The following is a 43,167-nucleotide window of genomic DNA, read 5'->3' as shown; positions in this document are numbered from 1 at the left end:
GGGGAGATATCTGGCCATCCGCGGGGAAACCGCTGGCCATCAGTGGGGCCGTAAATGGCCGCCTATGGGGAGTATGCCGAGGCCACGGTCAGACGAGCTTATCCGCGTCCGCGCCCTCTATCTGGACATCGCCCATTGGGCTGCGGAAGAGCCGGCCCGCTGGGCGCCGTGGGTGGTGCCCTGCCCGATCAGCGACGAAGAGATCAGCAAGGCCAAGGACCGCAAACACCGCAAGGCCCGGATGGACCAGCGCACCCGCGAACGGCTTCCCGTCCTGCCAGTGCTGACCGACACCGCCGACCGCAGGCGCCGCGCCGCAGCCGAACTACTGGCTGCCGCCGAGCGCACCCGGCCCGGGGATCTGATCCCCGACACCAGCGGGGCCTTGCGCAGAGCCGTCGCGCCCAAGGCCGCCGGGCACCTGATCTGGGCCGAGGAGACCTCGACCGGGCGGCGTCGGAACCTCACCCACGAGGAGACCGAAGCCTTCTGGGCCTTCGCCGCGATCGAGGTCCTGCGCCTGACCGGCATCCGCAACGAGGAACTCCTGGAGCTGACCCACCACAGCATCACCGAATACCGGCTCCCCAGCAACGGCGAAGTCGTGCCCCTGCTGCAGGTCGCCCCCTCCAAGACCGACAGCGAACGGCTCCTGCTGGTCAGCCCGGAACTGGCGGACATCCTTTCCACCATCATCCGCCGCCTGCGAGGAAGCAGCCGCGCGATCCCGCTGGTGACCTCCTACGACGTCCACGAGCGGGTCTGGAACCCGCCGATGCCGCTGCTGTTCCAACGCGATATCGGCACCGAACACCGCGCTTTCACTCCGACCGCGCTCCGCAAGCTTCTGATCAACGCGCTGGCCACCACGGGCCTGACCGATGCCGGCGGCGAACCGCTCGTCTTCTCCCCGCACGACTTCCGCAGGATCTTCGTGACCGAAGCCATCATGAACGGCCTGCCACCGCACATTGCGCAAGTGCTCTGCGGGCATCGGAGTCTTGACACGACGATGGGCTACAAGGCGATCTACCCAGCCGAGACCATCGAGGCTCACCGCGCCTTCCTCGCCCGTCGCAGGGCTGCCCGGCCCAGCGAAGAGTATCGGACCCCCACCGAGGAGGAATGGGACGCTTTCCTCGCGCACTTCGAGAAGCGCAAGGTCTCCATCGGCACCTGCGGTCGCGCCTTTTCGAGCCCTTGTGTTCATGAACATGCTTGCGTTCGTTGCTCGCTCCTCCGGCCGGATCCGGCCCAGCGAGCCAGGCTGGTCGAGATTCGCGACAACCTCCTCGCCCGCATCGAAGAAGCTAAACGCGAGGGATGGCTCGGCGAGGTCGAGGGCCTCCAAGTCAGCCTCGCAGGCGCCGAGGAGAAGCTCGCCCAGCTCGACCAACGCAGCCGGACCAGCACCCCTGTTGATCTCGGGATCCCTCACCACGCCACGCCTCAGGGAGGGAAGCTACCGTGATCACTTTTGGAGACGTGACATCACATGCCGCTGGGATGCGTGGACAACCAGTCGGGATGCGCAGCTTTGAGAGCGTCCCTGACCGCGGCGCTGGGCGCGAATACATCCCCGCCACCGTCATAGGGGTGATAGAGCCAACGAAAATCGAGCGGAGCCAGGGTGACCCCTGCGATCACCTCATCGGCCACGAGCCGCAGAAGCGGATCAAGAGCTTGCCTGTTACGCGGACGACGACTGATGTATTCGTGCTGGTAGACGATGTCATCCGGGAAGTCGTCGTCATGAACCCGCCTGCCCCAGGGCTGGGCATTTGGGTCGACCCTCTGAAGGTCGGCCATGCGTGTGACAGGCACAGCGTCCCAGTTCCACTCCCGGGTGACCACGTACAGCTCGACGTCGCTCGGCCCCAGCTCGGCCAACAGCGTGTGGTGGCGTTCGAGGAGGATGGCGTACTCAGTCTCGTCGTCCGGGTATCGCTTCGATCCGGGGAGGCTGTGAAAGCGCACCCATCGGTCGGGATGGGCCCGGCGCATCGGGATGTCCTGCTGCGGCGCAGGCCATTGCCGTTGCCACAAGGCAGAGAGCGCTTCGAGATCAAGGCTGGGAGTACTTCTGTTCACCGCTCCATGATCGGGCATTGATGCTTCGACGGACCTGCCACCCCCGTCAACGAGCGGCAGGACCAGCTGGGAGGGAACAGGAGCAGGTTCAGAGAAGCAGGCATTTTCATGCTGGCACGGGGTCGAGTAGTCGCGGCCGCAGGTCCCCAGGGCGACCTTGCGGAGTTCGAAGTGGGCCAGGAACTCGTCCCATTCCGTGGTGGTGAGCTCGCGGTACTCCTCGCTGGGCCGCTCGGTTCTGCGGCGGGCGATGAAGGCCCGGTGATGGGAGATCACGTCCTCCGGGTAGATCGCGGCATACCCCATGGTCGTATCCAGCGCGGCGTGGCCGCAGATCTTCGCGGCGATGTGCGGCGGCAGTCCGGAGCGGATGGCGTCGGTCACGAAGATCCTTCTGAAGTCGTGGGGGCGCCATTCGAGCGGGTCGCCGGCCACGGTGATCTGGGCGGACTGCGAGGTCGCGACCAGGCACTCGCGGATGTAGCTGCGGGTCAGCGGCCGGTCCTCGGTACCGTACCGGCGTTGGAACAGGAACGGCATGGGCGGGCTCCAGGTCTGCTCGAACACGTCGTAGGCCGACACCAGCGGCAGGGCGGCGTTCCCGGCCCGGACCCGGAAGATCACCGCGGTCAGCACCTCCGCCAGCTCCGGGGAGACCAGCAGCAGGCGCTCCGAATCGGTCTTGGACGGTGCGACCTGCAGCATCGGAACCACCTCGCCGGTGGTGGGCAGGGTGTAGGCGATGAAGCTGTGGTGGGTGAGCTCCAGCATCTCCTCGATGCGGATGCCGGTGTGCCGCAGCACCTCCACCGTCGCCCAGGACCAGAACGCCGCCTCCTCCTCGTGGGTCAGGTTCCGCCGCCTGCCGGCGGCTACCTCGGTGACGTAGACGCGGCGGGCCTGCCCGGACCCGCCGCGCTCGAACTCCTCCCCGGCAATGAGGAACCGTCCACCGGCCAGCGTCGCGCGAGCAGCAGTGATGCGGGCCATGGTGTCCTTGCGCTGCCGGTCGACAGCGCGAAGCAGGGCGGGCAGCAGCGGCAGCTGGGTCCGGGTTCGCTGGTCCATCCGGGACTTGACCCTGGCCTTGGTCTTCTTCGTCGCGCATTCGTTCGCCTTGATCGGACACGGCGCCACCCAGGGTGCCCACCGTGCCGGATCGTCGGCGGCCCAGCGGGCGATGTCCTGGTAGAAGGCCCGGACGAAGACCAGCTCGCTGCGGTAGTTCACGCGCGGTCGCACCGGGTGGCCCTGGGCGTCACGGATGTAGGCCAGGCGTTCCTTCCACGCCTGCGCGACCTCAGGTGTCAGCCGCAGTGAGTCGATGCCGGGATGGTGGATCTCCAGGTCGCGCCAGAACAACCGGCACAGGTTGCGGGCGATGGAACGCAGCGAGACGTGGTCGAGCTCGGGGGCCCGCTCGGTGAAGTACTCGACCAGCAGGTCACGGACGGCCCGGCACTCGATGCCGTACGCGTCGACGATCTGCTCGACGCTGCGACGGCCCTCGATGCGTAGCGCCCGAAGCCGCAGCGGCGCGCTGGCCGGGAGCACGCCGGTCTCCTTGAGCAGGGCGTAGAACAGCGGCCGGCCCGCGCTGCCCCGGAAGTGGTGTTCCTCCAGTGCGGCGGTCAGCTCGATGCAGTCGCCGACGGTGATGTCGCTGACCAGGCCGCCCTTGCGGATCACGATCCAGGTGAGCTTGTTCAGGGCGTCGGACCTGGCTGTGGGTGTCGCGTGCTGGGCCAGTTGTTCGAGTCGCTGGAAGGCGTCGGGGTCGCTGGCGGCCCGGGACTCGGTGAGCATCATCGTCACGCGCTGTCGCAGCAGCCACGGGTAGCTGGGGCGGATCGCCTGCCCGGCGACCAGGAGTACCAGCCCGGTGGCCAGCTCATCGCGCCAGTGGCTCTTGGGTGTGCCGCGTCCCCGCAGGGGCAGATCGGTCCACTCGAAGCCTGCGGTGTCCGCCCCGCTGGCCATCCAGCGATCCTGCCAGGTCTCTCCGGGTTGGCCTTCGAGCCAGTCCAACAGCTTGCCCAGGCCCCGCCTCCGGGTCCGGTCGCGGGTCAGGCCCGCGCCGGGGTCGGTGAACATTTTCAGCAGCCGCTCGACCAAGCCCTCCCGGCTCTGACGGGTCTGCCACCAGCTCGCTTCGCAGACTCGCGGTTCCCACTCCAGCGCTTTGTCCACCTCATGTGGCTCGACGGGCCTGGCGATGTCGACGTTCACGGTCGGGTTCACCGGCTCTCGCCGCCCGCAGTCGAGGTGCCGAACAGCGCTGCCAGCACCTCGGGGCGGTAACCCGGCGCCGGCGGGGCCGGCGGCTTGGCCCGCTCGGCGCGCTGCCGCTCGTGGTGGGCCAAGACGTGGGCGACGACCTCGTCGGGCGTGGGAGCTAGTGGTGGAGTCGGGTATTGGAACTCTCCGAATGCCTGGCCCCGCAGGGGACGTGGCGTCAGGGTGCACGTCGTTAGATAACCTCGGCATCCTGTCCGTGATGGTCGTCCCCGAGGGAGATCTTCGTTCTGATGACGGTGTCGTCCGGTGATGTGCCGCATGATCACTCCCGTTTTCCTCGGATCGGGACCGGGGTGGACATCCATCCATTCGCTGCATGTCGGCCGTTGCGTCTTGCTGGCCTGGACTGGCCGGACGAACCGGTGGGGCTGGCAGGCGAGCCGGACGGGGATGTCGTCGTGCATGCCGCGTGCAACGCGCTCCTGACCGCGGCTGATCTCGGCGACCTGGGTGCGCATTTCGACACCTCGACTCCGGAGTGGGAGGGCGCCGCGCCGACGGTACTGCTGGCTGAGACCGCTCAGTTGGTCAGGGCCGCTGGGTTCGAGATCGGCAACGTATCGGTCCAGTTGATCGGCGAGCGGCCCAAGCTCGGTCCCCGCCGGGTAGAAGCGCAGAAGGCTCTCGCGGCCGCTCTGGGCGCCCCGGTGTTCCTGGGCGCCGCCACTCCCGAAGGGCTTGGCTGGATCGGCCGCGGCGATGGCTTGGCAGCCATCGCCAATGCTTTGATCGTTGAGGCGGCAGAGCGTCATTGACGGCGGCTGACGTCGGCTGCGTAGGCGGCCCAGTCTCCGGCGGATGCCTTCTGCCACTGGACGGCGACGGTGATGTGGATGCCGAGCATGCGGGCCAGGATCGCGGCCGGGACTTCCTCGGCGAGGGCGAACAAGGCCGTTGACCGGGCCTGGCCGGGTTGGATCCCAACGTTGATCAGTCGTTGGCCGAGACGAGCGGCGCTGACGTGTTGGCCTGGGCGTTGCCCCGGAAACAGCCAGGACGTCTGGCCGGCGTGTCCGATCACCGTGTAAGGGCGTCGCGTGGCGATCAGGTCAAGGACCAGTGCGGCGAGCGGTTCGGGCAGGCCCGTCGGGGCCGTCCCCAACTGGATCGAAACCCGGCCTTTCGCGTCGCTCACCTGGTCGACAGTAAGAGTGCTGATCGTGCTGAGCCGTTGGGCGTAGAAGAGCAGGAGAAGTCCGGCGACCCGGTCGGCTGTAGTCAGTGTCGCGTCGTGGAGGAGTCTGCGAGCGCTGTCCCACCGGCCTTCGGAATCGTGCGGGCCGACCGGGCCCTGCCAGCGCTCGGCGCCGAACGTCAGCCCTTTTGCCAGCCGATTCCTGGTCGCCCAGCGGATGAAGTGGCCGGTCTGGTCCCAATAGCTGAGGTCCTCGCCTGCTTTCCACTGGTCGAGGTCGGGCTGGGTGCAGGTCGTGAGAGTCAGACCTCTGGCGGACAGCCAGTCCAGGAAGTTGACGGCGGCGGTGACGTGACTGCGGACGTTGGCCATCTGCAAGTGGGTGGCGTGGCCGGCGCCGAGACGTCGTCGCAGGCGGCGGAGGTGGTGCCAGACCGCGTAGTTGTGCAGCATCGCCCGTTCGTCGTGATCGTCGCGGGATGCGATGGTCCGGGATGTCCAGCGTTCGAGTCTGACGAGTCGCTCGTCGCGGTCGGGCAGTATGCCTCCGGCGACGAGGACGGCCCGCAGATGGTCGAGGGTCTTGCCGGCCGCGAGCTCGTCGAGGACGTCGTGCGTCACCGCGCGCTGGTCGGTCGCGATCTCCTTCAGCAGCCGGGCGACGACCGGGCGCGACAGCCAGGCGACTGCGGTGACCGGCCGGTCGATGCCGATCAACGCGGCGTGCAGCGGGGCCAGTTCGTGGCGAACGGACCCGTCGGGGCCGGCGAACACCTCGTCGGCGCGTTGTGTGAGAGTGCAGCGATGGCACGGCCGGTGCGCGCTGGTCTGCCAGGTGGTTTTGCAGATCGGGCATCGCTCCCAGAAATCGGGATCGGGATTGAGGCACTTCGCGCACAACGGCATCTTGCGTGTGCCGCCGCGGATCGAGGCGATGGTGTGGCAACCGCTGCAGCGGGCCCACCACGCTTGGCACCGGTCGCACCACGGTTCGCCGGTCGCGGCGGAGATCTCGCAGGGCGTCGATCGCCCGCAGATCCCGCAGGTCGCGGCGGTGCGAGGTCGGCAGTGCTCGCACCAGGGGCCGTCCGCGGTGCGGGCCGCGACGCGTCGGCGGCGCCCGCTGTCGGCGTACGACCTAAGCTCGCCCTGGCAAGATTTTCGTAGCCGGAGATCATCTCGACGCGGTGGGCGCCCCCTCCGCATAACGGCGGCGTAAGTGGGCGATCAAGACGACTCGGTGACGTAGGAGCGGGACGCCCGCGCGTCCAGCCATGATCCGTTTCTGGAGCTTCACGTCCGTGATGCGGCCTTCATTGACTCCGGAGTTGTAGGGGGTGGTGATCCCCTGGATGACCGCGTGCTGGTCTTCGCGTAGGGCTTTCGCGGCGCCCGCGAGCGGCGCCAGTCCGCTGGCGCTGAGTTGGTCGATCCAGTGGGCCAGTGGTGCGGCATCCCGGGTATCGAGCATGGCAGCGAACTGGCGTACCAGGTCGTGGGTTCGGCGGAGCTCCGGGCAGTGCTCGAGGAGCCGGCGCAGTCGTTGTGTGGTCTGGGGGCCGTTCCGATCGGGGGCGGTGATGATCCAGCGTGCGGCCTCGCGCGGGGAGGGTGGGCGTTCGCGTGGCTCGTCCAGGGGCAGGCCGCGCCGTAGCGGTGCGACGGCCATCTTCACGCGCTGATAGTGGCCCAGGTAGCCCTTGTTGACGAGTTCCTGGTGCAGGATCTTGGCGCTGTGCTCGCCCTCGTCCCAGCGTTGCTGCAGGTAGTCGAGGTAAGGATCGAGGGTCGAGGGTTTGCGTGGTGGTCGTCGGACCACTTCGTGCCAGGTGCGGGCCCGGGCGTACTTGCGCACCGTGCGACGGTCCAGGCCGAGTTCGCGAGCTGCGGAGCTGTAGGAGCGGCCGGTGTCGGTCAATGCGTGCACGGCCTCGAACAGCCGCCGGGCATGACGGATCGCCGGAGTGTCCGGTGAGCTGGGTTCCGGTTCCCCGCTTTCCGCGGGCTCGTCCTGTTCGGGGGCGGGGAGGGCTTCGGGCAGACAGCCGCGGTGAGCGGCGGCGATTTCTTGAACGCGCCGGGACAAGCCCTGCCACAAATGAAAACGATCACTGACCTGGAGGGCCTCAGGAGCGCCGTCGGCGATGCCCTGGCGGTAGGTGAGCGAGCCGTCGCGGCAGGCGATCTCCACGCCGGGATGCTCCCGGAGCCATCGGCTGAGCTGCTCGGCGTCTCTGCCCTCCCAGAGTGTCAAGGGGAGTCTGGTCTCGGCGTCGACCAGGATGGTTCCGTAGCTGTCGCCGTACAGCGCGAAGTCATCCACGCCCAGCACCCGGGGCGTGACCAGCGGCGGCAGCGGCACCCGCATCAGCTGGGAGAGCACCGTGCATCGCGACAGCCTGATGTTGAGGACGCGCAGCATCCTGGCCCCGCCCCGGCCGGCCAGCACCACACCGACCGCCTCGACCAGGTGCTGCAGCAGCGGCGTGCGCCGCTGGTAGCGCATGGTCAGTCCCGGTACCTGCTCGGCGAAGGTCACCCTCGGGCAAGCCGAGTTCTCGCAGTACAGACGGCGCACGCTCAAGTCGATCCGCACCGGACGGCCGCCCAGCGCGGCATCCGCAAGGTGGCGTACGTAGCGACTGTGCACCCACGCGCTCGACGTACCGCACCCCGTACATCCTGCCTGAGGGCGCGATCTCGTGCGGGCGGAAACCACCACAACAGGACCAGAAAGATCGACCGACACCACCAGCACGTCCGCCAACTGCGGTAATAGCCCAGCCAGTTCAACAGAACACAACCAAAGGCTGCCCGCTATGCGGAGGGGGCGCCCACCGCGTCGAGATGATCTCCGGCTACGAAAATCTTGCCAGGGCCCCTAAGCTCCCCAGCCGCGTACGGATGAACGTCCCCAGCTATGTCGCGGGAAGCAGCACGGCTGAGATCTTGGTTGAGATCGTCAGGCTGGCCGGAGACACTCGCACGATGAGTCGTAGCGCATCGCCCGGATCGGTCGAACGAGGTTGGGACGGGCCGTGGTATCGGGTTCGCGCGGACGACTTCGAGGCGTCGTTCCTGCCTGGCCCGGACGAGGAGTTGGAGGCGGTGTGCAACGTCGATGTCTTCGTGGACCTCAAAGACGGCTCCCGGTGGAGCGCGACTGTCTTCACGGTCGCCGAAGTCGAACGCTTGATGGAGACCTGGGCAGGAAGCGGCGAGGCTCTCGGAGGCCGTTACTTCTGGGTCTCGGACGGCCTGATCGTCCGGGATCCCGGCATCGACGCCATGACCGATGTGATCGCCGGACTGATCGAGACCGACGAGTTCTCCACGGTCTTCCAGCGACTCGAAGACGACTGATCGTGCCCCGGCCGCCGAGTCGACGCGGTCTGTCAGGCCACGTCCGTGTCCCGTTCGATGGCCTTGAGCCGGTTTTTGAGCCGGTAGCTGGGTCCGTTGATGGAGATCACGTCGCAGTGGTGGAGGAGGCGGTCGAGGATGGCGGTGGCGAGGACTTCGTCGCCGAACACCTGTCCCCATTCGCTGAAGGTCTTGTTCGAGGTCAGGATGATCGAGCCCTTTTCATACCGCTTTGAGATGACCTGGAAGACCAGGTTCGCTTCTCCGCGTTCGAGGATCTCGTAGCCCACCTCGTCGACAACGAGGACGCCCGGCCGGAGGTAGGTGCCGAGCTTGCTGGCCAGGCGCCCGGCGGCTTCGGCGGCTTTGAGGTTGCGGACCATGTCGTCGAGGCTGGTGAAGTAGACCGAGTAGCCGGCCCGGCAAGCGGCAACGGCGAGAGCGACGGCGATGTGTGTCTTGCCCACCCCCGGCGGGCCCAGGAGAGCCGCGTTGACTTTGGCCTCGACGAACGAGAGGGTGGCAAGGTCCTTGACCTTGCGCGGGTCGAGGTCGGGCTGGAACGAGAAGTCATACTCGTCGAGCGTCTTGTGGTGCGGCAGCCGGGAGAGTCGCAGTCCCTGGCGGAATCGACGGTCGTCACGGACGGCCAGTTCCTCGGAGAGGACCAGGTCGAGGAAGTCGAGGTAGCCCATCTTCGCTTCGTCGGCCCGGCGGGTGAACTCGTTGATGGTTTCCGCGAGGTGGGGCAGGCCGAGCTTGCCGGCCGTAGTGCGGATGCGGTTGCCGGTCAGCTCGCTCAAGACGACTCCTTCGTCGGGGAGTTGGTGGTGAAGGGCCGGGTGCCGGTCAGCTCGTCATAGACCGACAACGGTCGGCGCCCGACCTCGATCCGGGTGGCCGCGGCCCTGTTCAGCAGGGCCTGCAAGGGTCCGGTCTCCTCGCCCCGTGGCCGTTCTTGACGAGGCCGGACCGGGATGTCGCCGGTGGTGGTCCGGCGTCCCTGACCGGTGGGCAGGCCGTCCCAATGGGACTCGTCGACGACACGGGCACCGCGGCCGATCGCCCGGGGATGAGCTGCCAGCAGCGTGCTTCCGTGGACACCGGCGAGGGTGGCATGCAGCATGACCTGGGATTTTGTTGCCCGGATCTCGACCAGCTGCCGCGGGCGGACCCTGCGGGCCGGCACCGAGTAGAGGTTGCCGTCGAAGGCGACCAGACAGTCCTTGCCGACGTGCCGCAGCTGCCGTTCGGCCACCAGATACGGAGTCGGCGGCAGCGGTTTGAGAGCCGCGTGATCCCGCGCCGCCCGTTCCGCGATGACCTCCCGGTGCGTCTTGTGGATCTGGGCCCGCCGCACGGGCACCCAGGAGGTGAACGCGGCGTCCATCTCCTCGACGGAGGAGAAGGACCGGCCGGACAGGACGTGGTCGCGGACGATCAGGACTTGTCGTTCGACCCGGCCCTTGCCCTGTGGGCGGTAGGCGGCCAGGACGTCGATGTCGAAGTCGTAGTGGCCGGCGAAGCCGACCGCTTCCGGATGCAGCGGGACCGCCTCACCGGGGGCGACGTGTCGGCGGACCACAGTCTTGGTCCGGTCGTAGACGATCGTCATCGGCGCCCCGCCGAAGTGCGCGAATGCCCGGCGGTGGCAGTCGAAGAACGTCTGCAGGTCCTGGCTGGTGGTGAAGCAGCAGAACGGATCCCGCGAGTACGAGAGCGTCATGTGGAAGGAGTAGACCTTCGCGACGCCCATGTGGGCGAGGATCTTGCCCTCATCTCCCCAGTCCACTTGCGCTTGGGCCCCTGGGATCACCTCGAACCGGCGGTGCATCCCCGCCAGTTCCTTGGGCGTGATCCCGAGTTCCTCGGCGATCCTCGGCCGGGCCGTCTGAACGTAGAGCTTGACCCGCTGATAGTTCCCGGTGAAGCCGTACTCCTGGGCCAGTCGCTCGTGGATGACCGCGGCCTTCATCAGGATCTCGGCCCGGAGCATCGAATCGATCAGCGGCCCGAACTCGTCGATCACCCTTGCCCGCGACCGCCTGCTCGGCGATCGCCGCGGAGGAGTTGCCGGCCCCGGTGCGGACAGGTACTTGCGGACCGTCTTGCGGTCCAGACCGGTCTCCCTGGAGATCTCCGACAGGCTCATCGCCCCGGACTCCAGCAGGCCGCGAAAGCGCCGAAGCTCCAGCCATCGCTGCGGATCCAAGACCACTGCCAGCCCCCTCCGCCGCCCGTATCGACCCAGCAGCAGAGTGCCGAGCAGCAGGTCTCACCGCATCAGCAACTGTCCCTTTTCATCCGTACGAGGCTGGGGACGTTCACGTGTACGCCGACACCCGCAGCCGTGACAGTCTTCGAGGTTGATCGGATTGCTGCTGAGGCAGTTCGGACACAGCGGGCGTCCCTCGGCATCGCGGGTCGCCGGCTCACGGACCGCTCCGCAACCGGCGCAAGGCACCGCCCGGTGGTGCGCGAAGCAGGTGCGGCAGACCCGTTGCCCGTCCAGCAGCTTCGACAGTGCCACGGTCCGACGGCAGCGCGGGCACGCCGGTCGCAGGATGTTGCTGGCGCCCGCAGCGAGGAGTTCGTCGATGAAGCGCAGGACTGCCGGGGTGGGGGCGTCGCTGCCCGCGCCGGTCAGCAGCGAGGGCTGGTTCACGATGGCCCAGGCCAGCCGACGCTGCCCGGCCGGGCGGACCGTCGCCCGGCCCAGTGCAGCCATGACGTCGGCCGGGGCGAGGCCCGGGGAGATCATGGTGACGGCTTCCGCCAGCAGCTCCATCGGGTCGCCCTGGTCGTCAGGACATTGGTCGCAGCGAGGCTGTCCGTGACGGTCGCGGGTGCTGACCCGCCGTTGGTCTCCGCAGGCGGAACAGGTCTGGGCCGTATCGCGGCACGGCGAGCAGAGCAGGTATCCACGCCGGCTGATCATGTAGGTCAGGGTCCGTCCGCATTCACCGCACCGTGGAGCGGCTATCGACGTTGCGCCGGCGTCCCGCAGACCTCGCAGGAGCTGCCCGACCGACCATGCGACCGGTGGGTCACCGGTCGTCAGCACTTGCGGGCCGTCCGAGAGGATCTGGGCCAGGCGGCGGCGTTTCGCGCGGCCGCCGGCAACCTCCACGACGACCTCGTGGATCCGGGCGACATCCAGGCCGGGTTCGGCCTTCGAGACCAGCCGCACGATCAGGCCGACCGGGTCCACCAGGGCCTCGTCGGTGGTGTCGGTCACCGGTCCACCGGGGCGATTCTGGCTCGCTTGGGCCGCAGATCGCCGATGCTCTCGGCAGCGGTGCCGCCCGCCGCGGCCTTCTTGGGCCTCTGCGCGGCGCCGGCTGCGGCGACGGGTTCGATCAAGTCGCCCATCGTGCAGTCCAGGATGTCCAGCAAGGCCATCAGGATCTTCAGGCTCAGTCGCTCGGGGCGCTCGACGACGAGCCGGTAGACCTGGCTGGAGGACAGGTTGATGCCGCGTTGGGCCAGTGGCGGCAGGAGGTCCGTGGTGGAGAACATGCCGTGGTCCGCCATCAGGTGACGCAGGTGCCAGCGGTAGTCGAGTTTGGCGGCCATCATCGGTCCTTCCCGGTCGGCGCCTCGTCGAACGCCGGGTTGAGTGCGTTACCCAGAGCAGTGTTCATGAAGTCGTCGCTGACGTGGGTGTATACGGCCGTCGAGCTGTCGCACTCGTGTCCGACTTGCTGCTGAATGAAACGCCCATCTATGCCATTTTCGGTCAAATGTGTGACATATGAATGTCTGAGGGAATGAGGGACCAGAGCCTTGGGGAGCTTCAGGGCGTCACGGTAGGCGACGAACCGGGCGTTGATCTCGGAAGGCTTGACCCGGCCGCCGCGTTCGGTCACCCACAACGCCGGGTGATCCTCGCAGCCGAAGCGCGGGCGGACGTTCTCCACGTAGTCCCGGGCGGCGTCCACCGCCCAGTCCATGACCGACAGCACGTTCCGACGCCGCGGCGGCTGCCCCCTCTTCGCCTTGCCGTAGCGCACGTTGAGTGTTCCGTACCGGCCGAACTGACGCGCCTTCGGATTGCGGCCGAAGTCGACGAGGTCCAGTTTCGAGGTCTCCGTGCGCCGCAAGCCCCAGCCGTAGACGACCTTGAAGAGGGTGGCGTCCCGGTAGGCGGCCAGTGCCCCCTTGCGCTTGGACCGCACCGCGCGGTCGACCTGGTCGTCGGCGTAGTCGAGGAACCGCTGCAGCTCGTCTCGGGTGAACGGCCGGGCCTCGGGGTCGCCCTCGTAGTCGTTGAGGTGGGCGATGGTGTTCCACTCGTGGCAGATCGCCACCGGGTGCGTACCGAAGGCGTCCTCGCAGGCGGTCGCCCAGCCGTAGCGGCCGTCGATGAGGAACTCGGTGAACTGCCGCACCTCGCCCTGGTAACTGCGGATCGTGGACGGCGCCAGATGCCTCTCACCCGTGAGCGAGGCCGACCACTCGTCCATGTGACCGGGCAGCCACTGCCACGGGTACTCGTTGGTGAACTCGTGGAAGCGCCGGATCAGCCGCTCGCGGCCGACAATCGTGTCCTCCTTCAGGCCCCGGGACAGCTGCTGGGCCCGCCATCCGCGCAGCATCGCCTCAACCATCGCGTCCTCCGGACGCAGCTGGATCACTCCGGAGACCAGCTCCAGTTGAGCCGCTCCGGCCAGGGCCACCGCTCGCTGTTGCGCCACGCAGACCATCCCTCCTAGAGGGCAGATCTTGCATCAGATGGGATGGGCGTGGCAAACTGCCTGATCAGACGGCCAGTTCGTAGTAACCTTCGAGAGCATCAGGGCGTCGCCGTGAGCTGCTGACCTGCGACTTCTCGCCCGTCTGATGCAATTCCCGAGGGTTGCCGTACGACTCCGCCATAGAAGTACCAACGTGCCCGTATTGCAGCCCTAGAGCGATCCGGCCGCCGGGTTGCCGGTAGATGAACCAGGCAACCGTGCGCCGCAGCCGCCGCAGCGTGACAGACCCGTTCGGGTCAGCGGGAATGATCTCGTGGTCGCGGCCGAGACGAACAGCCTGCTGGTTGGCCCAGCCGATGAACCTCTTGATCCGGTCGCTGACGGTCTGCGAATCGAGCCCCTGCCCCACATACTCCTGCTCATCGAAGGTTCTCGTCGCCAGGGACATCGAACGGGGAAACAACAACTGTTCCCCATGGACGGCTTCTATGACCTTCACAGCCCGGTCCACCAGTTCGATGACGGTCCAGGGCTCGGGGCGGATCTCTCCTTCCGGGATGGTGCTGCCGTCCTCATCGGTGACGCCCTTAAAGTGCCGGCTGGTGATCCGGTAGCGGACGGTGCCGTTGTCGCGTTCCTCACGGCTGGAGCATCCACGCTCCAGATGCAGCACCTCCTCCGGACGCATCCCAGACAGGTAACCGATCGTCACCAGCGCGGCAGTCGACAGATGGACGGCCAGGGGGCGAGCTTGGGTGAAGTCGACTCTCTCCGTCCAGCTCTGCCCGTTGATGGCACCGGCGATGGCGACCCGCAAGGGTGCGCCGTCGTCGAACTCCAAGCCCTCCAACTCGTGTGCGTAGTCGCGGGCGGTCTGGACAATCTGCCCCTCGCTGAGGTTCAGCAGGCCAGCCAAGTACTGGTTGTTCAGCGGCGGACGGCCGGTGACCGTATGCCGTCGGGCCAGGCACTGCTCCGTGTGACCGACGTAGGTGGGAAGTCTCCACCGCCCAGCTCACCGGGGTCCGCGCCACGCTCGCCCAGCTCTCCAAATAGCCCTCGTCCGCCGCCGTCCACCCCTCTGCCGAGCCCTCCATGCCCCCTGCTTCCCGTCGCCGCCGCTACCCGTCCGACACCTCCGTCGCCGAATGGGCCCTTCTGGAACCCCTGCTGCCCGTCCCGGCCTGCCAGACCAAGACCGGCGGCCACCCGGAGAAGTGGCCCCGGCGGGAGATCGTCGACGGCATCCGCTACATCGTCGACAACGGCGCGAAGTGGCGGGCCCTGCCTGCGGGTTTCCCTCCATGGGAGACGGTCTACGGGTTCTTTTGGCGGTGGAACCGGGCCGGGGTTGTCACCTACATCCGTGACCAGCTCCGGCGCCGGATCCGGACCGGCAAGGGCCGCTGCCCGCACCCGGTGACGCTGATCGTGGACTCCCAGTCGGTCAAGGGAGCCTCCACCGTTGGCCGCAACAGTCGGGGCTACGATGCCGCGAAGAAAATCAACGGCCGCAAGCGACATATCACCGTGGACACACTCGGCCTTCCCGTGATGATCACGGTGACGCCCGCCGACATCCAGGACCGCGACGTAGCCCGCGACGTGTTCTGGCGCCTGCGCCTCACCCAGCCGCAGATCACCCAGGTCTGGGCCGACAGCGCCTACGCCGGCGAACTCGTGAACTGGGCCCGCGAACGGCTCTGGCTCACCCTGCGCATCGTCTCCAGGCCAAAGGGCACCAAGGGCTTCGTCGTCCTGCCCCGCCGCTGGAAAGTAGAGCGCACGATCGGCTGGTGCATGAACGCCCGCCGCAACGCACGCGACTACGAACGATTGCCCCAGCACTCCGAAGCCCACCTGAACTGGGCACTCATCACCATGATGACCCGGCGCCTGACCCGCAAAAGCCCCCGCACCGACTGGTCCAGGAAGGGGGCTACCGACGGATGAAGGCGAGTTGCCGGTGGGTGCCTCAGGCTTCGGCCTCGGCCAAGCCGTAGAAGACTGTGAAGAGCCGTACCTGGATGCCCTCGTCGTCGTGCTCGGTCTCGTGGAGTTCCTGGATGAGGCCAGCGAGCCGCTCGCGGAACTCGGCAGCCTTCGCGGCCGGGATGGTCTCGCTGACGCCGACCGTGATCGGCTCCAGATGAGACGAGGCCATGCGTCCGGCGTGAGCGGCTTCCAGATATTCGGTGCGGGAATCATCGAATGCGGCGGCGATGGTCGCGGCGGCGTCGGCGGTTCCGCGCTGGCTGTTGAAGAAGGCGCAGTCCAGCACGAGCGAGGACTGACTGGCCTGGTAGCGGTGTTCGACGATGCCCGAGACGAGCCTGGTCCCGGCGGTCTCGATCAGGCCGCACGTGTGGAGCTGCTTGATGTGCCGATAGAGCTTGGTCTGCTGCTCGCCCAGCTCCTGAGCCAGCTCCTTCGCCGACCTGACGTTCGGCTGCCCACCCGTGTCACGCATAAGGACGCGGAGGATCGCCAGGCGCAACGGGTCTCCGAGTGCTTTCAACGTGACGACATCGTCGACTTTCCGGACGACGACCGGTCGGTGCTGGGTGCGGTCCGTCTGCTGGCTGGTCACGGAGAACATCCTCACACAGCTTCACAACGACGCCAACATTTGCGATACGTTAAACATTCACGATCACGTGAATGGCCAGGGGGGTTCATGCGAGACGACGAGACGACGGCACCGGCGCCGCTGTGGCGGAACAGTCGCTTCCAATTGGTGTGGACGGGCTCCGCATTCAGCGTGCTGGGCATCGAGGTGGCCGACATCGGCTACTCACTGGTGATCCTGGCTCTCACCGGTTCACCCGCACAGGCGGGCCTGTTCGGGGCTGTGCAGGCGGCGGCGGCGCTCATAGCCGGGTTACCTGCCGGAGCATTCCTGGACAGGCACGATCACCGAGGGACACTACTGGTCACAGAAGGAACGCGGGCGGTGGTGACCGCAGGCGTTGCCCTCGGTCTCACGACCGGCGACCTGACGTCGGGCGCTCTGCTCGCCGCGGCCTTCGTGCTCGGCGCCACGCAACCGTTCGGCGGCGCCGCCCGGCTTCTCCTCGTCCGCGCGGTCGTACTGCCCAACCAGTTGACCCGCGCGCTGACACAAGAGGAAATCCGAACCGGGTCGACACAGCTCGCGGGGCCTCCACTGGGAGGATTCCTCTACGGCTTGAGCAGCACACTGCCGTTCGTGTTCACCGCTCTGTCCTTCGCCATCTCCTTCGGATGCGCGCTGTTCCTGCGGATACCACACAGCGAGCCGGAAGGCGACGTGCAGGCGGACAGCGGTGCACCGCGGCAGAAGGCCGACATCCTGGCCGGGATCAAGGGAATCTGGAACGCTCCCACACTGCGCGCGGCCACCCTGCTGGTGACCGCGATCAACACGACCGGTGCGCCGATCGCCTTGATCGCCGTGGTGATCCTGCGAAAGCAGTCGGTGGCTCCTTGGCTGATCGGATTCGCCATGTCCGGCATGGCGCTCGGCGTGCTGGCCGGCGCCGTCCTCGTCCGCCCCCTCCACCGGCGCTTCCCGCCAGGGTTCCTGCTGCTGGGTGTCGCACTGGCCGAAGTTCCGTTGTTTGCCGCTCTCGCGCTCCCGTTCGGGCCCTGGTGGGTGACCGCGATCCTGTTCTGCGCCATGCTCGGCGTCCCGGCACTGCGGGTCCTGGCCGACGTCCTCATCTTCCGGCAGGTTCCCGACGAGCGACGTGGACGGACGATCACCGCAGTCATGACCTTGTTCGGCATGGGGGTTCCCGCAGGCACAGCGATCAGCGGTCTGTTGCTGCAGTACTTCAGCACGCTCACCGCAATGCTCACGCTCGCGGCCACGCTCGCCCTGGCCGCCCTCTACTCCCTGGGCAAACCGGCGATCCGGCAGGCCCGCTGGCCCGAGTAGCCAACGAGCCAAACCGGACTGATGAGTTGGTGACGCGAAAGCAGATGTCCGGCGGCACTACTCGCGCCCGCCAGACGTCCTCGGGACCGATGCGCGCATCTCAGGCGGGCTCCTCGGTGCCAGAGGTTCCGATCGGCGGCATGCAGGTTGCAAAACACCTACTGAGCCACATGGGGCTAGGACAACCATCTTGCTCAAGCGGCTGTCCTGCCCTCTGGCCTGGTCGTGTCCGACCTGGTGGTCACCGACGCGGGCGCCATCGCCGAGGACACCGTCAGCGTGGACGCGGACGCTGTGCAGCTCGTGGTCGAACTCGTCTCGCCCGGCAACAAGACGATGGACCGCAAGTTCAAGCCCCTGCTCTACGCCGAGGCAGCGATCCCGCACTTTTGGCGCCTGGAGTTCGAACCCGCCCCCACGGCTGATCGTCAGCGAACTGAGCGGCGGCCGGTACATCGAAACAGTCACCGCCCTTGTTGGCACCACTACCCAGATCCACGCCCCCTTCCCGGTCGACATCGACCCGGCCGGTCTCGTCCGTCAGCAGCGGGCAAGGACCGTCAGCAGCCTCATCCGGTCGGGGCTGTTCCCTGGCCCAGGAAGGCCACGACCAGGTAAGGAAGACACGCTTCCAGACTGCTCCGTAACAGGCCGACCTGCGAGCATCCATCGCCTGCACCCGCCGGCCGACTGGGCGGGTCCTGACGTTCCTGTCGTCGGTGCTTTACCTGCAAGCCCCCGGCAATCGGCAGCGCCCGTGCAGACAGTGCCGTGACCGCTCCCGCGTCAGCGCGTTGACAGCGGGCCCGTACCCGCCAGCCCAGCGGGCAGGGCCGGCCGGTGCCTGAGTCCGCTGCCTCAGGCACCGCGGCCCGAGGCAGCGGGACGTCTGCGTGAACCCGCAAGCCTCGAAGTCGCAGACTTCTCCGTGTCGTCGTCCGTGACCGTAGTGGCGTTCCGCGCCCTTGTCCGCGCCCATGGCGCTCCAGCGCCGGCTGTGACTCTGCGGGCTGCCTGGCAGCGGCCTGTGGTGCGCCGGTAACGGTTTGGCATTTGGTGTGCAGCCCTGGGGAGGGAGCCTCCTGAACGGGGTTTCGAAGGAAAAACTTCGGATACGCTGGCGAGCATGCAGGCATCGACTAATCCTCAGTTGGCGTCTTTGCGTGTCGATGACCCGAAGGTCATGCGGGCGCTGGCGCATCCGGCTCGGCTGGCAATCATGGCGCGATTGACGGAGGTGGGCCCCGGTACCGCGACCGAGTGCGCATCCGCCACCGGCCTGTCACCCTCAGCGACCAGCTGGCACTTGCGAGAGCTTGCCGAGTCGGGGCTGATCGAGAAGGCGGCACATCCCGACAAACGCAAGCAGTTGTGGCGCGCGCGATCGTCCCAGCTGGTGGTGGCCAACAGCGAGCAGGACGGTGGTGCGGCGAGCCGCGAGTTGCTGCGGCAGTACCTGCTGCGCAGCGACCGGCAGCTGGAGGAGTGGCTCGACGTGGAGGCGGAGCAGCCGGAGGAGTGGCGCGAGGCTCTGACGATCGTCAATGCCCGTGTGGAGGTGCGGGCCGATGAGCTGTCCGAGCTGCTGCTGCAGGTCCAGGCTCTGTTCAAGGCCTACAGCGACCGGGCGCGGGAGGGCGGGGAGGGAGGTCGGCGACCGGTGGCAATCTCGTTGCGGGCGGTACCGGAGGCCGAGCCCTCCGAATCCTGAAGCCGTTACTTCGAAGTTAACTTCGAAAGTGCTTGCCCTCGCTAGCTTCGAAGTTATAACTTCAGATCATGACTTCGGCCGCTCCGCGCGAGCGTCTCCCGAGGAACGTGACAGCCATCGCTGCCACGTTCCTGGTTTCCTGCCTGGGGGACGGCCTCGCTATCACCGCATTGATGCTCGACTTCCACGACCGTGCCGTCGGGAGCGTCGGGATCGCCGCCCTGTTCGGGGCGCTGTCCGTCCCGGCGATCGTGCTGGCCGGCCCGGCGGGCCGGATAGCCGACCGCCACTCCGCGAGGCGGGTGCTTCCTCCGCTGGGGTTCGCCCTGGTCGCCGTGTGCGCCTTAATGTCGCTGGCGCGTTCCGTCGTGCTGCTGGTGGCCCTGCTGGCAGTGCTGTCGGGCCTGATGGCGATCGCGGCACCCGTATTCGTCAAGACGGTCCTGCAAGCCTCCCCCGGCCCGTTGATGAGCCGCGCCGGAGCACTGCTGTCCATGGCCTCCAACCTGGGCTTTCTCATCGGGCCCGCTGCCGGTGCCCTGCTCATGGACGCCATCGCACTGCGCGGCGTCCTCCTGGTAGACGCCGTCACCTACCTTGCCGTTCCCGTCGTCGGCTTCTTCCTGCCCAGGACAGCCGGGTCTTCCGAAGCGGAATCCACGCAAGAGCCTGAACACAAGTCCGGATTCCTGGCCGGCCTCAAGATCCTTGCCCAGGACCTCCCGCTGGCACGCGTAGTACTCATCGGCGTGATCCTCACCTTCGCCCTGCAGGTCACCAATGTCGTGGAGGTCTACCTCGTACGCGACTCCTACGGGGCCACAGCAACCGTCTTCGGCCTGGTGACAACAGCATGGGCCGCCGGACAGATCCTGGGCGCAGCGATCGCCGGCCGCTGGTTCACCGAACGCTCCACCGCCCGGCCCGCCGCGCTCACCGTCGTCGCCGTCGGCGCAGCCCTGCTGGCCATCGCCTTCTTCGACAGCCTGCCCGGCCTGTTCGTTCTGACCGCTCTGGCCGGAGCCGCCGACGGAGTCTTCGGTGTCGCCCGCCAGACGACAGTCGGCCGCACCGTCCAGCCGGCCCGCCAGGGAAGCGCGGCAGCAGCCCACGCCGCACTCCTCAACAGCGCCACCATCGCAGCACTCATGAGCGCAGGACTTATCACTGCGTTCGCCGAGCCTCGCACTGTCTACGCCCTCGCCGGCGGCCTCATCCTGCTCGCCCTGGCCGCCATGCACATCTACCGCAGGACCGACTCCGTCAAGACGCCGGCCGCACAGGCCGAGCACGTCACGGCCGCAACCGTCGCCGCCCTGCCCACCGACTGATACACGCTCCTCGAGCGTCGTATTGCGGCTGACCTGTCCCCACATGCGTGTGGGTCTGGACGGTCCTGCCGGATTCACCTCAACGCCAATCAGCCTTTAACGAAGGGGACCTTGTCATGACCACTCTCGAAATTCGTCTGCAGGCCATGAACCAGGAGCTGGCGAAGGCGGAGCCGAGCGCCATCCACCAGGGCGCGTCGCTGACCGGCGGCGACATCCTCTCGGACGACAACCTGCCGGGCCTGTGGAAGATCCTCAACAACATCTGCTGACCCAGCATCCGAGACCGGTCACCACCCGGCCTCATCCCGCGCTCCTCGAGCGTCGTATCGCGGCCGGACCCGTCCCCATGCGTCCGCGAGTTGGGACGGTCCTGCCGGATTCACCCGGCACCACCTCAACAATCAGCCTTTAACGAAGGGGACTTTCATGACCACTCTGGAAATTCGTCTGCAGGCCATGAACCAGGAGCTGGCGAAGGCGGAGCCGAGCGCCATCCACCAGGGCGCGTCGCTGACCGGCGGCGACATCCTCTCGGACGACAACCTGCCGGGCCTGTGGCGGATCCTGAACAACATCTGCTGACCCAGCATCCGAGACCGGCTACCACCCGGCGTCATCCCGCGCTCCTCGAGCGTCGTATTGCGGCTGACCTGTCCCCACATGCGTGTGGGTCTGGACGGTCCTGCCGGATTCACCTCAACGCCAATCAGCCTTTAACGAAGGGGACCTTGTCATGACCACTCTCGAAATTCGTCTGCAGGCCATGAACCAGGAGCTGGCGAAGGCGGAGCCGAGCGCCATCCATCAGGGTGCGTCGCTGACCGGCGGCGACATTCTCTCGGACGACAACCTGCCGGGCCTGTGGAAGATCCTCAACAACATCTGCTGAACACAGCCGAACACCCGGGGGCCGGACCACGCGCCCGGCCCCCGGGGCCCCACCACCGCTCGGTCACAAGGAGCAGATCATGACGACCACACCCACCGAAACCACCATCGACGCCCGCGTACTGAAGGGAGTGGACACCCTCTTCGACGGTTACGCTCAGCTCAGCCCCGCCGACACCCTGCTGGTCATCTACACCCCGGAGTGCCGTGACCAGGCATCCCTGCTCCTGCTCGCCGCCAGCGACCGCAAAATAGCCACCGCCGCCGTAGGCATGGCCCCGGTCGAGGACCCCGGCTTCGCCGCACGGCTCCACGCAGCGATGCCTGCCCCTGACACGCTCACCGGCCGACTGGTCGTCATCACCATTGAACGCGACACCATGTCGCACGCCGATGTCCTGCGCCGCGCCGTCGCCATCTACGGCGACCAGGTCCTGCCCCTGCGCATCATCAACGGCAGCTGGGAATTCTTCCGTCTGGCCCTCGGTCCCACCCCCGCAGAACTCAGCGCCATCAACGCCGGACTGCTCCATCGCTTTCTCGCCGCCAAGCACCTTGCCGTCACCACCAGCTCCGGCAGCGAACTCGAGATCACCCTGGACAACGACCGCTACCGCTGGCTGAGCAACCGCGGCGTCTGGCGCCCCGGCTCCTTCGTCATCCTCCCCGCCGGCGAAGTCGCCACCTACCCGGCCTCCGTCACCGGGCGCCTGGTCGCCGACGGAGCCTTCAACGTCAACAAGGCCACCCAGCTCGATGCACGCCTCGCGGACAACCCCCTGACCGTCGAACTGAAGAACAGCGACGTCGTCTCCCACTCCTGCAACGACGAGAAGATCTCCAGGCTCTTCGAGCGCAGCATCCAGATCGAGCACGGCAACCACGTCGGCGAACTCGGCTTCGGAACCAACACCGGCATCGACGACTTCATCGGCATGAACTCCCACATCAACGAACGCCACCCCGGCATCCACCTCGGATTCGGCCAGCACGGCCAGCTCCTCGACGTCGTCGACTACTACACCGACATCCACATCGACCTCATCACCAGCGACGTCACCATCCACATCGACGGCGACCCCATCCCCCTCACCTCCCACACACTGGCCCCCAGCACCCTGCCCCACCCCACCAACGTCAGCGACGAGGACATCGACGGCGACTGCTGCGGAGCCCGGATCCCCCATGAGTGAACTGCGCCCCAGCCGGTACGCCATCCACAGCGACGGCCTCTACGCCAACGCCGCCGGCCAACGCCTGCGACTCGTCTACAGCACCCGGCGAGCCGTCGCCATGGTCCTCAGCGAACAGACGGCCGATCAGCTCACCGCCGGCCAGGTCCCCACCGACGATCCTCAGCTGCTCCAGCGCCTGCTCGACACCGAGCTCGCCGTGCCCGCCGACGACGTCGAACTCGACACGCTGATCCAGCGTTCACGGCAAGCGGCCCAGGCCAAAGGCCATCGCATCTTCACTCTGATGCCCACCTCCTACTGCAACATGGGCTGCACCTACTGCGGCCAGGAGCACACCAAGGGCGGCATTCCGGGCAGTCATCGCGACGCGATCGCCGCCCGGGTGGAAAGAGCGATCACATCGGGGGACAACCAGCAGGTCGAAGTCCGCTGGTTCGGCGGCGAGCCGATGATGGGCTACGCCGTCCTTCTCGACCTCAGCCGCCGCTTTGTCGAGGCCGCAGACCGAGCGGGCGTCCGCTACGAGTCGACCATGGTCACCAACGGTTCCCTGCTCACCGAGCGCAAGCTTCACCGCTTGGTCAACGACGCCGGTATCCGCAAACTGTGCATCACGCTGGACGGTCCGGAACACATCCACGACCAGAGCCGCATCCTGAAGTCGGGCGGCACGTCCTTCCGCCGGGTCACCGAACTGCTCACCCAGGCCCTTGCCGACGAAGCCCTCAGCGACCTCACGCTCGAGCTGCGCACCAACATCACCCACGCCAACGCGGACCACATCGACGCATACCTGCATCACATGGCCGACCTCGGCTTCGCGCATCCCCGCGTCCTGTTCACCCTCGAACCAGTTCACTCCTGGTCCAACGACGTCTCAGAGATCGCGCTGGACGATCATTCCCACGCCGAACGCGAAATCCACTGGATCAGAACCATGATCCGCCTCGGACTGCGCACCATGATCGTGCCCACCGCGTCCAAACCTCTCGTGTGTGCTGCCGTCACCACTAACAACGAGATCATCAGCAGCACGGGCAACATCTTCTCCTGCAGTGAGCAACCCCTGGTCCCCGAGTCAGAGGCCACCCAGGCCCTGGCCCTCATCACCCAGATCGACCAGGACGCCAAGCGCCCCGAAGGTCCCTTCCACCACTGGCACGACCAGATCCAGGACGAGACAGTCCCCTGCGCCAAGTGCCCGATGCTGGGAATCTGCGGCGGCTCCTGCCCCAAACTCTGGTCCGAAGGCTTCAGCCCCTGCCCCAGCTACAAGCACAACTTCCAGGAGCGCCTCGCACTCCTCGCCGAAAAGCACCAGCTCACCCCCGTGGTCTGACCCTTCCCCCGCCTTGCCGGCCCCGTGCAGACCCGAAAGATCACCGGACTTAAGCCAGGGAGCGATCATGGACGTGATGACAGCCGTACTCAGCCGCCGCAGCGAAGGGCAGCTCAGCGAACCTGCGCCCAGCACGGACGAGTTCGCCTACCTCCTCCGGGCAGCAGCCACCGCCCCCGACCACGGCAAGCTGCGCCCATGGCGCTGGATCCTCGTCCACGGTGAAGCACGTGATGCTCTCGGACACGCATTCGCCGACGACCTCCCCGACCATGCCTTGGTCGTCGGCGAGCTCACGGATCTCCCCTGTACGCGAGTGATCACTTAACGTATAGCTGATGCATCAGCTTGAACCTGATGCATTAACTTGTCAATCGAGAGCCGGAACCCGGCATCGTGACCGCCGCCGACCAGTACGGAGTCCACGTATGGGGCATGACGAGCCGCCGCCCTACCAGGTAGTCGCGGGCGACCTGCGCCGCCGGCTCGCGGATGGCGAGTGGGAGGTTGGATCAAAACTGCCGTCCCGCGCGCAGCTCGCCCAGCACTACGGGGTGGGCACCAACGTGATGCAGAAGGCCACGGAACGGCTCATCGTCGAGGGGCTCCTCGAGGGCCGCACGGGTTCGGGCACGTATGTCGCCGAGCCCCGCGAGCGGCGCCGCATGATCCGCTCCCGGCACCGCGAACGCCGCGGTGGGAGCCCCTTCCGTGCCGACATGTACGAGATCGGCCGCAGCGGCACGTGGGAGGCGGCATCGGAAGCCCGCACGCCCGCTCCGCCAGATATCGCCCGTCGCCTGGGCATCGAGACCGGCGCCCCGACCGTCCGCACCGCCTACGAGTTCCTCGCTGACGGCAAACCGGCCCAGCTTTCCGTCAGTTGGGAGCCGATGGCCATCACCGGCGGAACGCCAGTGCTGCTGCCGGAGATGGGGCCCTATGCGGGCAAGGGTGTGGTCGAGCGGATGCGTTCCATCGGCATCGATATCGAAACCTGGGTGGAAGTCCCCCGGCCTGTCCGCGCTACTGCGGACCAGGTCGCCCTGCTCGGCCTCAACGCCGGCGACCTGGTCCTGGCGATCGAGCGGACGTACTACGCCGCCGAGGGTCGCGCGGTGGAAACCGCTGACATCGTCGTCCCGGACCGCACCTGGGAAGTGGCCTACGAATTCGTCGTCGACCCACTCCATGCCGACTGAGCTCCCACCTGCGGCGCCCATCTCCGCCTGTCGGCCGGACCGAGGTCATGGTCCAGTCGGGCTTTGATTCCTGGGTGATCTCTGCGCGCCCGGCACATCGTGACGACGGAAACAGCACAGACACCCGACCAACACACTATGCGACCCCTTGACTACTGACCGTAACGACGTGTGAGGCTACACAGACTCGGCACGGAGAAGACTTACGGACAGCTGGAGAAGGCGGCCGCATGCTGGCAAAGGCGTCGAAGATCTTCACCGGGGAGCTGGACCTGGTCGCCGAGCACGATGCGGCGGCGCATCCTGGAGGCGGTGCGCCGCCTGCTGGCGCTTTCGCGTCGGCGGGTCAAGGACCGGCCGCTGCTGCCGCGAGGTCGACGCCCAGCTGCGGTACGGGGACGGGGCAGGAGTTGCGGGGATGACGACATGCTCAGGGAAGCCACTCCCGCCGATTCTACCGGCGGTAGAATCGGCTCTATGAGCAAGCCGACGAGCATCAAGACCAGCGAGGAAGTGCGTGACCGGCTGCGCATCCTCGCTGACGAGCGCGGCACCACGATCACCGAGCTGCTGGCAGAGCTCGCCACCCGTGAACCCACGGCGGCCGAACGCGAGCAGCGGGCCGTCGAGGCTGCCGGTGAGCTGGGCATCGAGTACACCGATCAGGTCCAGCAAGCCGGCCAGGACGCCTGGGCGAAGATCCGTGCCCATCAGGGCGACGCCGCCGCATGAACCTGACGGCTGTCCTGGATCACACCGCTCTTGGCGCCCTGTTCCGAGCGGATCCCTTCTTCACGGGCCTGTACATCGAGGCCTCGCGCGGCACCGGTCGTGTCGTCATCCCCTCGCTGTCCGTGCTTGCTGCCGAGCGGCAGGTTGCCGGCGCGGGCAGGCACGCGGCATCCCTGCGGTTCGCGGAGAACGTTCCGTTCACCGCAGCTCATGCTGTGGATGCGATGGACTGGAGAAACGTGGACTGGCCGGTGGCCCACGCTGCTGCGATCGCCTGGCACGCGGTGAAGGCGGGAGAGCCGATCACGGTCCTGTCGCTGGAACCCGAGCTGTACGCGGGCACCGGCATCACCCCGCTGAACCCCACCTGACCCGCGCCGCCGCGGACGAAGGGGGGCCGTCTCCCGCGGGAAACGGCCCCCCATCTTTCGTCACGTCAGCGCCCGGCGTGCAGGTACGCCTGCCGGGCGCTGACCAGGCCACGCCAGCGGCAACGGGTGTGCTGTTCACCTCCCTCGTCCGGGCCCAGCCCGCTCGATGTCCTGCCATACACGGACGAGGGCAAGCCTGCGCCGGGCACGTTCCGGCTCGGCATCTCGCCGGGGATGGTCATGCACCAGGGCACCCAGACCGTGCTGTGGGCGGAAGCGCAGCTCGAGGAAGCCGGCGCGGTGTTCAACCTCACCAACCTGATCAAGAACGACCCGACCGCCGGAGAAGGGGAGTAGCAGGCCATGGCCGACTCGCTCGGAGACAGCCTGGACCATGCCCTGGAGGGGCGTTCACCCGCCCCGCCCCCAAGTCCGCGCAGGCGCAGACGAAATACCTGGTCAAGCAGCTCAAGGGCACCAAGGCCGCCGCGCAGGCGCTCGGGGTGTCCCAGCACACCGTGGAGCGGTATGTCGTGGGCAAGTTCAAACGGCTCCGCCGGGACCTGCGGGACCGCATAGAGCGTGAGGTCAAGAAGCGGTGGCAGCCGCAGATCCGGGCGAAGGCCAAGAAGAAGGCCGCGAGCACCGGCGGCCTGTTCGTCTCCACCCGCGCGAGGTTCGGGTTCACCGCCGCGCCGGGCACGACCGACGACGCCCGGATCCGCGACATCACCCAGGCCCTGCCGCCGCACTGGGCGGACCGACTCTTCGAGGCCCGCGACGCCGGCGCCAACGAGCAACAGCTCCAGCGCATCGCAGCCGAGGGCCTGGCAGAGATGTACTTCCGCAACAACAACATCCGCGCCCACGGCCTCGGCGTGGAGTTCACCGACGTGGAGCACATCCAGATCGAGCTGTAGGCCGCCTCAAGCGCAAGCGTCTCGTCCCTGGAATGGAAGCTGCCGGGGGCGAGGTGATTCGCATTCCTGCGACGCCCGGGCTCAGGGCGATTTCAAGCCGGTAAGCTTTCGGCCAGATCTACTCACCCGGGCTCGACCTCATTGATCGACGAGCCATTTAAACCTTATGCATGAAACTTTCACAGAAGAAACTAAGTCCGGTACGCGAGTCCACGACTTTAGATGATCTTTGCTCTGTATTCTTCGGCTCTCCATCCGGGTTGTTATGTCCGTTTAGGGCTACAGAGGCTCCAGTGAGGTATTGGCTGCATTCGCGGGCATGAAGAGCTTCCGGATCGAAGAGTCGATTTGTTCGCCTATCCAATGATTGCCGGGTAGGTTGATTCACTTACGCATACATCTACGGTGCAGCATGGCCGACGGTGGTCACCACCACGGATGCGACCCGTTGGCTGGGGGAACGCCGGGTCGTTTCGCGCCGACTCCCTTGGTGATCTCGACACGGCTCCCCCGTCCGGATGCCCGGAGAAGTCGATTGGATGGAGTCGCAACAGTCCTGACTTCCAGGGCCGCGCCACAGCGGCCGGAATCGGGGTGTCGGCGTCGCTGATTTGCTAAGGATCACTTCTTGGCACGTGTCTGATTCGCGCATTGCGTGGCACCTTCGGTGACGTGCGGCTCGCCGCGCTGGGTGAGTGCTATTTCCCCTTTTGCTGACTGTGATGTGTTTGCTCTATTTGATCGCCAAGGGGTATTGGTCTGCTTTTCCCTTCACTGCGGTGTCTTGACCTGCGGTGATCGCTGTGGTTCTCATGAGGCGGCAGTGAAGGTGCCATGCGTGCACGGTGAACTTTTGGGGTGGGGAATGGGATTTCATTGGCGTGCGCGCTTTCGGGCTGGCGCGCTCAGCCGCAGCGTTTCTCTGTTGGTGACGGCAAGCTTCCTAGCCGTCATGCCGACCGTCGTCGTGCCGGCCAGTGCCTGGGCCGACGATGCCAAGGACACTGCTCAGGCGACGACCGAAGCACGGGCAGCCGCAGAGAAGGCGGAGCAGACCGGTGAGCAGGTCGAGATCGTGGGTGAACGGACGCCCTACACCACGACGTTCGCCAATCCGGATGGTGTGACGTTCACGCTGAAGGACTCCGCGGTGCCGGTGCGGGTGAAGCGGGCTGACGGGTCGTGGACCGAGCCGGATGCCACCCTGCAGGTGCGTTCCGACGGCACAGTCGGTCCCAAGGCATCCGTGGCGGGCATTTCCTTCTCCGGCGGCGGGGACGGCTCGGATCTGGTGAAGCTGTCGCTGGCCGGCCGATCACTGAAGGTGGGCTGGCCGGCGAAACTGCCTAAGCCGTCGCTGGACGGTGACGCGGCCGTGTACGCGGACGTACTGCCGGGCGTCGATCTGCGGATGACCGCAACCGCGGAGGGCTACCGTGAAGTTCTGGTGGTCAACTCGGCATCGGCGGCTGCCAATCCGGAGCTGAAGAAACTGTCGTTCCCGGTGAAGGCCAGCGGTCTGACCCTGCGGGACGGCGGAGGAGGAGTGTCCGCCGTCGACAGCGACGGCAACGTCGTATTCCGCGCGCCCACCGCAGAGCAGTGGGACTCCGCGGGGGATGCCGCCTCCGCTCCCGCCGCCTCCAAGGCCTTGGCTGCCACGCCATCGAAGGCGTCGGCTACCACCACGGTCTCCAGCGAGACGGTTGCGGAAACGGGAGGGGACGGCGAACTGACACCGGATCCGACGGAAGGCCCCAGCGACGGAGACGCCTCCGCCCTGCTGCCTGTCACCGCGGACGAGGACACCATCTCGGTGACGCCCGACGCGTCGATGCTGACGGACGACTCGACAATATTCCCGCAGTACATCGACCCCGACGTCGGCATGACGGCGTCGGAGCGGACGCTGCTGTCCTCGGACGGCGACACCTTCTACAACTTCTCCGGCGGGGACGAGGGCAAGGGCGTCGGCTACTGCGGCACCTATGTAACCGGCGGATACGCCTATTACTGCGGCTCCGGCTACAAGAACCGCATGTACTACGAGTTCTCACCCTCGAAGCTCGCAGGCAAGCACGTCCTGGACGCCACCTTCGTCATCACCGAGAAGTGGTCGATGTCCTGCACCCCGTCCTGGGTCGACCTGATCCGCACAGGCAATATTTCCTCGTCGACGAAGTGGCCCGGGCCGACGTCGAACTGGGACACGATGGTGGACCGCTACGTCTCCGCCGGCCGCGGCTCTGCCTGCAGTCCGAGCCAGCCCGCTGCCCAGATCGAGTTCAACGACAATCCCGACGAGACCAACGAGAACCTGACGTCGACGATGATGAAGTTCGCCAACGGTGACTTCTCCCGCCTGACGCTGATGCTCAAGGCACACGACGAGAGTGATCCGAACAGCTGGAAGCGGTTCGACGACGACGCCGAAATCGACGTGAAGTATGTCGGCATTCCCGCCAAACCCACCAAGATCGGACTCGTCACCGGGTCCAGCGTGGTGTGCGAGACCGACAAGACGGATCCGCTGGTCGTCTCCGACCCGACGCCGGCGCTCCAGTCGACGCCGCAGACCGCCGCAGGCGGTGAATCGGGCGCGACGCTGCGAGTCGTCTACAGCGTGGACAAGTACACGGCGAGCACCGACACCTGGGCGAACGTATTCGAAACCGCGCGCCCGACGAGCGGCTACGTGGGGGACAACGTCTCCCCGGGCAGCGTGCCGACATCGAAACTGGACGAGGGAACGCTGTACCGGTACCGGTCCTGGACACGGTCGTACTACAACAGTGGCGACAGCTACCTGGCCGGTCCCTCGAACGGGTCGACGACGGGTTACTGCTACTTCAAGGTCGACTCGACCCGGCCGAAGGCGCCGGGCATCACGCTCTCCAGCCCCTACTCGGTGTGCTCCACCACCGCCTGCGACGCTGCAGGTGGCCCCGGAACCAAGGTGACCTTCACCTTCACCGCGGCAGCCGGGGACACGACGAATACCGCCTACGAATTCAAGACGTCCTCCGCAGCCCCCTGGTCGGCACCGATCCCGGCCTCGACGCCGACAGCTCCCTTCACCCCGCCCACCTCCGGCACCTTCAGCGTCTTCGTCCGAGCCGAGGACTCCCTCGGATGGGGCGCGCAGAACGCCGTCGACTTCCTCGTCGCGGAAGGCACCGGCCCCGTAGGCCAGTGGCACTTCGACGAAACCAGCGGTGCCGCGCTCGACACGTCGACCACCGTCATCGCACAGCAGGACAATGCCACCCTCTCCACCACCGGCGCGTCCCGGGACGGGCGCGGCCGGCGCGGTGTGCTGACGAAGAACGCCGCAGGCGAGGATCTGACCACTCCCCAGACGGACACGGGACTGGCCCTCAACGGCACGGCCGGCTACGCCGCAACGTCCGGCACCGTGGTGGAGGCCCGCTCCTCCTACACGGTCGCAGCGTGGGCCCGGATGGACGCCGCCCCGACGCACAACTACACGGTCCTCTCACAGACGGGCACGGGCAGCACCGGACCCGGCTTCGCGATCTACTATTCCACCGCCTACAGCAAGTGGATCTTCAACTGGCACTACGCGGATTCGGCCGGCACCTGGCACTACGTCCGCTCGCTCGCAGACGCCACCTCGCCCCCGGTGAAGGTGTGGACGCACCTGGCCGGCGTTTACAACGCGGACGCGGGAACGATCCAGCTCTACATCAACGGCAAGCCCCAGGGCAGCCCGCAGGCACTGCCCACCGGAGAGCCTGAAACGGATAATGGCGCACTGCAGTTCGGCCGCAACAACGGCGCCACGGCGGGCACCTTCGACGGCTACTTCGGCGGGCAGATCGACGAGGTCCGCGTCTGGCAGCGCGTCCTGTCCCCGACCGAATTGTCGGACGAGGCACGGCTGCTGACCAACCACGACTACGCGGCCGCCGAACTGGTGGCTGCGTGGGACCCGTCCACGGCGACGGGAACGACCGTCGCCGACACCACCTCCGGGTACGGAACAGCGCTCACCCTCTCCGGCGGCGCCTCGCTGGACGGAACCGGCATCGTGCTGGACGGCACGGACGACGCGGCGACCGCGCCCGGCCCGCCCCTGGACGACACCGGCTCCTTCACCGCCACCACCGTCGTCCAGCTGGACAGCGCGGCACTGGCGGCGAAACCCGCCGGGTACATGGGACAGGTGATCGGCCAGCGCAGCAGCGACGGCTCCGCCTGGGGCCTGTGGTACGAGCTCACCGGCACCGACACCGACCCCGAGACCGACAGCACCGTCCCCGTCGGGTTCTGGCACTTCGGCCGCCTCAACGCCGACGGCTCCTTCACCGGCGTCGTCTCCGACTCCGTCGCGGACCTGGGCAGCGCCGTACGGCTGACCGGCATCTTCGACGCACAGGACGGCACGATCAGCCTCTTCGTCGGCGACTCACGGAACGGCGATGCCAAGGCGTTCACCGCTGTTGCCGGTACCGGTGATTTCGCCGCTGGCAAGGCGTTCGTGAACTCCTCCTGGGTCCGCTATCTGCCCGCGACGATCAGCGACATCCGCCTGTGGGCCGGCGCCATGGCCAGCCAGGAACAGATCACCAACACGATCGGGGACTGACACCCCACAGCACCCGGGCGGGGCGGCACATCAACCGCCGCCCCGCCCTGGATTTCACCTACCCGATGACCTTTGACGCGTGAGGGGTTTGTTGTCGTGAACGACAGCATGCGGTCCCGATGGCCAGGCAAAACCTTCGGCCCCACTCTGCTGCTTCCAGGCAGAGCAGCCCGTAACAGACAGGCGAGACGCCGCAGACACAGGATCACCACCACCTGTGTCGCGCTGGCTCTGGCAATCGCCGGCCTGACACCGACGGCCGCACAGGCCGCCTCCCATCATCAACTGATACCGGACGTACCCGCGAACCGCTCCGACACGGTCAAGAAGGTCACAACCCTGGGCGCGGCCAAGGCCCGCGCCCAAGTCGCAGCACAGAAGCGGGTCAACGCCCGGCAGGCCAAGCAGGCCCTCGAGCAGCAGAAGGCGACCTGGCCCAAAGCCGCCGACACCACTGCCGCCCTGGCTGCAACCGGTGCCTCCCGCCTCACAGCGGGAGGACTTCCCGTCGCCGTGAAGCGGGTGAAGGGAACCAGGTCCGCCAGTGGCACTGTCCGCGTGCGCGTCCTGAGCCGCAAAGCTGCCACCGCCGCCGGGATCAAGGGCGTCCTGCTGACCGCGAGCGCCACCGCCAGCGGCGACGCCGGCCTCAGCATCGACTACAGCGCCTTCGCCTCCGCCTACGGCGGCGACTGGGCAGGCCGTCTGCGTCTGGTCACCCTGCCCGCGTGCGCGCTGACCACCCCGCAGAAGGCCGCCTGCCGCGTCCAGACACCTCTGAAGTCCCACAACAACGTTTCCGACCAGCAGGTGTCCGCCACCGTCCCGCTGGGAGAGGCGGCAGTCAAAGACAGCGAGGACCGGGCCTCCCGCTCGAGCGCGCGATCCGCGCTACTGACAGCGGACACCGCCGCGCAGGCAACCGTGCTGGCCCTCGCCGCCACCTCGGGTGAGTCGGCGTCCGGCTCCGGCAACTACGCCGCATCGCCGCTGACCGCCTCCTCCAGCTGGCAGGCCGGCGGCTCCTCCGGCGCGTTCGACTGGTCCTACCCGTTGAGCGCCCCGCCCGCGGCGGCAGGGCCGTCGCCGTCGTTGTCCCTGGACTACGACTCCGGCAGCACCGACGGCAAGACCGCCTCCACCAACAACCAGTCCACCCAGGTCGGTGAAGGATTCGACCTGACCGCCACGTCGTACGTCGAACGCTCCTACGGCTCCTGCGACGACGACGGTCAGAACGGCACGTTCGACCAGTGCTGGAAGTACGACAACGCCTCCCTCGTCCTCAACGGCAAGTCCACCGAACTCGTCAAGGACGACACCACCGGCGCCTGGCACCTCAAGGACGACGACGCCTCCACCGTCACCCACTCCACCGGCGCCGACAACGACGACACCGACGGCGAATACTGGACCGTCACCACCACCGACGGCACCAAGTACGTCTTCGGCCTGAACAAACTCCCCGGCGCCGACACCGAACGCACCAACTCGGTGTGGACCGCACCCGTCTTCGGCGACGACTCCGGCGAACCCGGCTACGACAAGGGAACCGCCTTCGCCGACCGGTCGCTCACCCAGGCCTGGCGCTGGAACCTCGACTACGTCGTCGACCTCCACGGCAACGCCATGTCCTACTGGTACACGGCCGAGACCAACTACTACCCCAAGAACGGCGCATCCACCGCCAACACCCAGTACACCCGCGGCGGCTACCTCACCAAGATCCTCTACGGGCAGCGCGCCAGCACCCTGTTCACCGGCAAGGCCTCCGACGAGGTCACCTTCTCCTACGACGAACGCTGCACCGCCACCGACTGCTCCTCGCTGACCGACTCGACCTCCGACAACTGGCCGGACGTACCGCACGACCTCATCTGCTCGAGCGGCGACGACGACTGCAACAGCGCAAGTCCCTCCTTCTTCACGCGCAAGCGCCTGACCGGCATCGACACCCTCGCCTGGAACGCGACCACCAGCGCTTACACACCTGTGGACTCCTGGGCCCTGACGCAGAAGTTCGAAGACGGCCAGGAGATCGGCAGCACCGCCGACCAGACCCTGGTGCTCTCCTCCATCCAGCACACCGGTAAGAACGGCACCGACATCAAGCTCGACCCGGTGACCTTCACCTACCAGATGCGGGACAACCGGGTGGACTCCACCTCGGACGACATCCTGCCGCTGCGCATGCCCCGACTCGGCACCATCACGTCCGAGACCGGCGCCATCACCACCGTGACGCTCTCCGACCCCGAGTGCGTACGGGGCTCGAAGATGCCGTCGTCCGAGGACGACGACACCATGAGCTGCTACCCGCAGTACTGGCACATCAACGGCGCCGACGAAGCATCCCTGGACTGGTTCAACAAATACCGCGTCACCGCCGTCCTCAGCTCCGATCCCACCGGCCTGGGCGAAGCGGTGGAGACCTCCTACACCTACGCTGACCCGGCCTGGCACTACGCCTTCGACCCGATCATCCCCGCGGACGAGCGCACCTGGTCACAGTGGCGCGGCTACGGCAAGGTCACCGCGGTCACCGGCGCTGCAGGCGACACCCAGTCCAAGACCGTGAGTCTGTACATGCAGGGCATGGACGGCGACAAGCAGTCCGACGGCACCACCACCCCTGCCACGGTGACGGGCATCGACACCGCCGGCCTCGACGTCGCCGACATCACCGACAGCGACCAGGACTCAGGCTTCCTACGCGAGCAGATCACCTACAACGGATCCGCTCCGATCGCGACAACGGTCAACGACCCCTGGTCCTCGCAGACCGCCAGCCAGCAGAAGTCCTACGCCAGCATCAAGGCCTACTACGTCCGCACCGGCGCAACCTCCACCTCCGCCTACCTCACCACCTCCGCGACCTGGCGCACCCGCCAGGTCACCACCACCTACGACTCCTACGGCATGGCCACCCAGGTAGCTGACACCGGACAGACCGGCGTCAGCGGCGACAACACCTGCACCCGCTTCTGGCACGCCCGCAACACCGCAATCGGCCTCACGGGACCCGTCTCCCGCACCCGCTCCGTCAGCAAGGACTGCTCCGACGCCGAGACCGGTCTGAACCTGCCCGCCTCTTCCGACTCCCGCGGAGACGTCCTCTCCGACACCGCGGTGGTGTTCGACAACACCTCCGCCACCGCCTGGTCCGCCATCCAGACACCGACCCTCGGCGAAGCCACCTGGACCGGCCGGGCCGCCGCCTACCCCGCCACCGCCACCAACGGCGAGCGCTACCCGACCTCCTGGCAGACCCTCTCCACCAGCACCTACGACGACAGCGCCGGCACCGCCGGCCTGGGCCGGCCCCTGACCGTCACCGACGCAGCCGGCAATACCACCACGACCACCTACACGCCCACCAACACCGGACCACTCACCAAGACCAAGACCACGAACGCCAAGACGCAGAACGCCTACACCTACACCGACTACGCCTCCGGTTTGCCCACCAAGATCTACGACGTCAACAACAAGATCACCGAGACCAGCTACGACGCCCTCGGCCGACAGACAGCCACGTGGCTGCCCAACCGGTCCCACTCCGGCACCCAGACCCCGAACTACACCTACGACTACGGCGTCAACAACGGCGCCCCCTCCTGGACGTCGACGTCCACGCTGAAGCGCGACGGCGAGACCTACAACACCAGCTACACGATCTACGACTCGCTCCTGCGGCCCCTCCAGACCCAGACGCCCACTCCTGACGGCGGTCGACTGCTCACCGACACCCGTTACGACAGCCGCGGTCTCGCCTACGAGGCATACGCAGACGTCTTCGACTCCAAGAATTTGCCCACCGGCATCTACGCCCGTGCCCAGTACGGCGGCGCACCCAAGCAGACCGAGACCACCTACGACGGTGCGGGCCGCGCCCTGAACAGCAGCATGTACGTGTACGGAGTCAAGAAATGGACGACCTCCGCCACCTACACCGGGGACTCCACCGCGACGACCGCTCTCGACGGAGGCTCCGCCACCCGCACGATCACCGATATCTCCGGCAACCCCGTCGAAACGCGCACCTACTCCGGAACCGATCCTGCCGACGCGGACTACGGGGCAGGCACGGGCGCCGTCTACACGTCCGTCAAGTCCACCTACACACTGGACGACAAGCCCTCCACCGTCACCGGCGCGGACGGCACCCAGTGGTCCTACGGCTACGACCTGTTCGGCCGGCAGACCAGCTCCAGCGACCCCGACCAGGGCACGCTGACCACGACATACACGAACCTGGACCAGACGGACACCACCACCGACGCCCGGGGCAAGAAGCTGCTGTACGCCTATGACGTCCTGGGCCGCCAGGCCGACCAGTGGCAGACCTCCAAGACGGACGCCAACAAGCTCGCCCACTGGGACTACGACACCCTCGCCAAGGGACAACTCGACGACTCCATCAGCTACGTCGGCGGCACCACCGGCAGCGCCTACACCCAGAAAGTCACCGCCTACGACAGCCTCTACCGCGTCACCGGCGGTCAGCTGGTCCTGCCTGCCAGCGACCCCCTGGTCACCTCCAAGGCCGTCACATCCACGCTCGCCTACACCGCCTACTACAACATCGACGGCACCCAGCAGTACTACACCGAACCAGCCGCCGGTGGTCTGAACAGCGAGACCGTCGACACCGAGTACGACGACCTGGGACTGGTCACCGACGTCGGCGGATCGACCGGCTACCTTCTGTCCGCCGACTACAACCAGCTCGGCCAGGCGAACCAGTACGTCCTTGGCACCTCAGAGGACTCCACCGCCAAGAAGACCTCCATCACAAACACCTACGAAGAAGGCACCGACCGGCTCACCCGCAGGCTCACCACCGACGCCACCCGCAGCGTCCAAGACCTCAACTACTCGTACGACGACTCCGGCAACGTCACCTCCGCCTTCGACACCGCCAACCTCTCTGGCACCGGCAAGACCGACTACCAGTGCTTCACCTACGACGGATACCAGCGCCTCGCCGAGGCATGGACCCCGTCCACCGCCTCCTGCGCGACAGCCGGCCGCACCGCCGGCAATCTCAGCGGTGCCTCTCCCTACTGGACGTCCTACGCGTATACCAGCAGCGGCCTGCGCAAAACGGAGACCACCCACGCCTCAACCGGTGACTCCACCCGCACCTACTGCTACGACACCGCCCACCCCCACCAGCTCACCGCCACCACCACCGCCACCACCTGCACCGGCGTCACCACGACTTACGCCTACGACTCCGGCAGCACCACCACTCGCCCCAACGGCACTGACACCCAGTCGCTGACCTGGAACGCCACCGGCAACCTCGACACCATCACCGAGAAGTCGAGCGGCGGCACCACCAAGAGCACCACCAGCCACGTCTACGATGCCAGCGGCAACCTCCTCATCCGCCGCAACACCGGCGGAGAAACCGTCCTCTTCCTCGGTACCACCGACGTCCACCTCGACACTTCCACCAGCACCGCCAAATACTGGGCGCAGCGCTACTACAACGCCGATGGCACTGCCATCGCCCTGCGCACCAACAAGAGCGGTACCCAGAACTTGTCCTACCTGTCCGGCGATCCGCACGGCACCTCCACAGTCAGCCTCGACGCCACCACCCAGGCCGTCACCAAGCGTTACCTCACCCCCTTCGGCAATTCGCGGACCGGTGGCACCGGGACCTGGTCCGACGACAAGACCTTCCTCGGCAAGACCACCGACACGACCAGCGACCTCACCTACGTCGGCGCACGCGAATACGACTCATCTATCGGCCGATTCATCAGCGTCGACCCCATCCTCGCCCCCAACGACGCTCAGTCCCTCAACGGTTACACCTACGCCGACAACAGCCCAGTCACCGAAAGTGACCCCTCCGGCCTGTGTCACCCTGACGAATGTGGTGTCGGGGTACCGAGGGGCAACGTCGTCGGGGGCTCGAGCGGCATCATCACCACTGGTCCGGTGGATCCTGGGAACAGTTCCGCGGGTTCGTGCCGCTATGGCGTCTGCTCCAAGAGCACGACCAAGACGCTGAAGAGCGGAGGCACGAAGACCACGGTCACGGTCTTCGATCTCGGCGACAAACCCATCTTTGTCCAGACGATCGTCAAGGAGCCCGTCGTTTTCCATGGCTACGCCATGGGAACCAACCCCAATTACGACCCCACCGTCAGTGACGGGTGGATAAAGCGCTCAAAGCTGTCCACCTGGCAGAAAGTTCTTCTCGGCATCGTCACGGGAGTCAGCACGGTTGTGGCGGCCGCTCCGGTTGCCGCAGCCCTGGGCCCGGAAGCCGCGGCTGCTTGTCTGGCTGACCCTCCTGCCTGCGCTGAGGTTGTTGCGGAAACGGTGACCGGAGGGGCCGCAGGAGGAAGTCTGCCTTCCTCAGGCACCGCTCAGGGTGCGGAGGCGGCAGCAAACGCCGCCCGCGGCTCGGATGCTGCCGCGCTGACATCCAAGATCAATGCAGACGATCTGAAGATGACCAGGACAGTGGCGAATCACTTCGGTGACGTTACCAAGGGCGGCAGAGTGGCGCGGCCGTACATGGGTTCCACCCAGGTCGTCCGTGAAATCATGGAAGGAAGCGCGCCGAAGCTGGACCCGCGAGGGGCTGCCGGGGCCGTTAGATGGGACACTCCAGGCGCTATGAACGGAAAGTCTGGCACCTGGGAATTGGTTGTCGACACCAACACCAACACAATCCTCCACCTCAACTTCGTCAGGTAGAAATGGCGCACAAATTTACGGCGGAAGCAGCGAACCCGCTGGCGGGCACGCTTCGCTACTCCGAGTCGGACCGAGGGTTCAACTTCCAGCTGCGGAACTTCGACGAGCTGGCTGGGCTGGTAGGGGAGAGAGGGAGTACGAGTCTTGTCGCTGACACCCTTCAGTTGGAGGTTGCAGTGGACACCGGTTGCGCCCTCTACGTATGGGGTTATCTGCCGAAGGAGTCATGGCGGCGGGCAGATTTGAAACTCCCAAGCTCCGTGAGTGGCAGAGTGACCGTGGAGCTGGACGACCCGCCACTTGAGGAAGGTATCTCCGTATCGATCGCGCGATCAAACTGGGAGGTCCTGTTCGATGAGGGTTCCGGCTTGGTTCAAGTAGTGCGGGATCGGAAAATTCTAGAAGAATTGGTGGAGATTGCTGATGGCGTTCATCTAGGCCTCAGTGGAACCAGAATGAATTCGTTCTGGCTTTCCCCGGAATTCGTTAAATAGGACGATTTTGACGGCGACGTAGCCGGAAGTCGACGGCCTCCACAAAATGCCTGGTGGGGGCCGTCGGGGTTCTGGAGGGAGTTGGGCTCTCAGGGCTTCGGCGTAATCGCCGGGCGTCCGGTTCATGACGGTCCGCCAGGTTGGTCGGCCAGGGAGAGCGGAACAGGAACGGATTCCAAGAGAGAACCCGCACGATCACCGACGTCTTCGGCCACACCGTCGAGAAGCGCACCTACGCGGGCACCGATCCGGCCGACACCGCCTACGGTGCAGGCACCGGAGCCGCCTACACGTCCGTCAAGTCCACTTACACCCTGGACAACAGGCCGTCCACCGTCACGGGCACGGACGGCACCCAGTGGACCTACGGCTACGACCTCTTCGGCCGACAGACCAGCTCCACCGACCCCGACCAGGGCACCACCACCACGACGTACACGAACCTGGACCAGACGGACACCACCACCGACGCCCGCGGCAAGGTGCTGCTGTACGCGTACGACGTCCTGGGCCGCAAGACCGACCAGTGGCAGACCTCCAAGACGGACGCCAACAAGCTCGCCCACTGGGGCTACGACACCCTCGCCAAGGGCCAGCTCGACGACTCCATCAGCTACGTCGGCGGCACCACCGGCAGCGCCTACACCCAGAAAGTCACCGCCTACGACAGCCTCTACCACGCCACCGGCAGCCAGCTGACCCTGCCGTCCACCGACCCGTTGGTCAGCAAGGGCGCTCTCACGAGTGCAACCCTCGACTTCTCCTCGTACTACAACATCGACGGCACCCAGCAGTACTACAAGGAGCCCGCCGTCGGCGGCCTGAGCAGCGAGATCGTCAACTCCAAGTACGACGACCTAGGACTGATCACCGAAGTCGGCGGATCGACCGGCTACCTGCTGTCCGCCGACTACAACCAGCTCGGCCAGGCGCACCAGTACGTTCTGGGTACCTCGGAAGACTCCACCGCCAAAAAGGCCTACGTCACCAACACCTACGAAGAAGGCACCGACCGCCTCACCCGCAGTCTCACCACCGACGCCACCCGCGCTGTCCAGGACCTGAGCACCACCTACGACGACACCGGCAACGTCACCTCCGCCTTCGACACCGCCAACCTCTCCGGCACCGGCAAAACCGACTACCAGTGCTTTACCTACGACGGTTACCAGCGCCTCACCGACGCCTGGACCCCCTCCGCCGCCTCCTGCGCCACTTCCGGCCGCACCACCACCAACCTCGCCGGCGCCTCCCCCTACTGGACCTCCTACGCCTACACCAGCAGCGGTCTACGCAAGACGGAGACCACCCACAGCGGCACCGGTGACTCCACCCGCACCTACTGCTACGACAGCACTCACCCCCACCAGCTCAGCGCCACCACCACCGCCACCTCCTGCACCGGCGTGAGCCCGACTTATGTCTACGACTTCGGCAACACCACAACCCGCCCCAACGGCACCGACACCCAGTCATTGACCTGGAGCGCCAACGGCGACCTCGACACCCTCACCGAGAAAGCGAGCAGCGGCACCACCAAGAGCACCACCAGCCACGTCTACAACGCCGACGGCAACCTCCTCATCCGACGCAACACCAGCGGCGAAACCGTCCTCTATCTCGGCACCACCGAAGTCCACCTCGACACCTCCACCGCCAAGTACTGGGCCCAGCGGTACTACAGCGCCAACGGCGCCACGATCGCCCTGCGCACCAACAAGACCGGTATCCAGGCCCTCACCTACCTCTCGGGCGACCCCCACGGCACCTCAACGGTCAGCCTCGACGCCACCACGCAGGCCGTCACCAAGCGCTACCTCACCCCCTTCGGCAGTTCACGGACCGGTGGCACCGGGACCTGGTCCGACGACAAGACCTTCCTCGGCAAGACCACCGACACGACCAGCGGCCTCACCTACGTCGGCGCACGCGAATACGACTCATCCATCGGCCGATTCATCAGCGTCGACCCCATCCTCGCCCCAGGCGACGCCCAGTCCCTCAACGGCTACACCTACGCCGACAACAGCCCAGTCACCGAAAGTGACCCCTCCGGCCTGTGTCACCCTGACGAATGTGGTGTCGGGGTACCGAGGGGCAACGTCGTCGGGGGCTCGAGCGGCATCATCACCACTGGTCCGGTGGATCCTGGGAACAGTTCCGCGGGTTCGTGCCGCTATGGCGTCTGCTCCAAGAGCACGACCAAGACGCTGAAGAGCGGAGGCACGAAGACCACGGTCACGGTCTTCGATCTCGGCGACAAACCCATCTTTGCCCAGACGATCGTCAAGGAGCCCGTCGTTTTCCATGGCTACGCCATGGGAACCACCCCCAATTACGACCCCACCGTCAGTGACGGCTGGATAAAGCGCTCAAAGCTGTCCACCTGGCAGAAAGTTCTTCTCGGCATCGTCACAGGAGTCAGCACGGTTGTGGCGGCCGCTCCGGTCGCGGCAGCCCTTGGGCCGGAAGCCGCAGCTGCTTGCCTGGCTGATCCCCCTGCCTGCGGCGAGATTATCGCCGAAGTGGCAACCGGAGGAGCATCGGGAGGGAGCCTCGTAGCGGGGCCGCCGCAGGGCGTGACTGCCGAACAGTTCGCAGAGGCTGCGCAAACGGTACGCTCGGGCGCCGGTCACCTCGGTGATGACATCGTGGTTCAGGGAAGTCGGGCAGCCGGAACGGCGAGGGCCGATTCGGACATCGACCTGGCGATCAGAGTGTCACCCGAGCGGTTCGATGAGTTGGTCAAGGAACGCTTCCAGACACCGAATCCGGGAAGTGCAAAGGAGCGAACGATGCTGCATGCAATTGAGACCGGGAAGATCCAAGCCGGTGAGGCCGGCCTCAGAGGACTCCGGAAGACGCTGGAGGCAAAGCTTGGCATGGAAGTGGATATATCGGTGATCCGGCAGGGCGGTCCCTTCGACAACCCTCCCTTCGTCAAGGTTCCCTGACATGGCTGACGAGACATATCAGTTCTGCAAGATCTTCGTCCGATCGGCGGACCTCTCGGAAATCATGCAGATTTTGACCTCGCTGCTGGGAGGAGAATTCTCCCGCAAGAGCCTGTACCTCGCCGATGTGGAAGTGGAGGTCTTGAAGAACCCGGACACGGGGTCAGAGGATGACTTTGTCCGCTGGCCGACGTTCCTAGAGGTCGAAGCCGCCGATGAAGCACCCAACGAAGCGGTCGTAAGGACCATCTCAAAGATAGTCACAGCGATGTGGGAATCTGGTATTCCAGCTGTTGCTGCATGCTTCTTCGAGGATGAGCTGCCCTGGCTCGGTGGGATCGATCGGCTTCGTGCTTGACCAGATCGCCCATCCATGAAATTGGATGACAGTAACCGGCGGCTAACGGCAGCTTCAGCCGCCGGTTACATCGAGGACGGCTCGGCGGGGCCCTAACGGTGCCCTGTGAACCGTTCTGGGTCTGATCGAGTGGTATACCTCTGGCGACGCCAACATGAGCTGCGTTCGCATCGTGCGGGACGCCGACGGCGCCGCCTCCCTGCGCTACCTCAACCGGAAGATGAAACGCGAGGCCCTGGTCCCCATCGACGAGGAGGTCGAGGGCGAGATCACCGCCCAGCAGCGCCGGGTGCTGGAACGCTGGCCCGACGGCAGCCGGTGGCTGTTCCCGGCCCCGCGGATGAACCCCGATGGCACCCGGCCGATGACCACGCACTCCTACCGGGGTCAGCTCGCCGTCTGGCTGGAGCGCTGACGACGACTATCTGGACGACTACCGCGAGGCCTTCGGTGATGCCGGCGAGGAGGCCTGGTTCCTGGAACGCGGGCGGGGCGCGATCCATATCAGCGACAACGGATGCGGGATGACCGGCTGGCTCATCGTCGTCGGCCCGCACCGCGGGGAACTCCGTGACCGGGACTGCGCGGACAACCCGCCCTTCGAGCCGTACCTCGACGCAAACGGAAACCGTCACACCTTCCGCAGCTGGTACCTCGAGTGGCTTTAGCAACGCGAGAGAGCAGCTCGATGATCAAGGACTGGCAACGCTGGCCCGCCCCACGGGCTGGACACGTCTGAGAGGGTGTTCTGCGAGTGCTCGGCTGACTCGTAGTACTTGAAGGCAGGTTGTCCGGTTCCGGGGCTTCACGGCAGGCCGGGGATGCGGTGCTCT

34 protein-coding genes and 2 pseudogenes are annotated in these 43,167 nt (G+C 66.5%); 25 read left to right on the top strand and 11 right to left on the bottom strand.

The annotated features are described in order from the left end of the window. A partial coding sequence (locus tag ACFYR3_RS42180; protein ID WP_389287546.1) for a tyrosine-type recombinase/integrase occupies positions 1 to 1,471 on the top strand: 1,471 nt, incomplete at its 5' end. 20 nt (positions 1,472 to 1,491) lie between these two features. Here ACFYR3_RS42180 and ACFYR3_RS42175 read toward each other — a convergent pair. Next, a complete protein-coding gene (locus ACFYR3_RS42175) occupies positions 1,492 to 4,332 on the bottom strand; it encodes a tyrosine-type recombinase/integrase (RefSeq protein ID WP_389287544.1) in 2,841 nt (946 codons plus the stop codon). After that, a complete protein-coding gene (locus tag ACFYR3_RS42170; RefSeq protein ID WP_389287542.1) occupies positions 4,329 to 4,454 on the bottom strand; it encodes a hypothetical protein in 126 nt (41 codons plus the stop codon). The genes ACFYR3_RS42175 and ACFYR3_RS42170 overlap by 4 nt, the downstream gene beginning before the upstream one ends. Before the next feature lie 165 nt (positions 4,455 to 4,619). On the opposite strand from ACFYR3_RS42170, the gene ispF reads away from it, so the two are divergent. Continuing rightward, complete coding sequence (ispF, locus tag ACFYR3_RS42165) at positions 4,620 to 5,144, top strand: 2-C-methyl-D-erythritol 2,4-cyclodiphosphate synthase (protein ID WP_389287540.1); 525 nt, start codon at positions 4,620 to 4,622, stop codon at positions 5,142 to 5,144. Here the strand turns inward: ispF and ACFYR3_RS42160 are convergent. Together ACFYR3_RS42160 and ACFYR3_RS42155 are read right to left on the bottom strand one after the other, a co-directional pair. Beyond that, complete coding sequence (locus ACFYR3_RS42160; RefSeq protein ID WP_389287538.1) at positions 5,138 to 6,298, bottom strand: hypothetical protein; 1,161 nt, start codon at positions 6,296 to 6,298, stop codon at positions 5,138 to 5,140. The genes ispF and ACFYR3_RS42160 overlap by 7 nt on opposite strands. Before the next feature lie 400 nt (positions 6,299 to 6,698). Further along, positions 6,699 to 8,282 (bottom strand): ISL3 family transposase, encoded by a 1,584-nt coding sequence (locus ACFYR3_RS42155; RefSeq protein ID WP_389287549.1) that lies wholly within the window; start codon positions 8,280 to 8,282, stop codon positions 6,699 to 6,701. Between the two features lie 230 nt (positions 8,283 to 8,512). On the opposite strand from ACFYR3_RS42155, the gene ACFYR3_RS42150 reads away from it, so the two are divergent. Beyond that, positions 8,513 to 8,887 (top strand): hypothetical protein, encoded by a 375-nt coding sequence (locus tag ACFYR3_RS42150; RefSeq protein WP_389287536.1) that lies wholly within the window; start codon positions 8,513 to 8,515, stop codon positions 8,885 to 8,887. A gap of 32 nt (positions 8,888 to 8,919) precedes the next feature. Here ACFYR3_RS42150 and istB read toward each other — a convergent pair whose 3' ends face one another. The 6 genes from istB to ACFYR3_RS42120 form a co-directional block, all read right to left on the bottom strand. Further along, the gene (istB, locus tag ACFYR3_RS42145) at positions 8,920 to 9,690 is read right to left on the bottom strand and encodes an IS21-like element helper ATPase IstB (RefSeq protein WP_389287534.1); all 771 of its coding nucleotides are present in this window, start codon (positions 9,688 to 9,690) and stop codon (positions 8,920 to 8,922) included. Next, a complete protein-coding gene (gene istA / locus ACFYR3_RS42140; protein ID WP_389287532.1) occupies positions 9,687 to 11,105 on the bottom strand; it encodes an IS21 family transposase in 1,419 nt (472 codons plus the stop codon). Before istA ends, istB begins: the two co-directional genes overlap by 4 nt. 57 nt (positions 11,106 to 11,162) lie before the next feature. Next, entirely contained in the window at positions 11,163 to 12,125 is a 963-nt protein-coding gene (locus ACFYR3_RS42135) for a hypothetical protein (RefSeq protein WP_389287530.1), read from the bottom strand. Then, entirely contained in the window at positions 12,122 to 12,463 is a 342-nt protein-coding gene (locus ACFYR3_RS42130; RefSeq protein ID WP_389287548.1) for a helix-turn-helix domain-containing protein, read from the bottom strand. The genes ACFYR3_RS42135 and ACFYR3_RS42130 overlap by 4 nt, the downstream gene beginning before the upstream one ends. Beyond that, entirely contained in the window at positions 12,463 to 13,584 is a 1,122-nt protein-coding gene (locus ACFYR3_RS42125; protein ID WP_389287528.1) for a tyrosine-type recombinase/integrase, read from the bottom strand. Before ACFYR3_RS42125 ends, ACFYR3_RS42130 begins: the two co-directional genes overlap by 1 nt. A gap of 64 nt (positions 13,585 to 13,648) precedes the next feature. Then, complete coding sequence (locus ACFYR3_RS42120; protein ID WP_389287526.1) at positions 13,649 to 14,500, bottom strand: hypothetical protein; 852 nt, start codon at positions 14,498 to 14,500, stop codon at positions 13,649 to 13,651. Between the two features lie 179 nt (positions 14,501 to 14,679). Here ACFYR3_RS42120 and ACFYR3_RS42115 point away from each other — a divergent pair, with 179 nt between their 5' ends. Continuing rightward, positions 14,680 to 15,537 (top strand): IS5 family transposase, encoded by an 858-nt coding sequence (locus ACFYR3_RS42115; RefSeq protein ID WP_389287525.1) that lies wholly within the window; start codon positions 14,680 to 14,682, stop codon positions 15,535 to 15,537. A gap of 22 nt (positions 15,538 to 15,559) precedes the next feature. Here ACFYR3_RS42115 and ACFYR3_RS42110 read toward each other — a convergent pair whose 3' ends face one another. After that, entirely contained in the window at positions 15,560 to 16,174 is a 615-nt protein-coding gene (locus ACFYR3_RS42110) for a helix-turn-helix domain-containing protein (RefSeq protein ID WP_389287523.1), read from the bottom strand. An 87-nt stretch (positions 16,175 to 16,261) separates the two neighbouring features. Between ACFYR3_RS42110 and ACFYR3_RS42105 the strand changes: the two genes are divergently transcribed. From ACFYR3_RS42105 to ACFYR3_RS42005, 21 genes and pseudogenes are all read left to right on the top strand, one after another. After that, positions 16,262 to 17,503, top strand: a complete 1,242-nt coding sequence (locus ACFYR3_RS42105) for an MFS transporter (RefSeq protein ID WP_389287521.1) — start codon at positions 16,262 to 16,264, stop codon at positions 17,501 to 17,503. A gap of 1,126 nt (positions 17,504 to 18,629) precedes the next feature. Further along, positions 18,630 to 19,214: an ArsR/SmtB family transcription factor gene (locus ACFYR3_RS42100; protein ID WP_389287519.1), complete on the top strand. Its 585-nt coding sequence runs from the start codon at positions 18,630 to 18,632 to the stop codon at positions 19,212 to 19,214. Between the two features lie 68 nt (positions 19,215 to 19,282). Next, positions 19,283 to 20,545: an MFS transporter gene (locus tag ACFYR3_RS42095; protein ID WP_389287517.1), complete on the top strand. Its 1,263-nt coding sequence runs from the start codon at positions 19,283 to 19,285 to the stop codon at positions 20,543 to 20,545. Between the two features lie 116 nt (positions 20,546 to 20,661). Further along, positions 20,662 to 20,817 carry a hypothetical protein gene (locus ACFYR3_RS42090; RefSeq protein ID WP_389287513.1) on the top strand — a complete coding sequence of 52 codons (156 nt, stop codon included), beginning with the start codon at positions 20,662 to 20,664 and terminating at the stop codon, positions 20,815 to 20,817. Positions 20,818 to 20,974: 157 nt separating this feature from the next. Then, positions 20,975 to 21,130 (top strand): hypothetical protein, encoded by a 156-nt coding sequence (locus ACFYR3_RS42085; protein WP_389287515.1) that lies wholly within the window; start codon positions 20,975 to 20,977, stop codon positions 21,128 to 21,130. Between the two features lie 151 nt (positions 21,131 to 21,281). After that, complete coding sequence (locus tag ACFYR3_RS42080; protein ID WP_389287513.1) at positions 21,282 to 21,437, top strand: hypothetical protein; 156 nt, start codon at positions 21,282 to 21,284, stop codon at positions 21,435 to 21,437. A 79-nt stretch (positions 21,438 to 21,516) separates the two neighbouring features. Continuing rightward, positions 21,517 to 22,629: a hypothetical protein gene (locus tag ACFYR3_RS42075; RefSeq protein WP_389287511.1), complete on the top strand. Its 1,113-nt coding sequence runs from the start codon at positions 21,517 to 21,519 to the stop codon at positions 22,627 to 22,629. Beyond that, on the top strand, positions 22,622 to 23,971 hold the full coding sequence (locus ACFYR3_RS42070; protein ID WP_389287509.1) for a radical SAM protein: 1,350 nt from the start codon (positions 22,622 to 22,624) through the stop codon (positions 23,969 to 23,971). Before ACFYR3_RS42075 ends, ACFYR3_RS42070 begins: the two co-directional genes overlap by 8 nt. Before the next feature lie 67 nt (positions 23,972 to 24,038). After that, entirely contained in the window at positions 24,039 to 24,299 is a 261-nt protein-coding gene (locus ACFYR3_RS42065; protein ID WP_389287507.1) for a nitroreductase family protein, read from the top strand. A 100-nt stretch (positions 24,300 to 24,399) separates the two neighbouring features. Continuing rightward, positions 24,400 to 25,173: a GntR family transcriptional regulator gene (locus ACFYR3_RS42060; protein ID WP_389287505.1), complete on the top strand. Its 774-nt coding sequence runs from the start codon at positions 24,400 to 24,402 to the stop codon at positions 25,171 to 25,173. Between the two features lie 477 nt (positions 25,174 to 25,650). Continuing rightward, on the top strand, positions 25,651 to 25,905 hold the full coding sequence (locus ACFYR3_RS42055) for a hypothetical protein (protein WP_389287503.1): 255 nt from the start codon (positions 25,651 to 25,653) through the stop codon (positions 25,903 to 25,905). Beyond that, entirely contained in the window at positions 25,902 to 26,276 is a 375-nt protein-coding gene (locus tag ACFYR3_RS42050; RefSeq protein WP_389287501.1) for a PIN domain-containing protein, read from the top strand. The genes ACFYR3_RS42055 and ACFYR3_RS42050 overlap by 4 nt, the downstream gene beginning before the upstream one ends. A gap of 129 nt (positions 26,277 to 26,405) precedes the next feature. Next, positions 26,406 to 26,633, top strand: a pseudogene (locus ACFYR3_RS42045) (hypothetical protein); the annotation flags it as partial. 6 nt (positions 26,634 to 26,639) lie between these two features. Beyond that, positions 26,640 to 27,196 (top strand): annotated as a pseudogene (gene tpg, locus ACFYR3_RS42040) (telomere-protecting terminal protein Tpg). Between the two features lie 952 nt (positions 27,197 to 28,148). Beyond that, on the top strand, positions 28,149 to 31,805 hold the full coding sequence (locus ACFYR3_RS42035) for a LamG-like jellyroll fold domain-containing protein (protein ID WP_389287499.1): 3,657 nt from the start codon (positions 28,149 to 28,151) through the stop codon (positions 31,803 to 31,805). A gap of 96 nt (positions 31,806 to 31,901) precedes the next feature. Then, on the top strand, positions 31,902 to 38,528 hold the full coding sequence (locus ACFYR3_RS42030; RefSeq protein WP_389287497.1) for an RHS repeat-associated core domain-containing protein: 6,627 nt from the start codon (positions 31,902 to 31,904) through the stop codon (positions 38,526 to 38,528). A 2-nt stretch (positions 38,529 to 38,530) separates the two neighbouring features. Next, entirely contained in the window at positions 38,531 to 39,022 is a 492-nt protein-coding gene (locus tag ACFYR3_RS42025) for a hypothetical protein (protein ID WP_389287495.1), read from the top strand. Positions 39,023 to 39,162: 140 nt separating this feature from the next. After that, on the top strand, positions 39,163 to 41,976 hold the full coding sequence (locus ACFYR3_RS42020) for an RHS repeat-associated core domain-containing protein (protein ID WP_389287494.1): 2,814 nt from the start codon (positions 39,163 to 39,165) through the stop codon (positions 41,974 to 41,976). A 1-nt stretch (position 41,977) separates the two neighbouring features. Further along, on the top strand, positions 41,978 to 42,334 hold the full coding sequence (locus ACFYR3_RS42015; RefSeq protein WP_389287492.1) for a hypothetical protein: 357 nt from the start codon (positions 41,978 to 41,980) through the stop codon (positions 42,332 to 42,334). A 154-nt stretch (positions 42,335 to 42,488) separates the two neighbouring features. Then, the gene (locus ACFYR3_RS42010) at positions 42,489 to 42,749 is read left to right on the top strand and encodes a hypothetical protein (RefSeq protein ID WP_389287490.1); all 261 of its coding nucleotides are present in this window, start codon (positions 42,489 to 42,491) and stop codon (positions 42,747 to 42,749) included. A 109-nt stretch (positions 42,750 to 42,858) separates the two neighbouring features. Continuing rightward, positions 42,859 to 43,002: a hypothetical protein gene (locus ACFYR3_RS42005; RefSeq protein WP_389287488.1), complete on the top strand. Its 144-nt coding sequence runs from the start codon at positions 42,859 to 42,861 to the stop codon at positions 43,000 to 43,002. The last annotated feature ends 165 nt before the right edge of the window (positions 43,003 to 43,167 follow it).

Origin of the sequence: Streptomyces sp. NPDC005784 (genome assembly GCF_042871525.1) — a bacterium.
In the GTDB taxonomy this organism is placed as follows: Bacteria; Actinomycetota; Actinomycetes; order Streptomycetales; family Streptomycetaceae; genus Streptomyces.
This window is presented reverse-complemented; position numbering and strand designations above follow the sequence as displayed.

Coding starts and splice junctions, on each gene's coding strand:
- ispF (WP_389287540.1), top strand. CDS start 4,620: ATGACGGTGTCGTCCGGTGATGTGCCGCATGATCACTCCCGTTTTCCT.
- ACFYR3_RS42150 (WP_389287536.1), top strand. CDS start 8,513: ATGAGTCGTAGCGCATCGCCCGGATCGGTCGAACGAGGTTGGGACGGG.
- ACFYR3_RS42130 (WP_389287548.1), bottom strand. CDS start 12,463: ATGGCCGCCAAACTCGACTACCGCTGGCACCTGCGTCACCTGATGGCG.
- ACFYR3_RS42115 (WP_389287525.1), top strand. CDS start 14,680: ATGCCCCCTGCTTCCCGTCGCCGCCGCTACCCGTCCGACACCTCCGTC.
- ACFYR3_RS42105 (WP_389287521.1), top strand. CDS start 16,262: ATGCGAGACGACGAGACGACGGCACCGGCGCCGCTGTGGCGGAACAGT.
- ACFYR3_RS42100 (WP_389287519.1), top strand. CDS start 18,630: ATGCAGGCATCGACTAATCCTCAGTTGGCGTCTTTGCGTGTCGATGAC.
- ACFYR3_RS42095 (WP_389287517.1), top strand. CDS start 19,283: ATGACTTCGGCCGCTCCGCGCGAGCGTCTCCCGAGGAACGTGACAGCC.
- ACFYR3_RS42090 (WP_389287513.1), top strand. CDS start 20,662: ATGACCACTCTCGAAATTCGTCTGCAGGCCATGAACCAGGAGCTGGCG.
- ACFYR3_RS42085 (WP_389287515.1), top strand. CDS start 20,975: ATGACCACTCTGGAAATTCGTCTGCAGGCCATGAACCAGGAGCTGGCG.
- ACFYR3_RS42080 (WP_389287513.1), top strand. CDS start 21,282: ATGACCACTCTCGAAATTCGTCTGCAGGCCATGAACCAGGAGCTGGCG.
- ACFYR3_RS42075 (WP_389287511.1), top strand. CDS start 21,517: ATGACGACCACACCCACCGAAACCACCATCGACGCCCGCGTACTGAAG.
- ACFYR3_RS42070 (WP_389287509.1), top strand. CDS start 22,622: ATGAGTGAACTGCGCCCCAGCCGGTACGCCATCCACAGCGACGGCCTC.
- ACFYR3_RS42065 (WP_389287507.1), top strand. CDS start 24,039: ATGGACGTGATGACAGCCGTACTCAGCCGCCGCAGCGAAGGGCAGCTC.
- ACFYR3_RS42060 (WP_389287505.1), top strand. CDS start 24,400: ATGGGGCATGACGAGCCGCCGCCCTACCAGGTAGTCGCGGGCGACCTG.
- ACFYR3_RS42055 (WP_389287503.1), top strand. CDS start 25,651: ATGAGCAAGCCGACGAGCATCAAGACCAGCGAGGAAGTGCGTGACCGG.
- ACFYR3_RS42050 (WP_389287501.1), top strand. CDS start 25,902: ATGAACCTGACGGCTGTCCTGGATCACACCGCTCTTGGCGCCCTGTTC.
- ACFYR3_RS42035 (WP_389287499.1), top strand. CDS start 28,149: ATGCCGACCGTCGTCGTGCCGGCCAGTGCCTGGGCCGACGATGCCAAG.
- ACFYR3_RS42025 (WP_389287495.1), top strand. CDS start 38,531: ATGGCGCACAAATTTACGGCGGAAGCAGCGAACCCGCTGGCGGGCACG.
- ACFYR3_RS42015 (WP_389287492.1), top strand. CDS start 41,978: ATGGCTGACGAGACATATCAGTTCTGCAAGATCTTCGTCCGATCGGCG.
- ACFYR3_RS42010 (WP_389287490.1), top strand. CDS start 42,489: ATGAGCTGCGTTCGCATCGTGCGGGACGCCGACGGCGCCGCCTCCCTG.
- ACFYR3_RS42005 (WP_389287488.1), top strand. CDS start 42,859: ATGACCGGCTGGCTCATCGTCGTCGGCCCGCACCGCGGGGAACTCCGT.